Origin of the sequence: Parafannyhessea sp. LCP19S3_B1 (assembly GCF_052121955.1) — a bacterium.
Classification (GTDB): Bacteria; Actinomycetota; Coriobacteriia; order Coriobacteriales; family Atopobiaceae; genus Parafannyhessea.
The window spans coordinates 115343-171694 of sequence record NZ_JBQKDH010000004.1 but is presented as its reverse complement, the minus strand read 5'-3'; the positions used below and the strand labels follow the sequence as shown (position 1 = coordinate 171694).

Genomic DNA, 56352 nt, shown 5'->3' with positions numbered 1-56352 from the left:
TGTTTTATTTTTTTTGATTGGGGAGTCCTGTCAATACATACAAAAAAACCACCCCAAAGCACCCCAAACCCCCCCGCGCGGGCCCCCGCCCGCCCGCCCCCCCCCCCGCTCCACCAGGGCGACGACCCCGGCGCACGCGGCGAGCCACGCCAGGTGCGCTGGCCCAAACAGCGAGAACCCGCCAGAGCGCAGCAGAAGCGGCTGTGCCGTGAACACGCCGTACGTCATGGCTGGCCCCCCTCCCGACGGACGCCCCTCCCCAAGGCGGCCGCCCTTCTCGCCCATGCGCCGCGGGCGCGACGCGCGCCCTGCTCACTAGCATACCCACCCGCGCCGCCACGAGACCTGCGCCGCCGCGAGCCTTGTGCGATAATCGAGCAGTTACGAGTGCCGTCGCACGCGGGCGGCAACAACGCGATAGGACAGAGGTTCAACCCCATGGCAACAGAGCTCGACAGCGCGACCCAGGCCGCGCGCCCAACCTTCCCCAAGCGTGCCATCATCACGGGCGGCATGCCATACGGAAACAAGAACCTGCACTTTGGCCACATCGGCGGCGTGTTCGTTCCCGCTGACTTCTTCGCGCGCTTCCTGCGCGACCGCATCGGCGCCCAGAACGTCGTCTTCGTCAGCGGCACGGACTGCTTTGGCTCCCCCATCATGGAGGGCTACCGCAAGAAGGTCGAGGGCGAGGGCTACACGGGCACGATCGAGGACTACGTGCGCCACAACCACGACCTGCAGAAGGAGGCGCTCGACGCCTACCAGATCTCGCTCGACATCTTCGCGGGGTCCGGCCTCGAGCCCGCAAAGCCCTTCCACGCGGCGCTGTCCGACAAGCTGATCCGCCGCCTGCACGAGAGGGGCGTCCTCGTCAAGCGCACCACGCGCCAGTTCTATGACGTGAAGGCCCAGACGTTCCTCAACGGCCGCCAGGTGCAGGGCCACTGCCCCGTGCGCGGCTGCAAGAGCGAGAAGGCGTACGCGGACGAGTGCGACCTCGGCCACCAGTTTGACCCCGAGGAGCTCATCAACCCCGTGAGCCAGCTCACCGGCACCACGCCCGAGCTGCGTCCCGTGGACAACTGGTACTTCGACCTGCCCCGCTTCCACCAGGTCCTCGACGACCTCATGGACGAGTGGGACGCGGACCCGCAGGTGCGCGCCATCGTCACGAAGACGGTGCGCGAGTCCCTCGCGGACCCGGTCATCTACATCCAGAGCAAGTTCCGCGAGCAGTTCGACGCCGTGGAGTCCAAGCTTCCCAAGCACACGGTCCGCGAGGCCGAGAAGGGCCAGACGTCGTTCTCGGTGGGCTTTGCCAACTGGGAGGACCGCGACAGCGCGCGCGAGGTGCTGGAGTCGTCCGGCGTCCGCTTCCGCACGGGCAAGACGCTCCTGCCGTTCCGCATCACCGGCAACATCGAGTGGGGCGTCGCCGCGCCCGACCTCGAGGGAACGCACGACCTCACGGTGTGGTGCTGGCCGGAGAGCCTGTGGGCGCCCATCAGCTTCACGCAGACCGCGCTCGACGCGGACGCGAAGCAGGGCGGCGGCCGCTACTCCACGGACGACTGGCGCGACTGGTGGTGCTCCAAGGACGCGAAGGTGTACCAGTTCATCGGCCAGGACAACATCTACTTCTACTGCGTGGTGCAGCCCGCGCTGTGGGAGGCGCTCGACTGGGGCCTGACGCAGGACATCCCCGTCGCGAACTACCACATCCTGTTCATGAACAAGAAGGCGTCCAGCTCGGGCGCAATCAAGCCGCCGATGGCCGCGGAGCTCCTGGACTACTACACCCCGGAGCAGCTGCGCGCCCACTGGCTGAGCCTTGGCCTCGACCAGAAGGCCGTGTCCTTCTCGCCAAAGCCGTTTGACACGTCCGTCAGCCACAAGGACAAGAAGACCGGCGAGGAGGTCCTGGTAAAGGACGACCCGCGCGTCGTGGACCCCGCCCTCAAGGAGAGCGCCTTCCTCACGAACATCTTCAACCGCCTCGCGCGCAGCTGCTTCTATGGCGCGGCAAACGTGTGCGACTCGCACCTGCCCTCCGTCGCCCCGCACGCCGAGGTGGTCGAGGACTGCGTCAAGGCGACCCTCGAGTTCGAGAAGTGCGCGCACGCCTTCGACGCGCACGGTGCGCTCGCCGTGGCGGAGGACTTCTGCCGCGCCGCGAACAAGCGCTGGGGCGACGCCTCCAAGGCCGCGAACGGCGACGACGCCGCGTACGAGCAGGCGCTGGCCGACGCGTTCGCGGAGCTGCGCTGCGTGACGCTGCTGATGCACCCGGCCGTGCCCGCGGGCTGCGAGCAGATCTGCGACCACATGGGCTTTGCGCACGAGCTGTTCTTCAGCTGGGAGAACGCGTTCGCGACGCCCGGCCAGCTTGCGCAGAAGCTGGGCGAGGAGCCCGGCGAGCACGCCATCGTCGCGCTGCCGCCGCGCTTCGACTTCTTCCAGAAGCATCCCTCGCAGGTGAAGAAGGGCAAGTAGCCCCTTAGGCCACCCCGCAAGAGCCAGACGCGTAAGGGCGCCCGCCGGACCTCGATCCGACGGGCGCTCCCCTTAAGGGAGAAGCGCCTGAGTCGCCAGGCGCCCCTCCCCCGTTTGCAGCGGGCCATGCCTTTCCGCGGCCCGCCGACCCGCTTGCTAGTCCCTCGTGCGACGAGTCGCGAGTCCCGCGCCGACGATGGCGAGGGCGGCCGCAAAGAGCGCCGTCTCCGTCGCGGCGTCGTTCGCGTCGCCAGTGCGAGGCAGCGCGTCCGACGCGGCCGCGCGCGCAACTGCCTGGCGAGCAGCCACGTCGCCCACCTGCGCCGGGTTCGTCACGCCGTATGTCGCGGGCAGCGCGTGACCGGGCGTCGTAACGTCGCCCGCGGGAGCCGCCTCCTCCTTCGCGTTGACAGTGAACGCCTTAACCATGGCGTTGCCAAACTCAAAGATCTGGCCTCCGTCGTAGTTGTCCGCAAGCTCCTGCGGCGTCATCCACCTGTAGCCGTCCTCCGTCAGGATCCTCACGTACGTCGTGCCTGGGTCGGCATTCGCATGCGAGAAGAGATAGCCCATGTTGTCGTCGGTCTGGGCGTCCTTCGCCATACCCGTCTCCAGCGCGATGTACGAGACGCGGCCTCCGCCATCGTTCGCGTCGGCAGACGTGATGTTCTCCACGACGGCGAACTTCTGCCCCTTCGCAAGGCGGATGGTCTTGGGAAGCCTAACGGTATGGAAGCCAGAGACCAGCTGGTCGCTCGTGAAGTCCGCAACGCACCTGCCGCTCGTGGGGTCGTTGTCCCTGAGGTCGTCGTCGGTCACCAGGAACACGCGAACGTGGACGGTGGAGTCTGCCACGAACGTGTGCACTGAGACTGCCGTCAGGTCCTCCTCGCCCCTCGCGGTAAAGACGTTGGCGACCTCGGTCCCGGTATCCTTCGTACGAAGCACGAACGGTATCTGCGACTCGTTGATGAGGTAGTCGTAGCTGTAGTTGTTGTCGTAGTCGAAGCCGTCGGAGGCAAGGTCCACCTCGAAGTACGACGGGGTGACGATGGAGTGATCGTAGTAGCTGAGCCAGAAGTAGCCGGTGTGGTTGCCCTCTGCGTCCGTGATGCCCCAGTTCGCCGCCTTGCCGGCCTTCGAGGGATCGGCATCGGGGAAGTTCTTCTTCAGCCAGTCATAGGAGCCCCAGCTGTTCTTGACGAGCCAGGCTCCGTCCTTCAGGTTCGACACGTCGTTCTTCTCGGCCTTGAACTTGTTGTGGTCGAAGTTGTCGTCCCAGCCGACGATGCAGACGGCGTGCGTGTCCGTGATGTCGTCCACCGCGTCGCAGTACTGCGCCCAATACGTTGAGTTGAAGTAGCCGGACTCCGACGGCTTGCCAGGAAGCGCGGTGTCGGCCTGGTAGCCGATGGAGACCGCGCCGTACTTGACGAGCGCCTCCTTGATGAGTTTGATGGCGTTCTGGTTAAGGCTCTGGTAGACCATGTGCTCCTGCTTGTCCAGCTGGAGGATGGCAGGGTCAGGCAGGTAGTTCACGCCTTGGACGTGCGCAATCGCCGTCTTGGTGCCCTCGGTGAGGCCCCAGACGAACTTGCCGAGCTTCTTGAAGTTCTCGTACGTCTTCGGCACGCCGAGCGGCCAGTAGGGGTCGTCCGCCTCGTTGGCCACGGCCTGCCACGCGGTGTACATCGTCTCGGCCATGGCGCCCCAGCCACCACAGCTCAGGCGGTCGGAATCCGTGTCACCGGGAAGCGTGTCCTTGATGTAGTCACCATCCGGCTGGAGGGAGTAGCACAGCCATGCGAGCTCGAGCTCGGAGAGGTCGACCTTGTCGTCTATGTTGGTGAGGTTCGGCGTCTGGTGGAGTGCCGGGTCGTAGGCCATGCCCTTCTCGCCCGCCATCGCCTTGAGGATCGCGCTCTCGAGCGCGGACGTCGCGCCAAACGCCCAGCAGCTGCCAAAGGGAGACTGGTTCTTGACGGAGGTCGCCTGGCCGATGTTGTTGAGGTAGTACGACTTGATCTTGTCGACGTCGATGCCTATGTTGAGGTCGTCGGGTCCCTTGTCGTGACCGTTGGCGACCAGCTGCGTGCCGCCCGTCACCTGGAGGCCGCCGTTGTAACCGCTCGAGAAGTCACCGTTGAAGTCGAACACGCGGTACGTCTTTATCCAGCTCTTGTAGGCCGCCCAATCCGTGTCGTCGGTCTTGCCGTCACCGTTGAAGTCCAGGATGATCGTGGTGCCGGACTTGTCGAAGCGAATCGCCTTCGAGAGGGCCTTCATCGCCGCGTCGCGCACGGCGGCATTCTGGGCGTCCGTCGTGGCGGCCTGCGCGGTCCCGGCACTCGTCTGCCTCTCGTCGGTTGCGTCGGTTGCGGCAGCGTCCTTGGCGCCCGCAGCTCCATCCTGTGCGGCGGGCGCAGGGTCGGCCTGTGGCGCGGCTGCGTCCGCCTGCCCAGGTTCGGCCTCCTCGACCGGCGTTTTCACCTGGGACGCAGGCGTTCCCTCGACCGAGGGCGAGTCAGCCTGCGAGCCAACTGTCTCCGCAGGCGCAGCGGCCTCGACGGTGGGGGCGACGTCCTCCTTTGATGGATCTTCCGGCTGGGAGGGAGCCTGGACTGCCACGTCCGTCTGTCCCGCCGCCTGGAGCGACGCGTCTGGCGCTGCCACCTGCTCCGCAACCGCGTCCCGAGGCTCATCTATGCTGCCAGAATCGGCCGCATACGCCTGTACCGGCGATACAAGTGCCGCCGCAACGGCAATGCCGGCAAGGGCGCAGAGCGTCCTGCACTTCGAGAAGCGGCGCACCGCTGCGCGCGCATCCAACACCAAAAGACCGAGCTTCCTCTCCCTTGACTCAGGCATCATGCTGCCCCTCTCCCATGTCTATGCAGGACATGACAAGATTGATTCGCCAACGAGTCACAGCTTAGTATTTCAGCTTTATTACAGACGGCTATCCCTATCATCAGTTGTTAAATGGTATGTTGTTGTCGCCAAACGGAATGTATTTCAAAACGAACGAATAAGCTGCTGCTTCAACTGCCATTAGCGTTACTTATGAAGCGAAACTCCGCCACAGCGGTTTCATTTCTCGTATCTTCGCAGCACGTATTCGCCATTGCGCTGCATGGTTTCGTATATGAATAGTTTATTCATGCAAATACATGATTGATAAATAGATGAGAAGCACCGGAGGCATCGGCCGCCCACCCCCGATTGCCGCGGGCCACGCCTTTGCCGCAGCCCGCGCAACCGAGACCTGTCCTGGCCGCCATGACGCGCGGTGCCGCATGGGCTACCATCGTGTAAACCCACGAAGGAGGCCACCATGCCCGAGCGTCCGCAGCTCCACTTCCCCAGCCCCTATCTCCTGCCGACGGCGCACCTTGCCGCGGCGCGTCTTGTGCCCATGGCAGACGGTGCCCAGATAGCCACGTTCGCGTACGTGCCGGAAGCGTTTGCCCGCACGGCGGACGCAGACATCGCCGACGCCGCCGCCCAGATGCCAGACCCCTTGCTCATGCTCCACGGCAACGGAGAGGAGCACGGGATCTTCGGCCAGGTGATCGACGCCGTCTGCACGTCGGGCCGGCCGGTCGTCGCCGTCGACTCGCGCGCGCAGGGCAAGTCCACGCGCGGCACGGCGGAGCTTACCTACGAGCTCATGGCCGACGACGCCCTGGCGGCGCTCGCGGCGCTCGGCTTTGGCAAGGCGCACCTGCTCGGATTCTCGGACGGCGCAATTGAGGCGCTCGTCATTGCGCGCGACCACCCGGAGCTCGCGCTCTCGCTCCTCTCCATCGGCGCCAACCTTACGCCCGACGGCGTGGACGACTCGTTCCAGATGGAGCAGGCCGCACAGGGCCTACTTGCATGGGCCGACTACTGGGAGAGGGGCGACGGCTCCCATCGCGACGTCGACCCCAGCCTCGTGAGCCCCACGCCTAAGGAGGCGCGCACCACGGCCGAGCTGCTGCACATGATGGTGGTCTATCCCCAAATCGACCCGGCGAGCCTCTCGCAGATAGCGTGTCCCACGACGGTCATGGCGGGCGAGTTCGACGAGATCAAGCGCGAGGAGACGGACCTCATCCACGCCTCCATCCCCGGATCCAGGCTCGTGATCGTGCCGGGTGCGGGGCACGTCCTTCCCAAGGAGGCGCCGGAGGACGTCGCACGCGAGGCGCTCGCCACCATGGCGATGGCGTAGACACCAAAATGGCGCGGCCGGAAGCCCGACCGCGCCATCAGACGTGCCTCTAGGAGGACTGTCCGCCCTTCTCCCTGCGATGCCTGCGCCGCACGCGCACGCGGTGCGACTTGCGCTTGCGACGGGCGAACACCCACGTGCGCTGGAAGTAGTAGTTCACGAAGAACAGCAGCATGTCGCACACGATCTTCGAGGCGCTCTCGTTGAAGCCCAGGATCACGTGGCCGATGTAGACGCCCACGCTGGAAAGGAACAGCACGAAGGCCGCGAGCGCGATGAACCTGGGAAGGCTCTCGCGCATGGGGCGGACCTCGACCTGGCCAAGGCGCACCTCGTCGTCCGGGCCTTCCACGATGTCGTCGAAGTCGATGCCGGCCTCGTCGTCCTCGTCCAGCTCCACGTCCTCGACCTCGTCGGAGCCGGCGAGCTGCGCCGCGTGCGCCTCCTCGATCTTGGCGTGGTCGGCCTTGTCGTCGTTGAAGACGCGCTTCATGTTGATGGCGTAGTTCAGCGCCACGGAGCACACGCGCGCAACGAGCGTCGCCGTGAAGATGCGCAGGAAGTCAGCCGAGACAAACACCCCGCGCAGCCAGCCAAACAGCAGGAACGCCAGCACCTGGTCGAGCGCGGTGCTGATGAGGGACGACCCCACGAAACGCGTGAAGCGCTCGCCGAGCATGCCGCGAAGCCTCTGCGTCAGGCCCTTCTCGCCCGCGACGTCCCTGCCCGCACCCTGGCCGCCTGCGTTTTGGCCGCCGATGTTCTGGTCTTGGCTCATGGGCGCACCGCCCAGAAGTCGCTGCCAGCGGCAGAGAACTCCACCGCGTGTCCGCGGGCGGAGAAGAACTCCCCCACGGCCTGGCAGCCGGCCTCGTCCGCAGGCGTACCGTCGTCCGCGCGCAGCGAGAAGGACTGGCCGCCGCACGCATCGTGCATGTGGACGCGAAGCGCGCTGCCCCGCCGCTCCAGCATCTGGTTGACGGCGATGACGTCGCCTATGGGGATGATGTTCCTGTGCAAGATGCTCCCATCCGGTCGTTTACGACAGGATAGCATCTGCCGCGGGGCGCGCCCGGCGCCCGCGGTCGAAAGCAGACACTTGTTCACGCTATCTGCGCAGGCCATCCGTGTGGCACCGCGTAGAGCGCGCCGCCTACCCGTCCTCGCCGGGGAACGTGACCGTGATCGTGGTGCCGCGGCCGAGCTCGCTCTCGAGGTCTATCGTGGCGCCGTGCAGCGCCGCCGCGTGCTTCACGATGGCGAGGCCCAGGCCCGTGCCGCCGCTTGCGCGCGAGCGGCTCTTGTCCACGCGATAGAAGCGCTCGAACACCTTTGGCTGGTCCTCCGGCGCGATGCCGACGCCGGTGTCCGTCACCCTGAGGGTGGGCTTGCCGTTGACGGGCAGCACGAACACGTGCACGGACCCGCCCGTGCGGTTGTAGCGGATGGCGTTGTCGCACAGGTTCTTTACGAGCTCGTCCAGAAGGCGGGGGTAGCCGCTGACGCGGACGTTCGCGCCCTGCACGTGGAGCGTGACGTTTGCCTTGCGCGCCCTGTCCTTGAGCCGGTCCACGACGTCCTGCGCGACGGACAGCAGGTCCACGTCCTGCGGCTCTCCAAACAGCGCCTGGTCGCCCATGCGCTCCGACTCGTCCATCTTCGAGAGCATGAGGATGTCCGAGACGAGGCTCGAGAGCCTCTGGGCGTCGTCGTAGATCCTGCCCGCGAAGTCGCGCACGTCCTCGGAACGCACGAAGCCGTCGCGCAGGAGCTCCGAGGCGCCGGATATCGACGCGATGGGCGTCTTGAGCTCGTGGGTGACGTTCGCCGTGAACTCCTGGCGCATGACGTTGGCGTCCACGATCCTGTCCATGCGGGCCTTCAGCTCCACCTGCTGCTCGTTGAGGCGCCTGACCAGCGGGTCGAGCTCCTCGTACGGCGAGACCGCGTTTCCGGAGGCGGTGTCGATGGCGAGTATAGGCTGGACGAATCGCCGTGCGAGCGAGCGCGACACGACCCACGACACGCCCACCACCACGACGACCGTGCCGATGACGAACCACAGGTCGTTTGCGATGACGCGCATGATGCCGTCGCGGTCCTCCGAGAGCCTGAGCACGCTGCCGGAGTCCAGGCGCTGCGCCTGGTAGATGCTTACGTAGCCCACGGTCGCGCTGTCGCGCTCCGAGCTGCCGCTGCCGCCCCTGAGCGCCGCGGCGACCTCCGGCCGCGAGCGGTGGTTGGGAAGCGACGACGCCGAGACGAGCGAGTCGTACAGCACCGTGCCGTCCTTCGCGACGAGCGTCGCGCGCACCTCGCCCAGGTCCAGGCCGCGCAGCACGGCGGACTCGCCACGGCCGGAGCGCGCCGTCTCGTTTAAGGTCGAGCTCACGGCCTCGCACTCGCGCCGGAGGCCCGCCGAGGCATCCTCCACGACGGAGCGCTGGTAGATGTAGGCGGACGCAAGCGAGACGAGCAGGCATGCCGCCACGCACACCCCCGCGAGCGCAAGGAAGATGCGACGCGAGAGCGAGGCGCCGCCATGGGCGCCGTCGCCCTCGGCCGAGGTCCGTGTCAGCCTGAGTCCCACCATGCCTACCGCCAATCCAGACGCGGCCCCCGCACGAACGGGAGCCGCGTTCCCTTGCTCTCTATCCGCGCGCACGATATCCCACGCCGCGCACGGTCTCTATCAGGTCCGCGTGCTCGCCCAGCTTGGCGCGCAGCTGCTGCACGTGCACGTCGACCGTGCGCGACCCACCGTCGAAGTCCCAACCCCACACCCGCTGGAGCAGCTCCTCGCGGCTGAATACCTCGCCGGGATAGCGCATCAGGAACTCCAGGAGGTCGAACTCCCTCTGGGTGAGCGTCATCTCGGCACCCTCGAGCGTCACCTCGCGGCGCTTCGGCCACAGCGTGAGCGGACCGAGCGAGAGGACCTCGTTCTTCTCGCCCGTGGCGCTCCTTCCCGCGCGGCGGAGAAGGGCACGCACGCGGCTGACCATCTCCATCATGCCGAAGGGCTTGGCAAGGTAGTCGTCCGCGCCGTTGTCGAGCGCCCGCACGGTGTCGAGCTCCGTGTCCTTTGCCGTGAGCATCATGACCGGCACGTTCTCGAGGCCCGGCGTGCGGCGGATGCGCCTGAGGATCTGCAGGCCGTCCGTGTCCGGGAGCATGATGTCCAGCAACACCGCCTCGGGCACGCGCTTCGCGCACGCAACGCGGAACTCCGCGTCGTCCGAGAAGCCCTCCGCCTCGATGCCCGCCTGCTTCAGCGCGTAGATCGTGAGCTCGCGGATGTTGGTGTCGTCTTCGACGTAGTAGACCACGTTCTGTCATTCCCCCATCGTGCGTCCGCGGTACGAGCCCGTAGCGCGGAAGATGGACCAGTCCGAAACGCTCTGCGCGTGGTCGCCCATGCGCTCGTAGTACTTAGCGACGGAAAGGATCTCCGGCGCGACGCTCGCAGGCTCCTCGCCGGCCTTCAGAAGCGCGACGACGCGCGTGCGGACCTGCTCGTACAGCTTGTCCATCGTGTCGTCCTCCACGAAGACGTTCTCCGCGACGGAGACGTTGCCGCTGCCGAACGACTCGACGGCCTGCATGACCATTTTAGCCGCATTGTCGGCCATGGCCACCAGCAGGTCGGCGACCTCCTTCGGCGAGCCCAGGTCCACCTCCATGGAGAGGAGCGCGGTCTCGTAGGCCATCTCGTCGATGCGGGCGAGGTCCGAGATCGCCCTGAACGACGCCGTGACCAGGCGGAGGTCGCTCGCCATGGGCTGCTGCAGGAGCATGAGGCTCATACAGGTGTCCTCGACGTTGCGGTGCAGGCGCTCGAAGGCGTCGTGGCCGTCCGCGACCTCCAGCGCCGCGGCCTTGTTGCCCTGGCCGATGGCAAGGGCGGTGTTGCGGATGTCCTCCACGACGGCCTGCCCGATGACGGAGACGTGGCCGTCCAGCTGGTCGATCTGCTTGATGTAGGCGCTTCTGGTGGTAACCATTATCCAAACCTTCCCGTGAGGTAGTCCTCGGTCCTCTTGTCCTTTGGCGTGGCGAACAGCTCGGGCGTCGGGGCGGCCTCGACGAGCTCGCCCAGGTAGAAGAACGCGCACTTGCTCGAGATTCGCGTGGCCTGCTCCATGTTGTGCGTGACGATGATGACGGTGTGGTCCTTGGCGACCTTGACCGCGAGCTCCTCCACGAGCCCCGTCGAGATGGGGTCGAGCGCGGAGGTGGGCTCGTCCATGAGCAGCACCTCCGGGTTCACGGCGAGGGCGCGCGCGATGCACAGGCGCTGCGCCTGGCCGCCGGAGAGCGACAGGCCCGAGTGGTCGAGCTTGTCCTTCACCTCGTCCCAGAGGCCGACGCCAGTGAGGGTGGTCTCGACGATCCGGTCAAGCTCCGCCTTGCCGTGGTGCCCGTAGTGCCTGGGTCCGTACGTCACGTTGTCGTAGATGGACAGCGGGAACGGGTTGGGCTTCTGGAACACCATGCCCACGCGACGCCTCAGCTCGTACACGTCGTACTTCTCGTATACGTCGGTCTTTCCCAGGAGCACCTTGCCCTCCACGCGGCAGCCGTCGATGCGGTCGTTCATGCGGTTGAGGCAGCGCAGGAGCGTCGACTTGCCGCAGCCCGAGGGTCCGATGAACGCGGTGACCTCGCCGGCGGGTATGTCGAGCGTGATGTCCTTCAGGGCATGGTGGTCGCCATAGTAGAGGTTGAGGTCCTGGACCGACATGCTCTCTGCCATTAGCCAAACCTCCCGTTGAGATAGTCGTTGAGGCGCTGGTCCTTGGGGGCGCCGAAGATCTGCGGCGTGTCGCCGCATTCGACCATGGTGCCCATGAGGAAGAACGCCGTGCGGTTGGACACGCGGCTCGCCTGCTGCATGTTGTGCGTGACGATGATGACGCAGATGCCGCGGCTCGCCATGTCCGTGATGGTCTCCTCGATCGCGAACGTCGCGATGGGGTCGAGCGCGGAGCAGGGCTCGTCCATGAGGACGACGTCCGGCTCGAGCGCGAGCGTGCGCGCGATGCACAGGCGCTGCTGCTGGCCGCCGGAGAGCGCGTAGGCGGAGTCGTGGAGCTTGTCCTTCACCTCGTCCCACAGGGCGGCGGAGCGCAGGCTCTTCTCGACGCGCTCGTCGAGGTCGGCTCGCTTAGTCATCCCGTGGCTCTTCAGCGCGAACGCGATGTTCTCGTAGATGGACTTGCGGAACGGGTTGGGCTGCTGGAACACCATGCCGACGCGCTTGCGCAGCCACAGCGTGTCGATGCCGCGGGCGTTGACGTTGATGTCGTGGTACACGACCTTGCCACCGATGACGCAGCCGGGGATCTCCCTGTTCATGAGGTTGATGCTGCGCAGGAACGTGGACTTGCCGCAGCCGGAGGGGCCGATGAGGGCCGTGACGGTGCCGCTTTCGAACGAGAGGCTCGTCTCGTTGAGGGCGCGCTTGCCCGAGTAGTCGACCGTGACGTCGTGCGTGTGGAGCACGGGGTCGATGGGCCTTGCCTGGATGGGCGCTGCTTCGGTCATTCTGCCGTCAGCCTCCTTTCGAGCGCGCGGCCCGCGATGCGGGCGATGATGTTGAACGCGAGGATGCAGACCATGAGGACCGCCGCCGTACCTGCCGAGACCGCGGTGAGGTCCGGGACGACGCCCTCGGAGTTGATCTTCCAGATGTGGACGGCGAGGGTCTCTGCCGGACGGAAGACGTTCAGCGGGTTGGCGAGGCTCGTGATGGGGGCGGCCCAGCTGAGCTCAGGGGCGGACTGGCCCGCGGTGTAGATGAGGGCCGCCGCCTCGCCGAAGACGCGCCCGGCGGACAGGATGACGCCCGTCACGATGGCGGGCATGGCGGCCGGCACCAGGACGTGGACCGTAGCCTCCCAGCGCGTGAGGCCAAGTGCGAGCGCGGCGTCGCGCTGGTCGCGCGGGACGGCCTCGAGCGCCTGCTGGATGACGCGGACGAGGATGGGGATGTTGAACATCGTGAGCGCAAGGGCTCCGGAGAGGATGGAGAAGCCCCAGTGGAACGTGAGCACGAACGTCAGCATGCCGAAGAGGCCGACGACGATGGACGGCAGGCTCGACAGGGTCTCGATCGCGGTCTTGGCGACGTTGGTGACGGGACCTTGCGGCGCGTACTGCGTGAGGAAGATCGCTGCGCCGAGCGAGATGGGAAGCGAGATGACCAACGTGAGGACGAGCAGGTAGAACGAGTTGAAGAGCTCGGGGCCGATGCCGCCGCCGGCCTTGAACTGCTCCGGCTTCTTCGTGAGGAAGCCGGGGTCGAGAACCTTGCCGGCGCCGGACGCCAGGATGTAGGCGATGATGGCGGCGAGCCCCACGATGATGAGGGCAACTATGACCGTGAGGATGACGGTCGCCGCCTTGTCCTGGACGCGGGCGCGCCTGACGGTGGCGGTGTAGTCGGCAGAGGGGGCCTTTGTCTGGTCCTCGGCCTCTGCGACGGGGGCGTTCTTCTCGCCCGTGGTGTCTTTGCTAGTCATGCTTTGCTCCCCCCTTCCTTCCGATGAGGTGGACGATGAGGATGAAGACGAGGGACATCGCAAGGAGCACCATGGCAAGCGCCCAGAGCACGTCGTTTGCGACGGTGCCCATGGCCTCGTTGCCCATGCCCATGGTCAGGACGGACGTGAGCGTGGAGGCGGGGGTGAACAGGCCGGACGGCATCTGCGGCGCGTTGCCGATGATCATCTGGACGGCGAGCGCCTCGCCGAACGCGCGGCTCATGCCCATGATGACCGCGGTCATGATGTCGGGCAGGGCCGAGGGGAGCACGACGCCCACGACGGTCTGCCACCGCGTGCAGCCCAGGCCGTACGAGCCGTCGCGATACGCGTTTGGCACCGCGGCGAGTGCGTCCGTCGAGAGCGACGTGACCGTGGGCAGGATCATGACGGCGAGCACGATGGAGGCCGAGAGGATGCCGTAGCCCGTGCCGCCGACGAGGCTGCGCATCCACGGCACGACGACGCCGAGGCCGACGAGGCCGAACACGACCGACGGGATGCCGACGAGCACCTCCGTGAGCGGGCGGAACACGAGGCTGCCGAAGCCGGGGGCCACCTCGACCACGAAGATGGAGGCACCGAGCGCGAACGGCAGCGCAAGCAGGCACGAGAGCAGCGTGGCCGAGAAGGAACCGACGATCATGGGCAGGGCGCCCACGAGAGGGACCCCGTTGGCACCGTTCTGGTGCGGGTTCCACGTGGTGCCCGCGAAGAAGGACCCCAGCGGGATGCCGTCCTTCGCGAAGGTTGAGATGCCCCTCGAGCACACCATGAAGATGAGCGTCAGCACCAAGACGACGACAAGCATGACGCAGAGGCCAGTGAGGATCTGGCCCCTGCGTTCAATCCGTCGCTTGGGAGAGACGCCAACCACCTCTGAGGATGGACTGGACTGTGATGACACGATCTTCTCCCTTGACATACTGTCTTGCTAGACGGGGTACGCGAACCCTAGAGCTTCTTGACGTTGCCGTCGGCGTCGCGCTCGACCTTCATACCCTTGGTGGAGATGTAGCCCGTCTTCTTGACGAGGGTGCCCTGGACGTCGTCGGAGAGCATGTACTTGATGAAGTCGGCCGTCGCAGCGTCCGGCTTCGCGGCGGTGTACATGTGCTCGTAGGCCCAGATGGTCCAGTCGTTGGTCTCGACGTTCTTGTCCTTGGGCTCGACGCCGGCGACCTTAAGCGCCTTCACGTCGTCGCTGAAGTAGGAGAACGCGAGGTAGCTGATGGAGTTGGGCGTCTGGGCGACCATCTTGACGACGGTGCCCGAGGAGTCCTGCTCCTGCGGCTTGAAGTCCTCGGGGACCTTGTCGCCGCCGAGCACGGCGCTCTCGAACGTGGCGCGGGTTCCGGAGCCGGCAGCACGGTTGATGACAACGATCTCCTTGTCGTCGCCGCCGACCTCCTTCCAGTTGGTCACCTTGCCGGTGAAGATGCCCTTGAGCTGGTCGATGGTGAGGTTGTCGACCTTGACGTCCGGGTGCACGACGGGCCCCATGCCCACGACGGCGACCTTGTTGTCCTTCAGCTTCTTGGCGTCGTCCTTGTTCTCGAGCTTCTCCTCGGCGAAGACGTCGGAGTCGCCGATCTGCACGGCGCCCTGGGCGATCTGCGTGATGCCCTGGCCGGAGCCACCGCCCTGGACGGTGATCTGCACGCCGGGGTTCTCGTTCATGTACTGCTCCGCGGCGGCCTCGACAAGGGGCTGGAGCGCGGTGGAGCCGACGGCGGTGATGTTGCCGGAGACCTCCTTGCTCGAGCTGGAGGACAAGTCCGACTTGGACGCGTTGGAGTCGGTGTCGGAGCTTCCGCCGCAAGCCGCAAGGCCCAGACCGAGGGTCGCAGCGAGGGATGCGCCAGAGATGGTGACGAACTTGCGACGAGACATGCTGTGAGACATATGCTTCCTTCCGCTTTGCCTTGAGCCTGCGCCACGGCGATTGCGGTCGCTCGGCTCGTTTCGACTTGGATGCTATGCCCCACCAGGCTCCCAGGGAGCGTCATCCACCCTGACTTACCGGGCCGTGACTGGCCTTTACAATTGCCTTACATAGCGTTAGCTGTTTGTAAGGTCGCAGGTAACGCCGTCTTACCGTCCCAAATAATGCAGCCATTTGCCGCGGCGCCGCCCGCTTGGGGCCGGCGATACTGAATGTGAAGGTACCTTGCGAATCCCCAATGTGCATTGACCCCCATTTGCTAGGCACCTAGCATTTTTGCGTCCGATGCAACTAGGAACAGGAGGTACGGGTGACGGAAAGGGACGCAGACCCCGGTCGTCAGCCCCGCGACCGCGCGTCGACGCCAGAGGACGAGGTCCTGCGCGACATGGGATTCTTCGGGCATTTCCTCTACTGGCATGCGGGCGGTCGCGGCGGCAAGAACGTCATTCTGGGACGCCTGCTCGAGCATGACGGGCACCTGCCCCAGCGCGAGCTGCTCGAGCGCACTCACATCTCTTCGGCTGCGCTCTCGGAGGTGCTGTCGAAGCTCGAGTCGGAGGGCCTCATCACGCGCACGCGCTCGGAGGCCGACCGCAGGCAGCTCGAGATAGTCCTCACGGGCGAGGGCGCGCAGACGGCAAGACAGATGCTCGCCCGCAAGGAGGCGTTCGAGAAGGACAGTCTCTCCGTCCTGACCGAGGACGAGAAGCGCGAGCTCCGCGACCTGCTCAAGCGCGTGCGGGACCATTGGGAAACACAAGGCTACGTCGGAGGGGAGACCTCATGCCGAAACAGCAGCAAGGCCTGACATACGGCCAGATAGTAAAGACGCTCGGGGCCAGCATTCGCGAGTTCAAGGCAAGCGCGATCGTGACCCCCCTCTTCGTCCTGGGAGAGGTCGCCGTCGAGTGCCTCATCCCGTTCGAGACGGCCGGCCTGATCGACAAGATCTCGCTCGGCGGCGGCTTCGGCGACATCGCCCCCTATGCCGTCACGCTCGTGCTCATGGCGCTCGTCTCACTCTTCTGCGGCACCATGGCGGGCATCACCTGCGCCAAGGCCTCCACGGGCTTCGCGCGCAACCTGCGCCACGACGTGTTCGCGCAGATCCAGCGCTTCTCGTTCAGCAACATCGACCACTTCAGCACCAGCTCGCTCGTCACGAGGCTCACAACGGACGTCAACAACGTCCAGCAGGCGTACATGATGCTGCTCCGCCTCGTCGTGCGCGCCCCGCTCATGATCTTGTTCTCCATCGTGATGGCGTTCGTCACCGGCGGCCCCATGGCCGCTGCGTTCGTGGTCGTCTCCGTCCTTCTCGGCTTCGCCGTGTTCAAGATCTCCCTCACGGTCATGCCCATCTTCAAGCGCATCTTCAAGAAGTACGACCGCCTGAACGACTCCGTCGAGGAGAACGTCTCCGGCATCCGCGTCGTGAAGTCCTTCGTCCGCGAGGAGCACGAGAAGCAGAAGTTCAACACCGCGTCCGGCGAGCTCTACCACGACTTCGTGCACGTCGAGCGCATCCTCGCGTGGATGTCCCCGCTCATGACGCTCTCGATCGACCTCATCTACCTCTTCGTCGTCTACTTCGGTTCGTACACCATCGTCAGCTCGAAGGCCCAGCTCATGGGCGTCGGGCAGATGTCCGCGCTCATCACCTACGGCTTCAGCATGCTCATGAGCCTCATGATGCTGTCCATGGTCTTCGTGATGGTCACCATGGCCGAGGAGGGCGCACGCCGCCTCTGCGAGGTCCTCGTCGAGAAGAGCGACATCACCAACCCGCAGAACCCCCTGCTCTCGGTGCCTGACGGCTCGGTCGACTTCGACCACGTCAGCTTCGAGTACTCCAAGAAGGCCGAGCGCATGGCCCTGAAGGACATCGACCTCCACATCAAGAGCGGCGAGACGATCGGCATCCTCGGCGGCACCGGCTCCTCCAAGTCCACGCTCATCCAGCTCATCAGCCGCCTGTACGACGTCACGACGGGCACGGTCCGCGTCGGCGGCCACGACGTGCGCGACTACGACCTCGACACCCTGCGCAACCAGGTGGCCGTCGTCCTGCAGCGCAACGTGCTCTTCTCGGGCACCATCAAGGACAACCTGCGCTGGGGCAACCAGAACGCCACGGACGAGGAGCTCGTCGAGGCGTGCAGGCTCGCCCAGGCGGACGAGTTCATCCAGCGCTTCCCCCAGAAGTACGACACGTACATCGAGCAGGGCGGCACCAACGTCTCCGGCGGCCAGAAGCAGCGCCTGTGCATCGCGCGCGCCCTCCTCAAGAAGCCGAAGGTCCTCATCCTGGACGACTCGACCTCCGCGGTCGACACGAAGACCGACAAGCTCATCCAGCAGGGCTTCCGCAGCTACATCCCCGAGACCACCAAGATCATCATCGCCCAGCGCACCAGCTCCATCGAGTCGTGCGACCGCATCGTCGTCATGCGCGACGGCCAGATAGACGCCATCGGCACCCACGACGAGCTCCTGCGCACCAACGACATCTACCGCGAGACGTACACGACGCAGAACAAGCAGTCGCACGACGTGAAGATGAGCCAGATGGGCGAGGAGCAGAAGGAGGCAGACCATGAGTAGCGACGCCAACACTCGCGAGAAGAACGAGGCCGCGCGCCCCGAGCAGGCATCCCCGCAGACAGGCGCCCCCACCTCGGGACACCGCGGCTCCCAGAGGCCCGGCGCCACGTTCAAGCGCATCCTGCGCACTGTGTTCCACTACTACCCCGTGCACGCGACGGTCATGGTCCTCTGCATCATCGCGTCGTCCGTGCTCGCGTCCGTGCCGTCCATCTTCCTGCAGCAGGCCATCGACATCGTGCAGCACGCGTTCCCCACGGGTGACTGGGCGGGCGCCGCGCCCAAGGTCGGCCGGGTCGTCGCGAGCCTCATAACGTGCTACGTCATCGCGCTCGCCGCCAACATCGCCTACACGCAGCTTGGCGCCATCGTGTGCCAGGGCACGCTCATGCACGTGCGCAACCAGATGTTCGACCACATGGAGAGCCTGCCCATCCGCTACTTCGACACCAACAAGCACGGCGACATCATGAGCCACTACACCAACGACGTCGACACGCTGCGTCAGCTCATCGGCCAGTCGCTGCCCAACCTGCTCACGATGCTCTTCGCCATGATCTCCGTCCTCGCCATCATGCTGTGGTACTCCATCCCACTGTCCGTCGTCGTGCTCATCATGGTCGCGTGCATGGTCTACGCCACCCGCGTCCTCGGCGGCAAGAGCGCCCACTACTTCCTCGACCAGCAGATCCAGCTCGCTAAGACCGAGGGCTTCGCAGAGGAGGCCATGAACGGCGAGAAGGTCATCAAGGTCTTCACGCACGAGGACAAGACCATCGAGGAGTTCGACGCCGTGAACGACGCGCTGTACGAGGCGTCGCGCACCGCGAACACCTACGGCAACACCCTCATGCCCGTCCTCATGAACATGGGCAACCTCGCCTACGTCATCGTCGCGGTCGCGGGCGTCGCCTTCCTCACCACCGGCTTCCCCAACCCCTCCATCAGCGGCATGGCCCTGTCCATCGCCGTCGTCGTGCCGTTCCTCAACATGACGAAGCGCTTCGCCGGCTCCATCGGCCAGGTGTCTCAGCAGATCAACTTCGTGGTCATGGGCCTCGCCGGTGCGGAGCGGATCTTCTCGCTCATAGACGAGAAGCCCGAGGAGGACGAGGGCTACGTCACCCTCGTAAACGTGCGCAAGAACGCGGCCGGCGAGCTCGAGGAGTGCCAGGAGCGCACCGAGACCTGGGCGTGGAAGCACCCGCACCACGACGGCAGCGTCACGTACACGCCGCTCGCGGGCGACATCCGCCTCTCGCACGTCGACTTCGGCTACACGCCGGACCACACCGTCCTGCACGATATCTCGCTGTTCGCGAAGCCCGGCCAGAAGGTTGCGTTCGTCGGCGCGACGGGTGCCGGCAAGACCACCATCACGAACCTCATTAACCGCTTCTATGACATCGCCGATGGCAAGATCCGCTACGACGGCATCAACATCAACAAGATCCGCAAGGGCGACCTGCGCCGCTCCCTGGGCATCGTGCTGCAGGACGTGAACCTGTTCACCGGCACCGTCATGGACAACATCCGCTACGGACGCCTTGACGCCACGGACGAGGAGTGCATCGGCGCCGCAAAGCTCGCCGGCGCCGACAGCTTCATCCGGCGCCTCCCCGACGGCTACCAGACCATGCTCACCGACAACGCCACCCAGCTCTCGCAGGGCCAGCGCCAGCTGCTCTCCATCGCGCGCGCGGCCGTCGCCGACCCCCCTGCCATGATCCTGGACGAGGCGACCTCCTCCATCGACACCCGCACCGAGCAGATCGTCCAGAAGGGCATGGACGCCCTCATGTACGGACGCACCACGTTCGTCATCGCGCACAGGCTCTCCACGGTGCGCAACTCCAACGTGATCATCGTGCTCGACCACGGTCGCATCATCGAGAAGGGCACCCACGACGAGCTGATCGCCCAGCACGGCACGTACTATCAGCTGTACACTGGGGCCTTCGAGCTGGAGTAGGGACAGTCAGCGGGGGCGCACGAGGGCTCCCGGGCACAAGGACCTTCCACGGGGCACGTCGCATCGATTGGTGCGGCGTGCCCTTCTCGTTCTTCTAGCACCTCTAGCCCCTCTCGCCCCTCTCGCCCCTCTAGCCCAATCAGAGGCGGCGCGAGACGCCCCACATCTGGCACCAACAGGAGCAAATTGGGCCCGTTCGCCCATCGAATTCGCAACTTATTAGGGTTATTGGTAAAATTGCCAGTGTTGACTCATGAAACTGCCACTTTGCGATGACTTGAGCCACGGTCGAGCCTTGGCCGCCATGGCTCTGAGGAGAAGAGCATGACCCACGACCAGATCACCCGCCGCAGCTTCCTGGCCACCTTCGTCGCAGGGGGCGCGGCGCTGGCGCTCGCGTCGTGCTTTGACTCCAACTCGGGTACGTCCAAGTCGTCATCTGACGAGGGCGACTCCGGGGCGCAGTCGAAGGAGATCCTCACGAAGCCGCTCGACAACGGCTACGACACCGGCATCCACCATGCCACGATCGAGGTCAAGGGCCTGGGCACGATAAAGCTCGAGCTCAACGCGACCAACACGCCCATCACGGTCAGCAACTTCGCACGCCTGGCAAACGCCGGCTTCTACGACGGCCTCACGTTCCACCGCGTGATCAAGGGCTTCATGATCCAGGGCGGAGACCCCAACGGCGACGGCACGGGCGGCTCCGACCAGCGCATCAAGGGCGAGTTCAGCGCGAACGGCGTCACTAACGCCATCCAGCACAAGCGCGGCGTCATCAGCATGGCGCGCTCCGACGACTACAACTCCGCCAGCTCGCAGTTCTTCATCATGCAGGAGGACTCCAGCAACCTCGACGGCCAGTACGCCGCGTTCGGCAGGGTGACCTCGGGCATGGAGGTCGTTGACTCCATCTGCGACAACACGCCCGTCACGGACGACAACGGCACCGTCGAGAAAGACAATCAGCCGGTCATCACAAGCATTCGGATGACCGACTGATTCTCCAAGACCGCCTGGCGCTCCCGCTAGAGAGCTGCGAGGAACCTTCCGAGTGCGGCGCGCCCCGCCTCGTCCCACTTAAAGACGCCGGCGTCCTCTAGCACGTGGCAGAACACCATGCCAACCTCCTGACGCATCGCCTCGCGCGAAACGTCCTCGCTCGCCCCCAGGAGCTCCGGTCTCCTCTCCGCAACGTGCCTCGCCCAGTCCGCATGCGGTGCACAGAGCGGGTCATCCTCCATGCCGTCGAGCCTACCCTCGACGATTCGCTTCCTCACCGCGCCAATCTCGCGCTCGAGGCGAGGCGGAAGGATCGCGAGACCCATGACCTCGATAAGGCCAATGTTCTCCTTCTTGATGTGCCACTTGTCGGCGTGCGGGTGGAACACGCCGAGCGGATGCTCTTCCGTGGTCACGTTGCAGCGCAGGGCAAGGTCGAGCTCGAATCGCCCGTCCCTCATACGGCATATCGGCGTTACCGTGTTGTGACGCGTTCCGTCCGCCGCATGGGAGACGATGCCCTCCGAGGCGTCGTCCCAGTCGCGCCAGACGTCCAGCACATGCTCCGCCGCGCCAAGGAGCTCGTCACGTTCAGCGCTCCTTAGCCGTATGACCGAGAGCGGCCACGAAAGGACGCCGGCCTCAACTCCTGGATGCGCGCCCATCTCGAAGGGCTCCGCCACTTCCGCACGAGTCATCGCGAACACATGCCTGCCTCCCTGGAAGTGGTCGTGAGACAGGATCGACCCTCCTACTATGGGCAGGTCCGCATTCGACCCGACGAAATAGTGCGGGAACTGGCCCACGAAATCCAGCAGGCATCCAAGTGACGCCCTGTCGACGTGCATCGGCCTGTGCTCATCGCTCATTACGATGCAATGCTCTTCGAAATAGGCGTAGGGGCTGTACTGAAAGCCCCATCCCTCCCCTCCCAGCTCGATGGGGATGATTCGAAGGTTCTGACGAGCCGCATGGCCGCCCGCGTCCGATGCCGCCCTGCCGCCATAGCCCTCGTTCTCGCGACAGAGCGCGCACGCAGGGTACTTCTCCCCCACAGAAGCCGTCGCGGCAGCGGCGATGTCACGTGGGTCCTTCTCGGGCTTAGACTTGTTGATAGTGATCTCGAGGTCCCCCCATTGCGTTAGGCACGACCACTTGAGGTTCCTCGCGATGGCGGAGCGCCGGACGTAGTCGACGTCGCAGCAGAGCCGATAGAACCAGTCGGTCGCAGCAAGCGCTCCCTCGCGGCTCCCAATCGAGCGGAAGCGTCTGGTCACCTCGGACGGCCGAGCCATGATCGACCCCATGAGTCGCATGGAGATGCGGTCTCTGCCCGTAGCGCTATCCTGCGCGGCGCCGCATTCTACCGCAGCGTCCGCCAAGGTCGAGAGGTCGCTCTCAAAGTCGTACCCGTCGAGAAGAACCTGTGCCTTCGCCCAAGAGAGGTCTCTGGGGGCGGGCGACGTCTGCCCCGAGCACTCGAGGAGACGGTTGTAGGCCCAGCGCTCGTCCCCTGGTTCGATTATGCGATGCCCGACGGCATACGCGACAATCCTTGATGCCGCTGCACCAACCTGCTCCCCCGCTGCTACATTTCTCTCCATTGTGCCCGAGCTCCCTCGTGATCGATAACGTAGCTTGACGACACCTGCCCGCCCAAGGCATGGTCCATCGCTCGACAGAACTCGTCGGTATCGCTAAGGGGGACAAACGCCTGAATCGTTCCGCCAAAGCCGCCACCGTGTATACGAACCGCCCCGCGACCACCAAGCAGCTCCTCCGCAACGGCAAGCGCAACCATGGCTGGCTGCTCCGGCGACCCGCCAATCGACACGTTCTGCAAGTACATCGCGCTCGACGCGCCAGAGCGTTGCGTGAGCTCGAGGAAAGCCGCCATGTCACCGGCACGCATCGCCTTAACGCGATTCTGAACGAAACGCTCCTCGCGGAAATAGTGGAGCGCGCGCAAGGCCGCACGGTCTCCCAGCTTCGCACGGAGAGCCGGAAGGCTGCTGATGACGTCAGTCTCGCGGACATCACACAGGCGCTCGCAACCGAACTCGCGCGCAACTTCCTGCATCTCCTGTGGAACGGCGGCGTAGTCCGCAGTGTTGGCTGAGTGGTCCGCTCCCACCGAGACGAGGCAGATTGAGAAACCGTTCTCTGCAAAGTCGAAATCGAGGCGTTCGACCTGAGGGTCTGACTCATTCGAGAAGTCCATGTGGGCGATGCCACCAACGGCAATCGCGGCCTGATCCATCAGGCCGCACGGCTTCCCAAAGTACATGCGCTCTGCGAACTGCGACATCTGGGCAAGCTTCATGGCCAAGAAGCTGCCGTCAGCCCAAAGCCAGTTCATAGCCTGGGCAATCTCTAGCTCGTAGGCAGCGGAGCTAGACAGTCCAGAGCCTGCGGGAACCTCACTGGTTACGACGGCGTCGAATCCCTGGAGGTCGGATCCCGCTCCCTGCTCGCGGAATGCGGCCAGCAGTCCACGTACGATTGCGGCAGAGGTGTTCCTTTCCTCCTCACGGGGCATGAGATCCGAGCACTTCACCTCAACGAGTCCATAGCCCAAGCTCTTCACGCGAATCCGGCCGCTCTCGTTGGGGCAGAATATCCCACGCACATAACGGTTCACTGCACCAGCAATGACCTGGCCACCTTCGTGATCGGTATGATTTCCCGCAAGCTCAGTACGACCAGGCGCCACCACGGCGAGCACGCGTCCTCCCACCTTGCCGAAAGACTCCTCGTACTCTCCCATCAGCATGTGAAGGTGCTCGTCGGTCATCGCGTTGCTATCCATTCGACTCCCCCTCAATCTCATCGGACGTGCCAATCTGCCCGGGCAACGCTTCAATCGCGTCGTCTGGTCCCTCCCCCTCCTCGGCCGCCTCGATTGCAACCATAAGGGGCCGGTCGACGACCGTCATGTCCGGGCTGTCATTTGTCCCTACCACATCTTCCATGGGCTCCGTGATGTCGGATACGGTGATCCGTTCCTCGTCGTCGCAAGACGCAATGGGCTCGGTCATGTCGATGTCGGGCATGGGCTGGGTCACGTCGATGTCGGGCATGGGCTGGGTCATGCTCGTCGTGCAGGTGTCGGGATTCAATTGTGCTCCACGTGCATCGTGCGTCCGACCAATCGGCTTATCCGATAAGTCGCCGGCCTCACCATCAACCCGGCCAGTCGTTTGAGGTGCGAATTCGGTTGAACGCCGCGCGAATGTATCCAGCGCATTCCGAAAGATGCTCACCTGTCGAGAATCCCACGCCCCCATATCGTCGGATGTGAAGAGCACACCTCCCAGCAGCGAATCCGCCGAGAGAAGGCGGGTACGCTGCGAGTCGGTAATCTTTACGTCCCTCCGAAGGAAGAAGACATCGGGGTCGTTCAAAAAGGTTACGCCATTCAGGTGAGCGCGGCCCTTAGTGTTGTGTAGGCTGTTCTTTGTGCTGACGCGTTCACGGCCAGTAATCCGCATGTGCAGTGTGTCATTCCAATCGAGGCCCACATCGCAGCCGACGCGGCAATACTCGCATCGTCCGAAGGCACTCACGACAGGCACGCCACAGAAGTCAAACAGCGTTCCCTCGGGAACGCTCGAGCGGAGTAGGTCGAGCGCGTCCGCCATAAGCTCGCCGCGGTTTTTCCCGGCATGCGGAAGCATGGCGGCGGCATACAGGAAGTCGAGCTTCAACAGCTTGAAGCCCCAAATACGCGCTGCCGTGTCGAGCGAGGCGCTAACGTACTCGCGAACATCTGGATTCTGCGTGTCAAGGGCATAGCCGCCGCTCCAGTGCGACCCGCTCATGACTGGGCGACCGGATGAATCCCTTAGCAGCCAATCCTGATGCTCTGCAAATGTGCGCGACTCCTTCTCGCAGACGAAGGGCGCCATCCAGAGTCCGGGCACGAGCCCCGCCGAGCGTATGTCGTCAGCGACCGCCCCCATACCTGCCGGGAAGCGATTAGGGTCGGGCTGCGTCCAGTCCCCCACCTTCGCATACCCGTCGTCCACTTGGAAGACGGGCAGGACCCCCTCCAGAGGCTGGGCAAGAAGGACGTCTGACACTCCAACGAGATCTCGCTTCAAGGTTGCCGCGTCGATGTCGCCGTAGTGGCGATACCAACTCGTGAACCCCACAAGCGGAAACGCGGATCGACGTCGAATACCCATGAGCTCGACATACCGAGCGAAGGCGCTGTGAAGCGTCCCCTCCACCAGGGCAAGCGTAAGGATTTCGACTCGCTCGCCAGCGGCAAGAGGCCTGTTTGGACCTTCCTTCTGCAGCGAAACGGTGTTCTCTGGAAGGTCCTCATATATTACGGTTAAGCCAGTGTCCGGCCTGCATTCCCCGAATAGCGATACTGCCTGGCCGAACCTAAGGTATCCGTATCCCTCTCCATGCTGATGGCCGAAGCGCGGGTCCTGTCTAGCAAAGCGATAGTCACCAGATGCGTCAAGCACCCAGCGACCTACAATACTGCGCGGCGTCCCCCAAAGCCCGTGCATATTCGCTCGCGGCGAGCGCTCCCAGGAGTCCGTCCACGAGTTATAGCCATTCAGGAACAGCGCATCGGCGTGCTGGAGATCGAGAGACACCGTGGCGGTTGCGGACTCGATCGTGAGGTCATACTCCGGATCGACCCATACGCGCCACACGTCTCCGTCATGCTCGACGGTAACGTCTAGGTCTCTGCAGTCGGCACCGAAAGTCGGCACCTGGTCTGATACATACGTTATTCGCTGTCCGCCGTCCGGCACCCTCCACGTTATCTGAAACTTCGGATTGAGGTCCATTCTTCCGCATTCCCCCCCATGCGCATCAATCGAAGCCCGTGGGCGTCGCAACAACGGCGCCAATCCATTTGTTGCCACTTTACTCTGTCACAGACACGTCGTTTGTATCGAGCACGGAAATCACGCCAAGGACCTTATCCTCGTGATAGCGCGTGAACACCAATCCCGCTATCAAACAGAACGCCGTTGCGACCGCAGCCGTGAGCCTATACCCAAGTCCGCCCTCGGCGGCGGAGGAGATGGAGGTGAAGAGCACCATCGCAAGGGTCTGTCCAAGCGTCATACTGAACGTTCGCGCAGCATAGAACATCCCCTCTCGGTTCTCTCCCGTCTGGACGGCATCCGCCTCGGCGATGTCAGCGAGCACCGCCTGGGGCAGGATTCCCAGTATGGCCATGGGAACCGCCGCCAGAACAGCGACGACCACGCCCCACACGATCTGGGGCACTCCGAACTGGCCGCATATAGACGTCACGGCAAACGCGAGGCAGAAGAAGAAAAAGGCAAAGGCGACGAGCTTCTTCTTGCCGATGCGCTTTGCCAGAACGTTTACGGGCGCGTAGAACATGAGGGAGATGAGCGTCATGGCGGCGAAGAAGACGAACGTCCAGGAGTCATCGAAGCCCATCAGCTCCGTGACGTAATATGGCAAGCCCGTCTGGAACATCGTGATCGACACCCAGTACAGGACGTCGGAACCCTCGAAGATCTGGAACTCGCGATTCCTAAAAGTCTTCGCGACGGACTGTCCCATAGGCGTCGAACTTGGCTGCGTATCCGCATAGAGGTTCTCGTCGATTCCAAAGGCGGGCACGAGCATGCATGCGAGAGCGATGACCGCCAGCACGGCCACCGTGACCCTGAAGCTGGCAACGGGACCCAACGACGGCTCAAGGATTCCCGCCAACGCCGTAACGAGGTAAGCGGCCGCAGTACCCACGAAGTAGGTTACCGAGATGTAAGTCGAGAGGTTGACGCGCAGCTCCTGCGTACGACCGAGCTCAGGGATAAGCGCATTGAAGGGCGTGCAATAGAGCGACAACGTCACATAGAAAAGCATCAGGCATACGAAGAGAAGGACATTGTTCGCCACCACGCTCGACGTTCCCGGAATGACGAACACGAAGACGGTCATTGCGGCAAAAGGCGCAGCCGCCCTCCTCATAAAAGGTATCCTTCGCCCGAGCGGACTTGCGAGCGAATCGGACTTGGAGGCGATAAACGGATCGATGAAGCCGTCGAGGAGACGCCCGCATGCCGTGATAATTCCGATGACCGTGAGGCCTGCGAACACTATGCCCTGGGTGATGAAGACGGTCATCCCCTGGCTGACGAGCGTATCGGAGGGCATGTAGTAGTAGACGAGCCAGTTGCTGATGATTCCCGAGAGAATCGCCCAGCCAAGCTGTCCGATAGCGAACTTCCTGATCACGGCGCCGTCCGCAAGTCTCTTTTCGCTCATTTCGAATCTCCTTCTGGCAGCAAATCCTCACCGTCGCAGACAAGCCCATCGCACGGGCGCCTGAATCCGCCAGCCTACTTCCTCACGTACTTCACGGCCATGTCGACAATGCAGTCAAGCTCCTCCATACCGTCGGAGAAGTCATCAGAGGGGATGACCTCCCCGCGGGCCATCTTCTCCGCAACGCTGACGAGGGCATGCGCGACGCTCTTGTAGAACGTCGCAAAGTCAGGCAGGATCAGCACCGAGCCATCCGAGACGCCCAGCTTATACGCATCGTCGAATATGATGTAGAACGAATCGACCTCGCGACCGTAGCTCTCTAGCTCACCGCCTTCGACCCCCTCGGAAAGAACGAGGTGGTCGAATTCGTCCAGGAAGCTCACAAACTCCCGATTGGCCACATAGTGCGCCCCGTACTCCCTGAGCAGCGTCTCGAGGCGGTCGGCTCCGTTCATGGTGAGGAAATCGTCCGATTCTACGAGCTCGGATATGCGCTCGTTGAACCTCTTCCAGAGAAGAGTGGCAGCCTCCACCGAGAGCCGTGTCTTTGACTTGAAGCGCCTGTATAGGGTCGCAACGCCAACCCCAGACGCATCCGCGATGTCCGTCATCTTCACGCTTGAGAGGCCACCCTCGAGGAAGAGCTGGGCCGCGCACTCCACGACCCACTCGTCGCGCATCGTCTCCGGCCTGGCCCTGACGCCTTGCTGTCCAGCCGCCAACAAGTTCTCTTCCGTCCCCTCGGACGCCATGCTTGACTCCCCCTTTAAGCAAGTGATAGTCTGTCTATCACATTGATAGTCAGACTATCAGCCGTTGACCGCACCGTCAAGGAGGAATCGATGACGACCGGAACTGACAGGGCGAGAAGTGCCTTCGGAAACGTCCAAGACGAGGCCACGTACAGGAAGGCGGTCCGCTCGAAAGAGAAGTTCCTCAGGAAGTTTGGGGATGACTCCAAAGCCGTGTACCACCTAAAGAGTGTGGACGTGCCCGTGATCAGTGAGACATTGGGGGTCAGGAACCTCGTGCTCGCAGATGGATCTGACGTCTTGGACATCCGCGCGGACGCGGCGGCACAGCCGCTGCCCCCGAAGACCGAGAGGACGGTCGCGGCTGCCGGCGGAAGCCCTGTCGTGGTAGGTAACATCCGAATGGGGTTCGGTCACTATCGCATCTCGATGGCCATGGCCTCCGCTGCCCACGCGATGGGCTATACGCCCTATTGGCTCGACCTCGCCTCGTTCAAGGAGAGCACGGGATCGAAGGCCATCGAGTACCAGAACGGCCTCTACTCCATGGGCTCGCGCCTTTCCCAGAGGGTGGGCGTCTTCGACAAGCTGTTCTGGGAGCCGCTGAACAGCGAGGGCTTCAGGAAGCTCTCCTATAATTCTGGAGACCAGAAGAACGCCGAGCTGTGCGTTCCCCTTTTTCGGGACCTCCCGCAAGACGTCCCCTACATCGGCACGCATGTTTGGCCGTCCCAGGCGGCGGTCCATGCCGGTCTCACCCACGTCGTAAACGCCATACCAGACAACTGGCCTATGGCGCTCCACCTCGCGGAAGGGTCGATTCACACCGTTCAGACACCAAGCGCCTACGTCGGGTACCACCAGCTACGCGGCATGGATCCGTCACGTCAGCTGAAGCCAATGCCAAAGGGCTCTCTTGTCTACACGGGACACTACGTCGACCATGAGCTCGTAAGCAACATCGGACGTGACTGCGCGGCGCGCAGGAAACGCGTGCTGGGTGACGGCGCGGTTCGGTACCTCATCTCCGTGGGAGGCGCGGGTGCGCAGCAGGATCTCTTCGCCTCGATAATCGAGCATCTCATCCCATACGTCAGACGCAGTGAGGCGACACTCTTCGTGAACGTTGGAGACCACAGCGACGTCTGGGACGGCCTCGTGGAATCTGTCCATGGACTCTCCGAGCTCGCCCAGACCCACTTCGACGACTTCTCGGAGGTAAGCTCGTTCGCGAGCCAAGCACTCGACGGAGACGTCTCCGGAATCCACGCATTCTGCGACGCGGACATATTCTCGGCCGTCTACAGTTCAAACGTCCTCATGCGTTGCTCAGACATTCTGGTGACGAAGCCGAGCGAGTTCTCGTTCTATCCGGTGCCAAAGCTGATGATTCATCGCGTCGGTGGTCACGAGGCCTGGGGTGCGATTCGCGCCGCAGAAATCGGAGACGGAACATACGAGATGGATGATACGGACGAGGTCCTTTCGATGATAGACTCGCTCCAATCGGACAGGGACCTTATCTCGTTCATGTGCGACCGTATCGAGCAGGCAAATGCCATAGGAGTGTATGACGGGGCCTACAAGGTCGTAGAGCTCGCAGTCAACGGAATCGAATAGCAGCTCTTCGTGGGGCGCCACGGTCTTCTACCTGCGGTGCCTGTTCTCCTTGACGACTTGGTGCACGATCCACAGTCCGAGCGCAAGCGCGAGGACGTAGCCGAAGAACCCGATCACGGGAATGCCGAAGACCACGGGCTTGATGCGCGCGTAATACACGACCGACGACCCGATGAACAGGCCGGCGATGATGATGCCGAGCGTCAGACGATCAGCCGCGCGCGCCATGTCGCCGATGGGGTCCTGGTATCCGTCGAGCCCAAGGTTCATGCGCAGCTGCCCACGCGTAAGCATGTTCATTGCCGTAGACACCTGCGAAGCCGCGCCAAGCAGGCCATGCGTCGCAGCTATGGACTCGCGCGTCAGGCGCTTGAGCTCTCTCTTGGAGACGTCGACGGGGTCGGCGTGGGACTTCACGTGGGCGCGTACGATGTCGATCATGGACGTTCCCGGAAGGAACTCATCCACGACGCCCTCGAGCGTGACGAGCGACCTCGCGAGCATCGTGACAGTGCCCGGAAGCTCGATGCCGTTCTTGCGTGCCATCGAAATAAGCGAGTTGAGGAAGGCGCCGATGTCGAGGTCCGAGAGGTCCGCCTCGCCGTAGTTGTCCAAGATCGAGTCAAGGTCGGCAAGCAGGCCGGGGTGGTCGACCTCGGAGGTGTCGGAGACTGAGAAGCGCAGCAGGCCGTTCTTGAGCCCGACGGAGTCTCGCAGGGCGACGGCGTTCACCATGTCCGTCATGGCGGCCCTGTCATGGGCGGACAGCCTCCCCATGATGCCAAGGTCGAGGTAGACGATCTTGCCGTCCTTAACCACCAGGTTGCCGGGATGTGGGTCCGCATGGAAGAAGCCGTCGTCCAGCATCTGACTCGTGTAGTTGTCGACGAGCTTCGCGCCGATCTCCGAGAGGTCGTAGCCCTCGGCCTTAAGGCGCGCCGTCTTGTCGATGGGTATGCCCTCGACGTAGTCCATCACCACGACGTGCTCCGTGCAGAGCCGTGGATATGGCTTCGGGCAGTCGATGAACTTGCATCCCGCGTTGTTGCGCCGGAACTCCTCCAGGCTCCTCGCCTCGACGAGGAAGTCCGTCTCCTCCCGGAAGGACTGCCACAGCTCGTCCACCACGGACTGCAGGTCGAGCACCTGCTCGTCCCCCATGACGATGGCGCTTCTCTTCGCGAGCGAGCGCATGATGGAGATGTCCTGCGCCATGATCTCCTTCACGTGGGGGCGCTGGACCTTCACCGCCACCGTCTCCCCCGTCACGAGACGCGCCTTGTGCACCTGCGCCACGGAGGCGGAGCCGAGCGGAACGTCGTCTATCGCGTCGAACAGCTCCTCGATGGGGGTGTCGTACTCCGCCCTGAGGGTGGAGAGCACCTCCTCGCGGTCCATCGGCTCGACATCGGTGCGTAGCTTCGTGAGCTCGTCGCAGAAGCTCTGCGGCAGAATCTCCGAGCGCATCGAAAGAATCTGCCCCGCCTTCACGAAGGTGGGGCCGAGCTCCTCCAGAAGCTTGCGCAACGTGATGGGCGTAAGCCCGTGGAGGACGTCGTAGTGGCTCGCAATCCTGAGAATCTCGCGCAGGCGGGCGGCCTTCTTCGCGCGCGTGATCCTATAAGGTCCAGCGTCCATGCTCCGCCCACCCAGGATGCCTATCGTTCCCGCATCACGGGTGTTCGTCTTCGAGACGCTCTCGTACCACTTGCCAAGGTACTCGACGTCGTCCAGCTCGTTTATATCGAAGTCGCCCGAGGAATTGCCGGGGGCTGGCCTTTTGTCCTCTGCCAAGAAAGTGGCTCTTCCCTACTCCGCGGGCTTGTCCTTCTCGGCGTCGTCGGCATCCTCGACCTCAACCTCAACGGGCTCGGCATCGAGGTCGTCGGCGATCTTCTGGGCGCTCTTCACCCAGGCGGCGCGCTCCTCCGGCGTCATGGTCTTCAGCTTCGCGCGCAGGACCGCCTCGGAGGTGTCGCCGGCGGCGTTCTTGATGGTGTGCTTGAGCTCCTCGTTCACGGCCTTGCCCTGGGCCACGGTGAGCTCGCCCTTCTCGACGAGCTTGTTCACGATCTCCGTGGACTTCTCGGCGCCGGTCGCCACCGCGCCGACACCCACCAGGAACAGCTTGCGGACGCCATCGCCCAGATCGTCGAAACCAGCCATGTTGACCCCTCTCCTTGGGACGGCATACAGTTTGCCGCGCGGCGCGCGGACCATGCTCATGCTTGTACCCCCAAGCCGCGGGCGCTAGACGCACCGCATCCGCGAGCGGCAGGTCGGCTCGGGCGGGTGCGCGGGCCCCGTGGGAACGTCCTGGCGCGTCAGCGGCCGAGAAGGGCGCGTCCAAGCTCCTCGACGCTTCCCACCACGACGCAGGCGCCGGCCTCCTCGAGCTCCCCGAGCGGCGCGGTCCCGCCGTACGTCACGCCCACGCACGGCACGCCGCACGCAAGCGCGGCGTCCACGTCGAAGTGGCGGTCGCCCACCATGACGGCGTCGGCCGCAGCGGCGCCGAGGTCGTCGAGCACCGCGGACAGCGTCGCCGCCTTGCTCTGCGGCGCGTCGGACTCCTTGCCGCGCACGACGTCGAAGCACCCGAGCAGCCCCTCGTCCGAAAGCGCGCGGTGCAGGAGCGCCGTCCTCTTGGAGCTCGCCACCGCAAGCCGCCTGCCGGACGCCCTGAGCTCGTCCAGAAGCGCGCCCATGCCGGGAAACGCCGGCCACGCCTCAGGACCCAGCGCACCGTACCGTTCGCGATAGCGACGCGTCACCTCGCGCGCGTCCGCCTCGGAGAGCCCGAACACCATGCTGAACGCCTGCGGGAACGGTGGGCCCACGAGCTTGGGGCAGTCCGCAAGCCGCTCTGGGGGAAGCCCCCATGCGCCTAGGACGTGGCGCGCCACGGCCACGATCGAGGGAAGCGTGTCCGCGATCGTGCCGTCGAAGTCGAACACGACGACGCCGCGGGACGCGGGGTCCGCGTGCCTCAGCCGAGGTGTCGCCTCCGTTGTGCAGATACCCGAAGCCGCACACCCGCCCTTCTCGCCCATCTGACCCCCAACCCGCAGGGCGCCCCGTGCGCCCGCCTTCCGTACGCCCACCAGCATAGCGCAGACGGGTGCGGCCGCGCGGGGCGGGCCCATGTGCCATGTGGCGAGAGCGTTAGTTTCCACGTCTGAAACACGGGTACGTTAGTGTGTCTAACAATGTGCCCGCATGGGGCGGGTGCGAAGCCGTTTCGACAGGGAGGTTTGGATGGCACGCGCGTTTAACTTTTCCGCGGGACCCTCGGCTCTGCCCGAGGAGGTCCTGAAGGAGGCCGCCGCAGAGATGCTCGACTACGAGGGCTGCGGCATGTCCGTCATGGAGATGAGCCATCGATCTTCCACCTTCCAGTCGATCCTGGACGACGCGGAGCAGACGCTCAGGCGCCTGATGGGGATCCCGCACGCTTACCGCGTCATGTTCATGCAGGGCGGCGCGACGCTGCAGTTTGCGTGCGTGCCCATGAACCTCATGCGCGGCCGTCACGCAGGATACCTGGTGGCGGGCAACTGGTCGAAGAAGGCCTGGCAGGAGGCGTGCAAGTACGGCCAGGCGGACGTGCTCGCAACGAGCGAGCCCACGGGCTTCGACCGCACGCCACGCCTGGAGGGCGCGGTCGACCAGTCGCTGGACTACGTCTACCTCTGCCAGAACGAGACCGTGTACGGCACGATGACGCGCGAGCTGCCCGACACCGGCGACGTGCCCGTCGTGGCGGACGTCTCGAGCATGTTCCTCTCGTGCCCCGTGCCCGTGGAGCGCTACGGGCTCATCTACGCCGGCGTGCAGAAGAACGCCGGTCCCGCGGGCAACACCGTCGTGATCTGCCGCGACGACCTGATCGGCGACGGCCCGGCGCTTGGCGGCATCGTGCCGACGTACATGGGCTACCGGCTGCAGGCCAGCAAGGACTCGCTGTACAACACGCCGAACGCGTGGGGCATCTACATGTGCGGGAAGGTGTTCCACTGGATCGAGGACACGGGCGGCCTTGCCGCCATGGAGGCCAGAAACTGGGAGAAGGTCAACCGACTCTACGGCTACATCGACGGAAGCTCGCTCTTCTCGCCCATCGCGAGGCCGGACTCGCGCTCCATCGCGAACGTGACGTTCCGCTGCCCCACGAAGGAGCTCGACGCGGAGTTCGTGGCGGGCGCCGCCGAGCGCAACATCGTGGGCGTCAAGGGCCACCGCATCCTGGGCGGCATGCGAGCGAGCTGCTACAACGCCGTCCCGGCGAAGGCCGTGGACGCGCTTCTGGACTACATGCAGGACTTCGAGCGCGCGCACGCCGCGGACTGCCGCACGGACGCGCGCTAGCGACTCCGGCGATGCCGGCGCCGCCGGCACGCACCACAGACGAGACCCGACGCGGCCCCGTGGGGCCGCGCACGAGACAGGCCCCACGGGGCACGAAGGAGACCCGATGCGCTACGTAAAGATATTCGACAACATCGCGAAGCAGATCACCCGAGACGGCGTCGCGGAGCTGGGCGACGGTTACCAGAAGACCGATGACGTGAACCAGGCGGACGCCATCCTGATACGCGCCTCTGACATCCGCGACATCGACTTTGGCCCGAACGTCCGCTGCGTCTCGCGCTCCGGCGCCGGCTACAACAACATCCCCATCGAGCGCTGCGCAAGGCAGGGCATCGTGGTGTTCAACACGCCGGGCGGCAACTCGAACGCCGTGAAGGAGCTGGTCGTGGGCATGATCCTGGTCAACTCCAGGGGCACGCTCGACGGCATGCGGTGGGTCCAGAGCAACGCGGACGACCCGCAGATCGTGAAGGACGCCGAGAAGAACAAGAAGGCCTTCGTCGGACGCGAGGCCATTGGCCGCAAGGTCGGCGTCGTGGGCCTGGGCGCCGTGGGCTCGAAGGTCGCGAACGCCCTGGAGGCGCTGGGGCTCGACGTGTACGGCTACGACCCGTACCTCTCCGTCGAGCACGCGTGGCAGCTCAACCGCAACGTGAAGCGCGTCGACTCGATGGCGGAGCTCTGCCGCAACGCCGACTACGTCACGCTGCACGTCCCGTCGAAGGACGACACGCGCCACATGATGGGCGCCGAGATGATTTCGCTCATGAGCGACGGCGCCATGCTCATCAACTACGCGCGCGCCGACATCGTGGACGAGCCCGCGGTGGACGCGGCGCTGCGCTCCGGCAAGCTCGGGCGCTTCGTGTGCGACTTCGCGACGCCCATGACCACGAAGATGCCGAACACCCTCATCACGCCGCACATGGGCGCGTGCACCGCCGAGGCCGAGGCCAACTGCGCCAGCATGGCAGTGAGCCAGATGAAGGACTACCTGGAGCAGGGCATCATCAGGAACTCCGTCAACTACCCGGACTGCGACATGGGCCCGTGCCACACCGGCGGCCGCATCGCCGCGCTGCACGACAACGTGCCGAACATGATCGGCCAGATCTCCGGCGCGCTGGCGCAGTCGAACGCGAACATCCAGCGCATGTCGAACGAGGCGCAGGACGGCAGCGCCTATACTCTTATCGACACCGACCAGCCGGTGGACGCCGCCACGATGCAGAAGCTCCGCGCCATCCCCGGCGTCTATCGCATCAGGCAGATCGTCCCGGCAATCACCCGCTAGCACCCCGCGCTGGCGACGGCAGGCCCCACGTGGAAGGAGACCGCATGCGCGTCGAGCCCATACGCTGTTACCGTCCGGCCCCGGACAAGGCGGCGACGTTCGCGTCGCTGCCGTACGACGTGTTCGACCGCGCGCAGGCGGCCTCCTACGTGCAGAGGCACCCGGGCTCGTTTCTGGCCATCGACCGGCCGGAGACGTCCTTCTCGCCCGACCACGACATGTACGCCCCGGACGTGTACGCGAAGGCCGCGGAGCTGCTGCGCCGCGCCGCGACGGACGGCACGCTGCTGCGCGACGAGACGCCGTGCTACTACGTGTACCGCCTCGAGCAGGACGGCCGCGCCCAGACGGGCGTGGTGTGCGCCGCCTCCGTGGACGAGTACCTGGACGGCACGATCCGTCGCCACGAGAACACGCGCCGCGACAAGGAGCAGGACCGCGTGGAGCACATCCGCGCGACCGGCGCCCAGACGGGCCCGATCTTTTTGGCGTACCGCGACAACTTCGCGATGGACACGCTGGTGGGCCTTGCGTCCACGGCCGAGCCCCTGTACGACTTCACGGACGAGGAGGGCGTGCACCAGACCGTGTGGCGCGTGGCGCGGCCGGCGGCCATCGAGGCCATGACGGCGACGTTCGCCACCGTGCCGTGCGCCTACATCGCCGACGGCCACCACCGCGCCGCCTCCGCCGTGCGGGTGTGCCAGGAGATGCGCCAGGAGGCAGCCCGCAAGTCGGGCCGCGCGGGCGAGAAGGGCGCGGCGCCCGGCGCCGAGGCGTCCCCGGCACCATACGACTCCTTCCTCGCGGTCATGTTCCCCGCGAGCCAGCTGAAGGTCATGGCGTACAACCGCGTGGTGACGGACACGGCCGGCCTTGCGCCGGCACAGCTCGTCGAGCGCATGGGGACCGCCGGCTTCGAGGTCGGCCCCGCCCAGGACTCCCCCGCCGAGCCCTCCGCCCGCCATGGCTTTGGCCTCTTTGTGGGCGGCGCGTGGCATGCCATGCGCTTCTCGCCCGAGGCGGTCGCGTCGCTTCCGGCGGACGACCCCGTGGCGACGCTCGACGTGTCCATCCTGCAGGACCGCGTGCTGGGGCCGATCCTTGGGATCGAGGACCCGCGCCAGGACGGTCGCATCCGCTTTGTGGGCGGCATCGAGGGCCCGCAGGCGCTGGAGCGCCTTGCCGGAGCGGACGGCGTCGCGTTCTCGCTCTTCCCCACGTCCGTGGACGAGCTCATGGCCGTGTCCGACGCCGGGCTGCTGATGCCGCCGAAGTCGACGTGGTTCGAGCCAAAGCTCCGCAGCGGCCTCTTCGTTCGCCGGCTGCGGTAGCGCTGGCTGCGGCGGGGCATGCCGCGGCGGCAGATGGCCTTTTTTGGACGGGCACGGCCTGGCGCCGCGCCCGTCTTTCTTGTGCTGGCGCACCATTTGGGCCCACATTTTTGCCTTGCGTTCCAAGGCGGCGCGCGTCAGGTGCGCGTCACTCGTTCGTATTGTTCTTTAGGGCGCATGTAACTTGGCAAACGCAAAGGACGCCTATATGGTGTGCAAGTTTCAGCCGACTTTGTGAATGCGTCCCGCGTCGCGCAGGCATGCTATGCTTGTTCGGCTTTGGAAGCGAAACGCAGAAGAATTGGACGCGTGACCATGGCACAGACTGACTCCCACGGCCCCCAGCGGGCCGAGCACGTACGTAAGAGCCCCGCGCAGGGAAAGGACGCCCCCCAGGGGCGGAGAAGCGCCCGGCCGCAGGGCGCGCGGCGCGCCTCGGGGCGCGCGGGGTCTTCCCGCGCAGGCAAGGCGGAGCGACGCGACGTGTACTACATCCCAACGACATCGAAGGTCGGGGGCGCCGCGGACGCGCGCCGCGGGTCGGCCGAGGGCCGTTCTGACAGGGCGGCCTCGAGCAAGGCGCCGGCGTTTCTCGCCCTGGCGCTCATCCTCGTGCTGGGAGGCGGCGCCTGGCACCTGTGGACGAACCGCGCGGTGAGCGTGACCATCAACGAGAAGAGCTACGACGTGCGTATAGACAGCACGCTTGCGGAGGCGGTTCGCGACCAGTCCATCCACACGAGGCCCGGAAACTACGTGAGCGTGAGGGGCGACGTCCTGAAGGCGGGCGGCGGCGAGCCGTTTGTCGCCACGGTGGGAAAGAGGAGCCTCACGGGCAAGGCGGCCCAGGAGTACCGCGTGAGGGCGAACGACAAGATCACGCTCTCCGCGGGCAGGGACGTGATGGAGCCGCACACGAAGAAGGTCGAGACCGAGGCCCCGAAGCTGGTGATGAAGGGCGGCTACGGCCCGATCGCCTACGTGAGGGACTGGGGCACGCCCGGCAGGGTCGAGCGCCTCACCGGCAAGAAGTCGAAGCAGGTGGCGGAAATCGTGAAGTCGAAGACCGTCGACACGGAGGTCTACCTGCGCACGCCCATTCCCGAGGGCGACAAGAAGCTCGTGGCGCTCACGTTTGACGACGGACCGAGCGACAAGTACACCCAGCAGTACCTTGACATCCTGAAGAAGCACAACGCGAAGGCGACGTTTTTCTGCCTTGGGAGGCAGGTGCAGGAGTTCCCACAGCTCGCGAAGGCGATCGTGGACCAAGGCAGCCAGATTGCAAGCCACACGCAATCGCACAAACAGCTGACGAAGCTGGGTTCCGACGAGCTGAGGACGGAGTTCGACACCGCGTTCAAGGCGATAAGCGACGCGACGGGCGTAGACACGACGGTCTTCCGCCCGCCGTACGGCGCGTTTACCGAGAGGACGTGGCTCGCGGCCGGCGGCATCCCCTCCGTCTCGGTCACGTGGACGCAGGACTCGCGCGACTGGGCGCGCCCCGGCGTGGACGCAATCGTGAAGAACAGCCTGGCGAACGTCAAGTCCGGCTCCATCATCCTGATGCACGACGGCGGCGGCAACCGCGACCAGGACGTGGAGGCCCTGCCGAAGATCATCGAGTCGCTCCAGGGCGCGGGCTACACCCTCGTCACGATTGACGAGCTCATGGCATCGGACAGCACCATCCCGAAGTCCATCCAGACCGGCGACGCGAAGATGCCGAAGGGCGTCACGTGGCCGACGGAGCTGGGAGACGCATAGCGTCTGCGCAGGGCCTCATGGGTGCGAAAGCGAAGGGTCCGCAGCCGGTTGGTTGCGGACCCTCTTTGTATGACGCCTGTATGAGCGCTACCTGCCGGACATCGCTACGCCACGCGCGGAACCTCGGTGGGGTACGTCGTCGCGTTGGGGTCGGGCTCGATCCTCCCCAGGGCTTTTCGCACCAAGAACCTGATGATTCCGGTGACGACCATTATTGCGGCAAGAGCCGCCACGAAGCCGAGCATGGTGTAGATGATGAACAGAACCGTCTGCATCGAGAAGGCACCCATAGACCCCTCCGTTCGATTGAATCGTTCCGCACGCGCCAACGTGCCCTTCAAATTACGTTTTACATGGTTTCTAACAATGTTTCAAGTGTGTTTCACGCTTTTCCAAGCGCGTCAAACGTACAGGTAAATGGCCTTTATGCATGTGTCCCTATGGAGGTGCCGCGCATGTGCGGCACCTTGATTTAACTCAAACTCTTATACATGAAACTATTTTGCCAGACGCCGGGATCGGCCTTCCGCCACGCCGGAGCGCCGTCTGCCCACGGCCAGGGCCCCCATTGCGTCGCGGGGCGCAGCCATGCGGGTAACACACCAGGATCGATCTTGCGGGATTGCGAAAGGTCGGCCGTGGTGTGTGCTGCGGTTGCCGACGGTGCGACACGCACCCGGGCTGACCTTGCGCGTTCTTGCAAGCTCGGGCGCGGTGTGTTGCGTCCGGAGGGGGCTCGCGGCGGAAAACGTCGGATGTGTGCACTGAAAATTGTTCGGTTTCTTATGTCGCGACCCTTCTAGCTGCAAATATGTGAAGTCAAACCAGTTTAAGGCGGTACACACCTGAGGGTTTCTCACATTTTGGGTAACACACCCCGGGATTCCTGCCATGGGACCACGCGTTCCGTCACACACCAAGGGTGAGTTTGCAGGATTCCGCAAACTGAGATCAGATGCGTATCGCAGCCGATACGCTTCCGGGGCGAGCTTGCGAAATCTCGCAAACTGGAGCCGGGTATGTGACGCGCCACTGTGGGCGTGGGTACACACCGGACGCCAGTTTGCAGCGTCTTGCGAGCTGGAGCCGGGTATGTAGCGCGTGCATTCCGTCGCGGGCTCTGCACACTGCCAAACGGCGATGCGAAACTGTGGCCCAGGCCCTCGCATCCCGTCCCCGCGCGCACCCGCCTCCTGTATCATGGACGAAAACGATAGGAGGAAAAGATGACCGACCCGATTAAGGTAATCGAAGTCAAGGAGAGCGTGTTCGCGAACAACGACCGCGAGGCCGAGGCGCTCCGCGCGCGCATGCACGACGCGGGCACGCTCATGATCAACCTCATGAGCTCGCCGGGAGCCGGAAAGACCACGCTCCTCTCCGCCACGCTGCGCGCCCTCGCGGACGAGATGAACATTGGCGTGATGGAGGCGGACGTCGACTCTGACGTGGACGCCTACACGGTGCAGGAGGCCGGGGCGAAGGCGATCCAGCTGCACACCGGCGGCATGTGCCACCTCGACGCGGCCATGACGGAGCAAGGGCTCAACCAGCTGGGCTACCAGGACCAGGACCTCGTCGTGATCGAGAACGTGGGCAACCTCATCTGCCCCGCGGAGTTCGACACGGGCGCCGGCAAGAAGGTCATGATTCTCTCGGTCCCCGAGGGCGACGACAAGCCGCTGAAGTACCCCCTCATGTTCGAGGTGAGCGACCTCGTGCTCATCAGCAAGGTGGACACGCTGCCGTACTTCGACTTCGACAAGCAGAAGCTCGAGCAGAACGTGCACCTGCGCAACCCGAATGCCAAGATCATCTACCTCTCCGCGAAGACCGGCGAGGGCATGGACGAGTGGCTGGACTGGCTGCGCGACGCCGTCCGCGACTGGAAGGCCTAGCGCATGCACGAGCTGGGAGTGGTGTTCGCGGCGATGGACACGATCGAGGACGTTGCCCGCGAGAACGAGCTTTCGCGCATCAGCTCCGTCACCATGTGCCTGGGCGAGGTCTCCGGCATACTGGAGGACTACTTCGTGGACTGCTGGAAGTGGGCGCAGCAGAAGAGCGACCTGCTGCGCGACTCCACGCTGCAGGTCGAGCAGATCAAGGCCGTCACCGTATGCAACGCGTGCGGCCACACGTACGAGACAGTGCGCTACGGTCGCACGTGCCCGCACTGCGGAAGCGACCAGACGGTGCTCCTGCGGGGCAACGAGTGCGAGATCAAGCAGATAGAGGGCTGTTAGAGACTGGTAACGCACTGGTAGACGGCCGTGCGATTGGGTATGAGAAACGAAAGACACTTACGGGGGCGGCGCTTCGCCCCCTAACCCATGGCACTTAGGTGGTTCACGGCATGACACACGACAGATTCTCGTCGCGGCACATTCTCCTTCCGGGCGCAGGGGCGCTCGCCCTGGTGGCGGCGCTTGGCTGCTACCAGTCCGTCGCGCTGGACAGCGTTGGCTGGGCGCTCACCGCGGGCGTTGCGGCCCTTGGCGCAAGCACGATCCTGGCGTTCACCAGGTCTGCGGCACAGGACCGGCAGGCGCGCAGCGGCCAGGCGCAGGCGGCGACTCCCCCGCATGCGGCAGCCCTAGGCGCCCACGCGGCACCGGGCGAGAAGGACGGGGCGCCTGACGCCGCGGCCGCCCCGTCGCACCAGGGACCTGCGCAGCCGCAGCCCGGTGCGGCCACGGCCGAGCTTGCCGTGGGCGCGCCCGTGAGCGCACGGCCGGCGCACGCCTCTTCCGCCGTGCGCGACGACGTCGCCGCGCCGGCAGAGGCCGCGCAGGCAGCAGCCGCACCGGCAGAGGAAGCCTCCCCCACGGACTCCGCCGCGGGCAGCGAGCCCGCCATCGCTCGCTCGCAGCTGGACTACGACGCCGTGAGCGAGCGCATCGTACAGAGCCCGGACCCACTTGCCGAGCTCAAGCTCCTGGTGGGAGACATCCGCACCCGCATGGCCCAGACCGACGGCGAGGACGCCGCGCGCGAGCTTGACGCGGCCCGCCTCCCCGGAGACGCGCCGCTGGTGCCCGCGACGCGCGACTCCGGCGGTGCCGCGACCCCGGACGCCGCGATTCTCTCGCCCTCCCCCGTCGAGCGCTTCGTGGCGCGGATGCTGGTGGAGGCGGGGCTCTTCTCGACCGACACGGAGCTGCCGCGCATGTCCGTGGTGCGCTCACCGCACTCGCAGATGCTGTTTGTGCGCATTGAGCAGCGCGAGCTCTCGTACCTGGCGCGGTTGCGCGTGCTGAAGATCGAGGCGGCGCTGAACGCGATGCGCTACGCGTGCACGTACTTCGACGACCCGCACGACGTTACGGAGGCCGACTGCTACAAGCTGACGCAGGGGCTCGCCACGTCGGTGTGTGCGCAGTCGCCGGGGCTGGACGTGCCGCTGGAGTCCGAGGAGGGCGAGGACCCGGACGGCGAGTGGGCCGTGCGGCGCAAGATCGCCGCCGCCATCGAGGACATGCAGCTGCCATACCGCCTTGAGCAGCACTTTCGCGTGAACGTGGCCGACGGCAACGTTGGCTTCCACGTGGACCTGACGCCGGAGCGCGTGTTCCCCTCGTCCGTGTTCGTCGCGGGGCTCGGCGTGGTGCAGAGCTCGCGCGAGATGCGTCGCAAGGCGGCGTCCGCCTACGCCCAGCGCGTGGCCATACTGCTTGCGGCGACGGCGTTTCGCGCCTCGCGGAAGATCCGCCACGCCTGGGTCATAGGCACGGTGGACGACGCCCACGCGCACCGCTGCTACCTGTGCGTCGACTTCGACCGGTGGCGCTTCGCGCGGCTTGACCTGAACCACGTGGACGACCTCCCGCGCGCCATGAGGCCGTTCGTTCCCAACATGCGCGTCGAGAACGACATCCTCCGTCCCGTGGAGCAGACCGTGGACCTTTCCGACCCCCGTTTCAGCCCCACGTGGCGCCACATGCCCGTCGGCCTTTCCAGCCGTCGCCTTCCCAAGCGGCTCGCGCGCGCCCTGGGCGCCCCAAGCGTGAGCGGCCTTGCGATCGAGGAGGCGGACAAGCGCAGCCTCATCGCGGGCGACATCATGCTGAACCTGTGCCCGCCGGAGGAGCGCGACGCGACGCAGCGCAACGTGCGCATGGTTATGGAGCTTGCCGGCAACGACCCGGACCCCACGGTGCGCTCCGCGGCGGAGCGCCTGGTGAGGGGCATGATTGACGGCACCGTGGGCACGGACCCCACGGACATCGGCGAAGAGTTCGTGCGCGGCGACGCGCTGGACAGGGCGTGCGAGCGCGCGAAGGACTGCCTCACCAGGCACGATGCCGCCGGGGCGAAGGACGTGCTGGAGCCCGTGGTAAGCCCCGTGGACGCAGCCGGGCTCTTCTCGGACGGGGGCGGCGTGGTGTGGCGCTACTTCGCGAGCTACGTGGACCGCACGCTGTACAACCGCCAGCACGCGGACGACGGACGAGCGCTCCTGCTGGTGCCGGACGCGTACTTTGCGGCGCACTTCTACCTCTCCGTCGCGAGCCTCGCCCTGAGGCAGACGGACGCCGCGCTTGCCCACGCGCGCCGGCTGCGCCAGATGGCGCCGCTGGACAAGCACGCGAACCTGCAGCTGGTGCGCTGCCTGGAGGAGGCGGGCCGCACGGACGAGGCCATGGCGACCCTGACGGAGTTCCTGAGGGGCGCGCACGACCCCGAGGCCATAGGGCTCGGCTACTATCGCATGGCGTCGTTCCAGATGGCCCGCGGCAACACGCTCGCCGCGCAGGCGTGCTACCAGAGCGCCATGAGCTTCATGCCCTCCATCACGCCCGTCGTGGTGATGGAGGTGACGGGCCTTGCCGCGCAGTCCCAGGGCGAGAGGGGCGGGCTTGCCCTGAGCCCCATGTCGCAGCAGGAGGTCGAGGCGACGCTTGGCTACCACGGCGTGCCCGTCGCGCCGACGGACGAGGTGTCGAAGACGTTCCTAGAGTGCACGCGCGCGTCGATGGACGCGGAGGTCTACCCCGTGGCGCGAAACTTCGTGAGCGTGCTCGCCGCGTTCGACCCGGACGACGTGATACTGCAGGTGCTGGACTCCATGGAGGGCGTTCCCGACCAGTAGCGCCATCCGTCAAGGCGCCGCCATCCGTCGCGGCAGAGCAATCCGTCGCGGCAGCGCGCGGGCGAGAAGAACAAGACGAGGGGACCGCAGCCAGGCCATGGCGGCGGTCCCCTCGTGCTTGCGTGACGTGCGGCCCAGTATGGGGGCGCGCCTACAGCTCGAGCCTCATGAGGCGCGCGATGGACACGATGTAGATCTGCAGAGCGCGCTTGAGCTGCTCCTCGCTGAAGCCCTCGTCCGCGGAGTGCTCGGCGCCCACCCAGTCGGGCATGGGGAACGCCGGGTCGTTCGGGCCGAAGGAGCCACCGGCCTTGAAGTGGCGCGCGTACGTGCCGCCGCCGATGCAGAAGCCCTTCGCGTCGCGGCCCGTGTACTCGTTGTACGTCCTCACGAGCGTCTGCATGGCAGGCGTGTCCGGGTCGGTGAGGAACGGCACCATGTCGAGGTCGACGTGGATGGTGCAGCCGTGCTCGGCCGCGAGCGCCCCCACGCGACGCGTGATCTCCTCGCCGGTGATGTTCGTGGGGTAGCGGCTGTCGAGCGTCTGCTCGAAGTGGCCGTCCTTGGTGGCGATGGTGCCGCCGATGCACGTCAGGGGGTCGAAGTACTCGTCCTGGCACGCGACGCCCAGGGTCGAGCCGTCCGTGGAGCCAAAGACCAGCCTCTCGAACTGGAGGAAGTCCTTCTCGCCCGCGGAGCACAGGTCGTTCTGCAGCAGGTAGTCGACGAGAAGACCGATGGCGTTGATCGAGCCCTGTGGCGTGGACGCGTGGGCGCCGATGCCGTGGGCCGTGAGGCGCGCCAGCCCCTCCCCCGCGCTCTCGACGTCTATGCGGTCGGCGGACGGGAGCTTGGACGCGTCCGCACGCACGACGGCCGTGGCCTCGCCAGCGACGGCGTTGCCGACGGTGCCACCCTCGAAGTCCACGATCACGTCCGAGACGGGCTTGGAGGTGACGGTCGCGGACCAGCCGCCCTTCTCGCCGTAGATGAGCGGGAAGTCCGCGTCCGGTGAGAACAGGAACTCGGGCTGGTCGAAGTTGTCGAGGTACCACTCGACGTCGGCCATCTCGGTCTCCTCGTTGTTGCCGATGATGCAGCGCAGCGTGTACGGAAGCCGCTCGCCCGTCTCGCGCGCGAGGTCCGCGAAGAACTTCGCCGCGTAGAGCGAGAGGGTCGTGGGGCCCTTGTCGTCGAGCACGCCGCGGCCGATGAGGTAGCCATCCTTGCGGGTCACCTTGAACGGCTCGAACGTCCAGCCGGTGCCGGCGGGGACGATGTCCGTGTGGCCGATAGTTGCGATCTGCTTGGGGGACGCGCCGGGGACGTCCGCGTAGCCGATGTGGCCATCGCAGTTGTGGGCGTCGAGCCCCAGGCGCGCCGCGATCTTCACGGCGGTGTCGAGCGCCTCGAACGGCGCGGGGCCGTACGGCTTGCCGGGCTCGGCGTGGTCGAGGTCCTCGACCGAGTTGATCCGCACCAGGGAGTCGATGTCCGCGACGACGTCCTCCCAGTTCTTCTCGACAAACTCACTCGCGCGTTGCTTGAGCTCCTCGTCCGTCATGGAAACCTCCGCATATATGTGTTGCCGTATCCAATACCCACCCAGTGTAACAGGCTGGCAACAATCACGGACGCGTCTTCCGCGGGCGGCACGGGTGGACGCGCGCGCGGAACGACGAGCACGAGGCCGGCGCTATCACTCAGTCGGCTTGTGCCCAACCTCGACGTCCGGCCACACGAACTGGGCGTTACCCGCCTCTCCCCCGTCGACGAGGAGGCTCTGCCCCGTCATGAAGCGGTTGGTCACGCCCACGAAGTACACCCACTCCGCGATCTCGCGCGGGGTGGCCCAGCGGCGCAGCGGCGTGAGCGCCATGATCTTGCCCCAGAGCTCCGGGTCGTCCATCACGGGACGGTTGAGGTCCGTGAGGACGCCGCCGGGGTCGACACTGTTTGCGATGGCCTGCGGCGCCAGGCGCAGCGCCAGATTCTTGGTGTACGCGATGATGCCGCCCTTGCTAGCGGCATAGTGCGGGAACTCCGAGCCGTTGTGGCCGGACGACGACCCGACATTCACCACGGAGCGCACCCGCTCGCGCGGGCGCGAGACGCTCTGAAACGCGTAGCGCTCGCACACGTTGATCGCGCCCTTGAGGTTGACGTCTATGTCGTCCGGGGTGTCCTGTACGCCGGCGCACGTGACGATGACCTGCGGGGACAGGTCGGGAAGCGACGCGACATCGCGCACGTCCGCGATGTGGTGGTGATAGCGGGCATGCTCCACCATCGCCGGCGCGACGTCGAGGCCGTCCACGCGGTGCCCGCGCTCGAGGAAGAGCTCCGAGACCGCGCGGCCGATGCCGCCGGAGGCACCGGTCACGAGCACGTCCATGGGCTGCCGCCCGTCCCGCGCGCCCACGGCTACGCCTCCCTCGCGACGGAGGCGTCCGCCACGGCCGCCGGGGTCGCGTCCTTCTCGCCCTGCGCGTCGAGGTACGCCTGGCCGACGCCGTCGCGCTCCCACTGGCGCACGACGCGGAACCCGATGGGACTGAGCACGACCTCGCACAGCAGCTCGACGAGGGCGCCGGTGACGGAGCAGCCGAGCACCTGCGCCCACGTCCAGCCGAAGAACGTGTGGCTGACGATGACGGCGAACGTGAGGTTGTCCACGAGCTGGCCCACGAGGGTGGAGGCGTAGGAGCGCGCGGCGAACGTGCCGAAGCTGTCCTTCGCGAACTTGCCGCCGATGAACTGATTGAGCAGGGAGTTCGTGACGGACGAGAGGAGCATGGATATCGAGCTGCCAAGGACCACGTACCAGCTGCCGCCGAACGTGGCGTTGAGGCCCGCGTCCACGGGGGCGAGCCCGGAGGAGTAGTACGCGCCCCAGTGACCGGGCGCGAGGCTGACGAGCCACAGCAGCGCGACGACCGCGAGGTTGCACGCGAGCGCGAACACGGAAATCTTGATGGAGGCCTTCGCCCCGAAGCGTTTGGTGATCATGTCCATGCAGAGGAACGAGACCCAGCTGAGCGTGATGCCGCAGTCGAGCGCAAGGTACGGAAGCGAGACGAGCTCCTTGTTGGCCAGCAGGTTCATGAGGACGACGCTCAGCACGAAGAGCGTGACGTTTGTGCTGGGCACGTTGCGCAGCAGCAGCCGATAATCCCTGAGAAAGTCCCTGAGCATGCGATTGTCTCCTTTGGTTTTAGGTTTAGCGAGCAGGATTTAGGAACCGAACTGCTCGGCAGGCGTTTGCACCCGCATAGGACGCACGATAGACTAGCATATCTCACGGCGGTCGCGCACGCACCCGCTCGCGCACGGCACGCGGACCGCCCACACGCTCCACCCATACACCAGGCGACGGAGGCTCCCATGGACCCATCCCAACACGACGCGTCGAGAAGGACCGGGAACCCGGGGGCCAAGAGGGCGCCGTGGCTTGCGGGAAGGGCCCCCGCGGCGCTGTGGCCGCCGCGCTTTGGTGCCGCGATATTCGACTTCGACGGGACGATATCCGATACCGCGGCCCTGTGGCGCAAGGTGGACGAGGCGTTCTTGGGGTCACGCGGCCTGCGGGTTCCGCCGGACTACGCGCGCACGCTGTCCGTGCTGGGCTTCGAGGCCGGCGCGCGCTACACCATCGAGCGCTTTGGCCTGCGCGAGTCCGTGCAAGACATCTGCGACGAGTGGAACGCCATGGGACGCGCGCTCTACAGGGACGAGGCCCGGCTGCGCCCCGGCGCCGAGGCCTACATCCGCGCGCTGCGCGGGCGGGGCGTTTCCGTCGCGCTCGCGACGACGAACGACCCGGACGTGCTGGACTCCATGCGTGGCATCGACATGGACGCGCTCTTCGAGACGAAGGTCCACGGCAAGGACGTACCCGTGCCAAAGAGCAAGCCGGACATCTACCTGGAGGCGGCGCGACGCCTGGGCGCCGCGCCCGGGGACTGCGTCGTGTTCGAGGACCTCGCCGTAGGCATACGGTCCGCGCGTGGCGCCGGCATGCTCACGTGCGGCGTGCGCTCGAACGACCCGACGCAGGACGTGGAAGAGGTCCGCACGGTCGCGGACCTCTTCCTGGACGACTGGCGCGACATAGCGCTGTAGGGGCGCCGGCGGCGCCGGACCCAGGCGCCGCACGCGAGCGGAGCGCCCGGCCTAGAGCTCGAGCCTCATGAGGCGCGCGATGGACACGATGTAGATCTTGAGCGCCCGCCGCAGCGTCTCCTCCGCGATGCCCTCGTCGGGACCATGCTCCGGCCCGACCCACGCCGGCAGCTTCGCCTCCGGGTCGTTCGGGCCAAAGGCGCAGGCGCGGCTGAAGTTGCGCGCGTACGTGCCGCCGCCGATGACCATCGCCTCCGCCGGCCTGCCCGTGTACTCGTGGTATGTGTCGAGCAGCGTCCTGATCTCGGGCGACGTGGGCTCGATGTAGAACGGGACCTTCACGCCGTCCACGTCGAACGCAAGGCCATGCTCCTCGCCGAGCGTCGCGAGCGCGCGGGCGATCTCTTCGTCCGTGGTCGAGGTGGGATAGCGCGAGTCGACCGTCTGCACGAAGCGGCCTCCCTCGGTGCGCACCGTTCCCCCGATGCAGGTAAGGGGGCCGAACTTCTCGTCCGCAGACGCAATGCCCACAGAGGATCCGTCCGTGGACGCGGCGCACAGCAGGTGCTCGAACGAGAGGAACGCACGCTCGCGCTCGGAGCAGACGTCGTGGTCCAGGAGGTAGTCCGCGAGCACGCCTATGGCGTTAACGGTTCCCGCCGGCAGGGACGCGTGGCCGCCGATGCCGTGCGCGACGACTCTTGCGAGCCCCTCGCCCGCCGGCTCGACGTCAATTCCGTCTGCCGCGGGAAGCTCGCCCGCGGCAGCGCGCACGAGCGCGGTCGCCTGGCCGGGGATCGCGTTGGCGACCGTTCCGGCGTCAAGCTCCACGATGCGGCTGCCCGGGGTGTCGCCCGCGATGACCCCGCTCGTGAAGTGGCCGTGGAAGACGCCCTTCTCCCCGCAGATGAGCGGGAAGTCGGCGTCGGGCGTGAACGCGAACGCGGGCTCCTCGTAATGGGCGAGGTACCACTTGAGGTCGCCCATCTCGCATTCCTCCTCGTTGCCCACGAGGCAGCGCAGGGTGTACGGCAGCGGACTGCCGGTCTCCTCCGCCTTGCGCTTGAAGAAATGGGCCGCATAGAGCGAAAGCACGAACGGGCCCTTGTCGTCCAGCACGCCACGACCGATGAGATAGCCCTCGCGACGCGTCACGTCAAACGGGTCGACCGTCCATCCAAGACCCTCGGGAACGACGTCCGTGTGGGCGATGGTCGCGATCTGGCGATCCGACGCACCCGGAAGGTCGGCGTAGCCTATGTAGCCGTCGCGCTCGTGGGCGTCCAGCCCCAGCCTCCGCGCGATGCCGAGGGCCGCCACAAGCGCATCGTGGCTCCCCTTGCCCCAGGGCATGCCCGGGCCCGCCGTCTTGGAATCTCGAACGGAGCGAATCCTCACCAGCGTGCGGATGTCCCCGACCGCGTCCTCCCATATCTCGTCGACGTAGGCGTCGACCTCCTGCTTGAGCTTGTCGTCAGGCATGCTTCCTCCATCTCTCGTGTCGTTGTGCGAGACCCATGGTACACGTCGGGTCAAGCTCATGGCCTCGCCCTTGGCGGACGTAAGGTCCGCACATCAAAAAAGGGACCGCCGAAGCGGTCCCCATTCAGCTCTTCTGGATTCGTGATTAGAGCTTACGGACGTTGGAAGCCTGGAGCTTGCCGTTCTGGCCAGTGGTGATATCGAACTCGACAGCCTGACCCTCGTCGAGAGTCTTGTAGCCGTCCATCTGAATCTCGGAGTAGTGGACGAACAGGTCGTCGCCGTCCTCGCGAGAGATGAAGCCGTAGCCCTTGTCGGCGTTGAACCACTTAACAGTACCCTGAGCCATGTCGTGCCTTTCTTTCTTGTTCCGCAAGGGAACATGAACGCTGCGCTTTCGCGCGATACATTTTGCAACCCGCCCTACGGCGCGTCACGAGGGATATATTACCCCAAAGACCACGCTACCTCTCCCACAAACCGTTTACGGACGAAATTCGACCCTAAATTGAATCATTGCTTCCCGAAACCCAAAGGCAGCTGCATGAAAGCACGGGCTGACGTACTTCCACACCGTTCTCTCACACTATGACAGCTCCGACTCGAGCTCCTCGAACTCCTTTGGCACAGAGCCGTCCGCATGGAACGCCCGTGCGATGGCCGAGGCCTGCGCCCGCCTAAGGGACGCCTCGGTGGCGTCTCCCTGCCGCTCGTAGGCGAGCGCGACCTTGTCCAGCGCGTATGCGGCGTACGCCGCCACGGACTCCCCCACGCCGGACAGCGTCATCATGGTGACGAGCGACTGCGGCGAGAGCGCCATGGCCGTCTGCGCGTCCAGGTCGAGCAGCTCCCCCACGGCGTGCTCCACCTCGCCGACGCGCGCGAAGTCGCCGTCGCAGAGCACTCCCCGCAGGCTCGCGCTCACCGCCTCCACAAAGCGACCGATCACCTCAAGAAGATAGTCGTGCTGCAGCATTCCACCCTCCAAACCATGGTCCCGCAGCGACCCAGCGCCGCAAGGCCTCGCCTGTTTCGTCACCGACGAGCGTAGCATATGCCCAGAACCGCAAGCCCTACCTCGTGGCAGGCGGAACGACCCCAAGGTGCTCGAACGCGAGCTGTGTGGCCTGCCTGCCTTGTGGGGTCCTGATGATGAGGCCGGTCTGAAGCAGGTAGGGCTCGTACACGTCCTCGAGCGTCGCGGGATCCTCACCCACGGCGCTCGCGACCGTCGTGAGCCCCACGGGCCTGCCCCTGAACGTCTTCGTGAGGGCCGTAAGAATCTTCACGTCCATCCAGTCGAGACCCATCTCGTCGATCTCGAAGAACTTCAGCGCCTCGGCCGCGATGTCCCACGTGATGCTTCCCTCGGCCTTCACCTGCGCGTAGTCGCGAACGCGCTTGAGGAGCCTGTTCGCAAGGCGCGGCGTGCCGCGAGAGCGCGAGGCGATCTCGAGCGCACCCTGCTGATCTATGTCCACGCCGAGGATGCCCGCCGACCTCACGACGATGCGCGCAAGCTCCTCCGTCGTGTAGTAGTCGAGACGGTAGCTGATACCAAAGCGGTCGCGCAGCGGACCGGTGAGAAGACCGGTCCTCGTGGTCGCGCCGATGAGCGTGAAGCGCGGCACGTCCAGCCTGATGGACCTTGCAGCGGGCCCCTTGCCTATCACGATGTCCAGGAAGAAGTCCTCCATCGCGGGATAGAGCACCTCCTCCACCTGGTGGTTAAGGCGGTGTATCTCGTCCACGAAGAGGATGTCTCCCTCCTCGAGGTTCGTGAGGATGGCGGCAAGGTCGCCGGTCCTCTCGATCGCGGGACCCGACGTCGTGTGGAGCTTCGCCCCCATCTCGTTCGCCACCACGCCCGCGAGCGTCGTCTTGCCTAGGCCAGGCGGTCCCGAAAAGATGACGTGGTCGAGGGGCTCGTTCCTCTCCTTCGCGGCCTGGATCAGGACCCGGAGGTTCTCCCTCACGCGTTCCTGGCCGCAGTAGTCGTCGAGCGACTTTGGCCTCAGCGTGCGGTCTACGTCGAGATCGTCCGCGGTGAGCTCCGCCGTGACGGACCTGGGGCCCGTCTCGTGCATGCCCCGCATCCCCGCCGTTCCCGCATCGTCGAACAGGTCATCCCTACCAGCTTCCCACATGGCCTATGCCCCGCTTCCCAGCCGCTTGAGCGCGTACGACAGCACCTGCTGTATGGTCGTCGCCCCCGCCTCCTCGTGGCCCTGCAGCGCGAGCTCGACCTCCTGCGACGTGAAGCCCATGGAGAGGAGCGCCTCGGTCGCCTCCGCCTGCACCGGAAGCGCGGGGGCGGACGCGACGACGTCGCCGTGCGATGGCTGCGAGAGGCCGACGAGGCTCCTGAGCTCGGCGTCCTTCTGGAACACGCCCTCGAGCTCCACGAGCAGCCGCTGGGCCTTCTTCTTCCCGACCCCTGACACCTGGCTCATGCGCCCGACGTCCTCCGTGGCGACAACCGTTGCGAGCTCCTGCGGCCTGAACGTCGAGAGCACGGACAGCGCGAGCTTCGGGCCGACCCCCGAGATCGCGACGAGCCGGTCGAAGAGCGCCCGCTCCTCGCGTGACGAGAAGCCATACAGCTCCATGGCGTCCTCGCGCACGATGAGCCTCGTCAGAAGCGTGACGCCAGCCTCCCCCGCAGGAGGAAGCGACGCCGCCGTGTTCGCCGAGACGCCAAGCTCGTATCCGACGCCGTTTACGTCCAGCACGACGTGCGTCGGCAGGACCTCCAAGAGCGTTCCCGTTAGCCTTACTATCATCTGCTGCTCCTCCTGCTCGCCCGCGTGGAGAAGAGCGGGTCGCCCTTGCCCTGAGCGCGTGCTATGTTCGCGGCAGTCGCTGCCGCGGTGATCTGACGTGCCGCCTCCGCGTCGGCCTCGCGCTGGGCCCGCTCCTGCTCCCTCAGCTGGTCCGTCGCGACGGCGCGCGCGATGTTCCTCGTGCGCTTGAGGTTCGCGTAGCAGATGGCCGCCGCGAGCGCGTCCGCGGCATGGTCCGGCTTCGGGTCGTGATCGAGGCCCAGGATGTTTCGCACCATGTAGATGACCTGCCGCTTGTCCGCAGAGCCGGTGCCCACGACGGCCTGCTTGATCTGCATGGGCGTGAACTCTCCCACGGCAAGCCCGGCGTTCGAGCACGCGACGATCGCGGCGCCGCGCGCATGGGCCGTGGCGATGGCGGAGCGCGTGTTCTCTCCGAAGAAGATCCTCTCTATCGAGAGCTGCGAGGGATGGTAGCGACCGATGACCTCCGTGAGGTCGTCGAAGATCCTTCCGAGCCGCTGGTCGATGGGCTCGGAGGCCTTCGTCGTGACGCAACCATAGGCGCGGGCACGACAGAGGGAGCCGCGCGTCTCGACCACGCCCCACCCCGTATGCGCAAGGCCTGGGTCTATGCCAAGTATTATCACTATGCCGCCTTACCGTGCGTCACCAAACAGAACGTTCGTTCTATGGTAGCACAGCAAGGCGGCATCGCACGGCTAGTTCTCGGAAAATGGGTTTGGCCACGTCCGCCCATGAGAGTCCTCGAACCCGTTCGCGGGACCGCCCTGACCGCCGTCCTGCGCGTCGCCAAAGCCCTTCGGCCTGAAGCCGCCGCCATACGAGAAGTCCCTCAAAAACGAGAGCGCGTCCTTCACCTGCCTCGCGTCACCGCGCGACGGCGCCGCCGTACCGGCGTCCCCGTCATCGGGCTCCTTGTGCGCGTCCTTTCTTGAGGTGGGGCCGCCCCTCAGGTCAGAGAGGCCGATGCCCGCGCCGACGCGCCGCGTGACGCGGTCGAGCGTAGAGGCCGCGTCGCGGTCCGCGCGGATGCGGTTGTGCCACGCAAGCCCCAACGGCCTCCGCGCGTCGAAGAGCGTGACCGTGGACACCATGAGGTACAGCCCGCGTCCCACGCGCCACGGCTCACTCTCGTCCAGCCGTGCGAGCACCGCCTCGACCAGCCTGTCGTCGCGCAGGTCGGCGGCGACCTCCGTCACGCTCCTGCCGTACTCGATGTGGTCGGAGAGCACCTGGTCTACCTCGGCGCACCACGACTCGTCCGAAAGCGACGGATGGTCGAGCCCCACCTCGGGCGCCTCGCCCGCCGCGAGCCTCGTCGACGGAAACACCGGGCTGATCGTGTTCCTCATGCGCATGAGCTCGAGCACGTCCGAGCGGTATACGTCCCCGACGGGCTTCAGCGCGTCGGCCCCCAGGGCCAGGCGCTTCTCGCCCAGCGCGAGGGCGGTCTTGTCCGCGCCGGAAAGGACCACGCCGCCGACCTCCGCCGCCCATGCCGCAAGGTAGGCGTCCACGATGCCGCGGCGGAGGAGCGCATCCTCCGGCTTCGCGACGAACGCGGCCGCGCGCATGTCGCCCACGTCCCGCACGTCGATCCTGAGGTTTCGCGCAAGGCGCTGGCAGCACGCCTCGCGGCTGACGTCGCCCGGCACGTCCACGATCGCGTGCACGTTCGTGGGTCCGAGCGCGTCGGTCGCGAGCGCGGCGACCACCATGGAGCCCACGCTGCCGTCCAGCGCGAGCACGGCGCTACTCTGGTCAAGCTTGTGGAGGTAGTCCCTCAGCCCAAGCACGAGCGTCTGCCACAGGTAGAGCGGACGGTTGTAGACCTCGGGCAGGACCTCTTCGTCGCCGTCCGCGGGCGAGCCGCCCACCTCTGCCACGACGAGCCCCTCCTCGCAGGCGGGAAGCGACGCCACGAGCTCGCCCTCCGGCGAGAGCGCGAAGCTCGACCCGGAGTACACGGACGTACCGTAGCCGCCGACGGACCCCACGCCCACGATCCAGGCGCCCGTGGTGCGCGCATCCGCGACGTAGCGGTTCTCGGCGAGGTCGCCGCCGAGCGCGGAGTCCACGTCGTCCGCGGCATACCCGTAGCCCGCGATGTAGATGATGGCGTCCACGTCGATGTCGAAGTCGTCGTAGTCGTCCAGGTCCTCGTAGGTGAAGGCGACGCCCAGGCGCATGCCGCCAAACTCGAACTCGGGCAGGTCAGGCGCCGGCGCGTCCTCGTCGTCCGCCTGGCCGGCGTCCTCGGACTGCGCATAGGCCTGCATCTTCAGGGGCAGGATCTTCTCGTCCCCCACCAGCACCGCCTCCGGCGCCGGCTGGCCGTCGAGCGCGCCGACGACGGGTACGATGCAGGGGCACGACACCTCCTCAGAAAGGCGCACGAGCGCGTCCATCACGTCCACAAGGAAGTCGTCCTGCTCGCTCTCGCGCACGGGCAGGGGTCCCGTCAGCGCCGCCATGGGGAAGACGAGAAGGTCAGCCCCCTGCTCCGCGGCAGTGCCGGAAAGCGCGACCATGCGCGTGGCCGTTGCCTCCAGGTCACCCGCGCGCGTGTCTATCTGTGCGATGCCAATCCTCATGTAAGAAATCCCTCCGCGGGCACGCCCGCCAGAGGGGACGCTACCCGACGGAGGGATGTGCCGCTTGGCCGCAGTGCGCGACCATCCGTCGCGTTACGGTTCTAGAACTCTGCCTTCCACAGGCCGTGCAGGTTGCAGTACGCGTAGACCGTGCCGTGGTCCGCGAACTTCTTGCAGAAGGTCTTCGTGGGCTCCTCGCCCGGCTTCAGGTACTTGATGATGGTCTTTCCCTCGGCCGCCACGGCGATCCACTCGATGTAGTGCTCCTCGGTCATGGGGTGCGCAACCTCGCCGACCTTCACGGTCATGTGCTTGTCGTCGCGCTCGATGAAGGGCACGTGCTTCTCGGCCGCCGCGTCGACGGAGCCGGCGACCAGCTTCTCCATGGGCTCGCCGCAGCACGTGGGCACGCAGGCGCCCCTGTCGACCACCATGACCAGGTTACCGCACTTGTTGCAACGATAGAACGTGAGCTCTGCCATACATTCCTCCTTGCGGATCAACCCTACGTGTGCCATGCCCGGCTGTGCCGCGCCTGGCCTTTTATCTATTGTGCCCCATACGGTGGCAGAATAACCTTCTCCGTGACGAAAGTCCCAAACACCCCGCCGTCGTGGTACAGTCGGCTCGTGGCCGCCGCGCGCGGCCCGCAACCCAACGCGGAGGCCAACGTGGAGAAGCGCTTCCTCACCATATCGGAGCAGGTGGAGCTCCTCGCGGCCCGCGGCCTTCGCTGCGACGCCCAGACGCCGCGCATCCTCCTGCGCGAGGGCTACTACGCGGTGGTGAACGGCTACAAGCGGCCGTTCCTGGACCAAAGTACCACCCGCGCCGCCAAGGAGGACCGATACCTGAAGGGCACGTCCTTCTCGGACGTGTATGCCCTCTTCCGCTTCGACCGCGGCCTCCGCGCGCTCACGTTCCGCCACCTCATGCTGGTCGAGGCCACGCTGCGCTCCCTCATAAGCCACGCGTTCTGCGAGCGCCACCCCAGGCCGGAGGCGTACCTCGACGAGTCCAGCTACACCTGCCGACGCGACTACCTGCGCGGGGAGGACGCCTTCGAGGGCGACCTGTGCTGGATGATCGACACTCTCGCCCACCACGCCCGCACGCGAGATCGCGACCCGCGAGGCGACCGCCGCGACGTGCGCGTGGCCCACTTCCAGGACAAGCACGACACCGTGCCGCTGTGGGTCCTCGTCGACGAGCTCACGTTCGGAAACCTCAAGTATCTCTTCGCGCTCCTGCGCCGCGAGGAGCAGCTCGCGGTCTGCGACAACCTCGCGGAGCTCAGCTCCTGCCGCTCCGCGGACCACGCCGTCACGGCGCGTGCGGACGAGAAGCGCGCGGCGCCGTCCCAGAGACCGCTCACCCCGCGGCGCGTCGCCCGCGACCTCGAGGCCATCGTCGACGTCCGCAACGTCTGCGCCCACGGGGAGCGCCTATACGACGGACGCTTCGGGCTGGAGGACGAGGCGGACTTTGCCGCCTTCGTCTCCATGATGTCCCACTTCCTCGAGCCCGGCGACCTCGCGCACCTGCAGGGCGGCATCGAGTCGCTGGTTACCGAGTACTCGCGGGCGCGCCCTGTCATCGCACGCGAGCTCGAGCGGACGGGGATCGCGGGCGTCTAGGCGATCTGCACGTGGCCGTCGCGGCCGACGAAGTCCTTCACCTCCGCGAGGAGGACCATGTTCTTCGCGTCCACCTTCGTCGGCAGCTCCATCCTCATCATGTCGCCGCACGAGCTCTCGACCATGAGCTCGATGTGGTCGAGGCCGTTGTAGCGGTCGAAGATGGACTGAAGCGTCTCCATCCTGTCCATCGAGAGCATCCTGGAGGGGATGTAGACCTCGAACACCTTCGGCCTGTTCGTCCTCTCGTTCAGCTCGAGCGCCTCGATCCTCGAGCAGATGAGCTGGTCTCCCCTGTCACCGTGCTCGATCTTGCCGGTTGCCTGAATGAAGACGTCGCCGATGCGCTCGCCGGTGTCTGGGTCGACCTCACCCTCGAGGGCGGACGCGCACTCCTGGTAGGTCTTCGGGAAGA

At 65.6% G+C, this 56352-nt stretch carries 48 protein-coding genes (1 of these 48 running past the window's edge); 16 read left to right on the top strand and 32 right to left on the bottom strand.

Features of this window, described 5'->3' with window-relative positions:
- The first annotated feature begins 438 nt into the window (after window positions 1-438).
- Entirely contained in the window at window positions 439-2496 is a 2058-nt protein-coding gene (locus ACTQWE_RS03150) for a class I tRNA ligase family protein (protein ID WP_441857014.1), read from the top strand.
- A gap of 156 nt (window positions 2497-2652) precedes the next feature.
- On the opposite strand, the gene ACTQWE_RS03145 is transcribed toward ACTQWE_RS03150, so the two are convergent.
- Window positions 2653-5367, bottom strand: a complete 2715-nt coding sequence (locus ACTQWE_RS03145) for a lectin like domain-containing protein (RefSeq protein WP_441921254.1) — start codon at window positions 5365-5367, stop codon at window positions 2653-2655.
- Window positions 5368-5830: 463 nt separating this feature from the next.
- Here ACTQWE_RS03145 and ACTQWE_RS03140 point away from each other — a divergent pair, with 463 nt between their 5' ends.
- Complete coding sequence (locus tag ACTQWE_RS03140) at window positions 5831-6712, top strand: alpha/beta fold hydrolase (protein WP_441857012.1); 882 nt, start codon at window positions 5831-5833, stop codon at window positions 6710-6712.
- A gap of 49 nt (window positions 6713-6761) precedes the next feature.
- Here ACTQWE_RS03140 and ACTQWE_RS03135 read toward each other — a convergent pair whose 3' ends face one another.
- The 10 genes from ACTQWE_RS03135 to ACTQWE_RS03090 all read right to left on the bottom strand — a co-directional run bounded on the left by ACTQWE_RS03135 (window position 6762) and on the right by ACTQWE_RS03090 (window position 15162).
- Window positions 6762-7490, bottom strand: coding sequence for a hypothetical protein (locus tag ACTQWE_RS03135; RefSeq protein WP_441857011.1), 729 nt, complete (start codon window positions 7488-7490; stop codon window positions 6762-6764).
- Entirely contained in the window at window positions 7487-7732 is a 246-nt protein-coding gene (locus ACTQWE_RS03130; RefSeq protein WP_441857010.1) for an RDAC family protein, read from the bottom strand. The genes ACTQWE_RS03135 and ACTQWE_RS03130 overlap by 4 nt, the downstream gene beginning before the upstream one ends.
- A gap of 133 nt (window positions 7733-7865) precedes the next feature.
- Window positions 7866-9305 (bottom strand): sensor histidine kinase, encoded by a 1440-nt coding sequence (locus tag ACTQWE_RS03125; protein WP_441857009.1) that lies wholly within the window; start codon window positions 9303-9305, stop codon window positions 7866-7868.
- Between the two features lie 58 nt (window positions 9306-9363).
- Window positions 9364-10041 (bottom strand): response regulator transcription factor, encoded by a 678-nt coding sequence (locus ACTQWE_RS03120; protein WP_373579052.1) that lies wholly within the window; start codon window positions 10039-10041, stop codon window positions 9364-9366.
- Window positions 10042-10047: 6 nt separating this feature from the next.
- Window positions 10048-10716, bottom strand: coding sequence for a phosphate signaling complex PhoU family protein (locus tag ACTQWE_RS03115; RefSeq protein WP_441857008.1), 669 nt, complete (start codon window positions 10714-10716; stop codon window positions 10048-10050).
- Window positions 10716-11468, bottom strand: a complete 753-nt coding sequence (gene pstB / locus ACTQWE_RS03110) for a phosphate ABC transporter ATP-binding protein PstB (RefSeq protein ID WP_441857007.1) — start codon at window positions 11466-11468, stop codon at window positions 10716-10718. Before pstB (ACTQWE_RS03110) ends, ACTQWE_RS03115 begins: the two co-directional genes overlap by 1 nt.
- The gene (pstB, locus tag ACTQWE_RS03105; protein WP_441857006.1) at window positions 11468-12259 is read right to left on the bottom strand and encodes a phosphate ABC transporter ATP-binding protein PstB; all 792 of its coding nucleotides are present in this window, start codon (window positions 12257-12259) and stop codon (window positions 11468-11470) included. The genes pstB (ACTQWE_RS03110) and pstB (ACTQWE_RS03105) overlap by 1 nt, the downstream gene beginning before the upstream one ends.
- Window positions 12256-13236: a phosphate ABC transporter permease PstA gene (gene pstA, locus ACTQWE_RS03100; RefSeq protein WP_441857005.1), complete on the bottom strand. Its 981-nt coding sequence runs from the start codon at window positions 13234-13236 to the stop codon at window positions 12256-12258. The genes pstB (ACTQWE_RS03105) and pstA overlap by 4 nt, the downstream gene beginning before the upstream one ends.
- Window positions 13229-14164, bottom strand: coding sequence for a phosphate ABC transporter permease subunit PstC (pstC, locus tag ACTQWE_RS03095; RefSeq protein WP_441857004.1), 936 nt, complete (start codon window positions 14162-14164; stop codon window positions 13229-13231). The genes pstA and pstC overlap by 8 nt, the downstream gene beginning before the upstream one ends.
- Window positions 14165-14211: 47 nt before the next feature.
- A complete protein-coding gene (locus tag ACTQWE_RS03090) occupies window positions 14212-15162 on the bottom strand; it encodes a phosphate ABC transporter substrate-binding protein PstS family protein (RefSeq protein WP_441857003.1) in 951 nt (316 codons plus the stop codon).
- Window positions 15163-15512: 350 nt separating this feature from the next.
- On the opposite strand from ACTQWE_RS03090, the gene ACTQWE_RS03085 reads away from it, so the two are divergent.
- From ACTQWE_RS03085 to ACTQWE_RS03070, 4 genes are all read left to right on the top strand, one after another.
- Window positions 15513-16013: a MarR family winged helix-turn-helix transcriptional regulator gene (locus tag ACTQWE_RS03085; protein ID WP_441857002.1), complete on the top strand. Its 501-nt coding sequence runs from the start codon at window positions 15513-15515 to the stop codon at window positions 16011-16013.
- A complete protein-coding gene (locus tag ACTQWE_RS03080; protein ID WP_441857001.1) occupies window positions 15989-17809 on the top strand; it encodes an ABC transporter ATP-binding protein in 1821 nt (606 codons plus the stop codon). Before ACTQWE_RS03085 ends, ACTQWE_RS03080 begins: the two co-directional genes overlap by 25 nt.
- Window positions 17802-19781 (top strand): ABC transporter ATP-binding protein, encoded by a 1980-nt coding sequence (locus ACTQWE_RS03075; protein ID WP_441857000.1) that lies wholly within the window; start codon window positions 17802-17804, stop codon window positions 19779-19781. The genes ACTQWE_RS03080 and ACTQWE_RS03075 overlap by 8 nt, the downstream gene beginning before the upstream one ends.
- A gap of 324 nt (window positions 19782-20105) precedes the next feature.
- Window positions 20106-20786 (top strand): peptidylprolyl isomerase, encoded by a 681-nt coding sequence (locus tag ACTQWE_RS03070; protein ID WP_441856999.1) that lies wholly within the window; start codon window positions 20106-20108, stop codon window positions 20784-20786.
- 26 nt (window positions 20787-20812) lie between these two features.
- On the opposite strand, the gene ACTQWE_RS03065 is transcribed toward ACTQWE_RS03070, so the two are convergent.
- From ACTQWE_RS03065 to ACTQWE_RS03045, 5 genes are all read right to left on the bottom strand, one after another.
- A complete protein-coding gene (locus ACTQWE_RS03065) occupies window positions 20813-22390 on the bottom strand; it encodes a UDP-glucose--hexose-1-phosphate uridylyltransferase (protein WP_441856998.1) in 1578 nt (525 codons plus the stop codon).
- Window positions 22375-23595 (bottom strand): galactokinase, encoded by a 1221-nt coding sequence (locus tag ACTQWE_RS03060; RefSeq protein WP_441856997.1) that lies wholly within the window; start codon window positions 23593-23595, stop codon window positions 22375-22377. The genes ACTQWE_RS03065 and ACTQWE_RS03060 overlap by 16 nt, the downstream gene beginning before the upstream one ends.
- Window positions 23588-25597: a glycoside hydrolase family 36 protein gene (locus ACTQWE_RS03055; protein WP_441856996.1), complete on the bottom strand. Its 2010-nt coding sequence runs from the start codon at window positions 25595-25597 to the stop codon at window positions 23588-23590. The genes ACTQWE_RS03060 and ACTQWE_RS03055 overlap by 8 nt, the downstream gene beginning before the upstream one ends.
- Before the next feature lie 79 nt (window positions 25598-25676).
- Complete coding sequence (locus tag ACTQWE_RS03050) at window positions 25677-27059, bottom strand: MFS transporter (protein WP_441856995.1); 1383 nt, start codon at window positions 27057-27059, stop codon at window positions 25677-25679.
- A 74-nt stretch (window positions 27060-27133) separates the two neighbouring features.
- Window positions 27134-27814 carry a TetR/AcrR family transcriptional regulator gene (locus ACTQWE_RS03045; protein WP_170103360.1) on the bottom strand — a complete coding sequence of 227 codons (681 nt, stop codon included), beginning with the start codon at window positions 27812-27814 and terminating at the stop codon, window positions 27134-27136.
- A gap of 90 nt (window positions 27815-27904) precedes the next feature.
- On the opposite strand from ACTQWE_RS03045, the gene ACTQWE_RS03040 reads away from it, so the two are divergent.
- Window positions 27905-29434: a DUF6937 domain-containing protein gene (locus ACTQWE_RS03040; RefSeq protein ID WP_441856994.1), complete on the top strand. Its 1530-nt coding sequence runs from the start codon at window positions 27905-27907 to the stop codon at window positions 29432-29434.
- A gap of 27 nt (window positions 29435-29461) precedes the next feature.
- Here ACTQWE_RS03040 and ACTQWE_RS03035 read toward each other — a convergent pair whose 3' ends face one another.
- From ACTQWE_RS03035 to ACTQWE_RS03025, 3 genes are all read right to left on the bottom strand, one after another.
- A complete protein-coding gene (locus ACTQWE_RS03035; protein WP_441856993.1) occupies window positions 29462-31228 on the bottom strand; it encodes an ABC1 kinase family protein in 1767 nt (588 codons plus the stop codon).
- Window positions 31229-31243: 15 nt separating this feature from the next.
- The gene (locus ACTQWE_RS03030; protein ID WP_173445266.1) at window positions 31244-31600 is read right to left on the bottom strand and encodes a hypothetical protein; all 357 of its coding nucleotides are present in this window, start codon (window positions 31598-31600) and stop codon (window positions 31244-31246) included.
- A gap of 158 nt (window positions 31601-31758) precedes the next feature.
- Entirely contained in the window at window positions 31759-32487 is a 729-nt protein-coding gene (locus ACTQWE_RS03025; protein ID WP_441856992.1) for an HAD family hydrolase, read from the bottom strand.
- 205 nt (window positions 32488-32692) lie between these two features.
- Between ACTQWE_RS03025 and serC the strand changes: the two genes are divergently transcribed.
- The 4 genes from serC to ACTQWE_RS03005 all read left to right on the top strand — a co-directional run bounded on the left by serC (window position 32693) and on the right by ACTQWE_RS03005 (window position 38203).
- Entirely contained in the window at window positions 32693-33802 is a 1110-nt protein-coding gene (gene serC, locus ACTQWE_RS03020) for a 3-phosphoserine/phosphohydroxythreonine transaminase (protein WP_441856991.1), read from the top strand.
- A 106-nt stretch (window positions 33803-33908) separates the two neighbouring features.
- Entirely contained in the window at window positions 33909-35099 is a 1191-nt protein-coding gene (locus ACTQWE_RS03015) for a phosphoglycerate dehydrogenase (RefSeq protein ID WP_441856990.1), read from the top strand.
- Window positions 35100-35143: 44 nt separating this feature from the next.
- Complete coding sequence (locus ACTQWE_RS03010) at window positions 35144-36433, top strand: DUF1015 domain-containing protein (protein WP_441856989.1); 1290 nt, start codon at window positions 35144-35146, stop codon at window positions 36431-36433.
- A gap of 315 nt (window positions 36434-36748) precedes the next feature.
- A complete protein-coding gene (locus tag ACTQWE_RS03005) occupies window positions 36749-38203 on the top strand; it encodes a polysaccharide deacetylase family protein (protein WP_441856988.1) in 1455 nt (484 codons plus the stop codon).
- A gap of 104 nt (window positions 38204-38307) precedes the next feature.
- On the opposite strand, the gene ACTQWE_RS03000 is transcribed toward ACTQWE_RS03005, so the two are convergent.
- Window positions 38308-38493, bottom strand: coding sequence for a hypothetical protein (locus ACTQWE_RS03000; RefSeq protein WP_090844409.1), 186 nt, complete (start codon window positions 38491-38493; stop codon window positions 38308-38310).
- Between the two features lie 936 nt (window positions 38494-39429).
- Between ACTQWE_RS03000 and hypB the strand changes: the two genes are divergently transcribed.
- From hypB to ACTQWE_RS02985, 3 genes are all read left to right on the top strand, one after another.
- Window positions 39430-40101 carry a hydrogenase nickel incorporation protein HypB gene (gene hypB, locus ACTQWE_RS02995; RefSeq protein WP_170103353.1) on the top strand — a complete coding sequence of 224 codons (672 nt, stop codon included), beginning with the start codon at window positions 39430-39432 and terminating at the stop codon, window positions 40099-40101.
- Window positions 40102-40104: 3 nt separating this feature from the next.
- Window positions 40105-40449, top strand: a complete 345-nt coding sequence (locus tag ACTQWE_RS02990) for a hydrogenase maturation nickel metallochaperone HypA (protein ID WP_170103352.1) — start codon at window positions 40105-40107, stop codon at window positions 40447-40449.
- A 110-nt stretch (window positions 40450-40559) separates the two neighbouring features.
- Window positions 40560-43295, top strand: coding sequence for a tetratricopeptide repeat protein (locus ACTQWE_RS02985; protein ID WP_441921251.1), 2736 nt, complete (start codon window positions 40560-40562; stop codon window positions 43293-43295).
- 151 nt (window positions 43296-43446) lie between these two features.
- On the opposite strand, the gene ACTQWE_RS02980 is transcribed toward ACTQWE_RS02985, so the two are convergent.
- The 3 genes from ACTQWE_RS02980 to ACTQWE_RS02970 all read right to left on the bottom strand — a co-directional run bounded on the left by ACTQWE_RS02980 (window position 43447) and on the right by ACTQWE_RS02970 (window position 46490).
- Complete coding sequence (locus tag ACTQWE_RS02980) at window positions 43447-44859, bottom strand: Sapep family Mn(2+)-dependent dipeptidase (RefSeq protein ID WP_441856624.1); 1413 nt, start codon at window positions 44857-44859, stop codon at window positions 43447-43449.
- 135 nt (window positions 44860-44994) lie between these two features.
- Window positions 44995-45717 (bottom strand): SDR family NAD(P)-dependent oxidoreductase, encoded by a 723-nt coding sequence (locus ACTQWE_RS02975; RefSeq protein ID WP_441921249.1) that lies wholly within the window; start codon window positions 45715-45717, stop codon window positions 44995-44997.
- A gap of 2 nt (window positions 45718-45719) precedes the next feature.
- The gene (locus ACTQWE_RS02970) at window positions 45720-46490 is read right to left on the bottom strand and encodes a VUT family protein (protein WP_441856626.1); all 771 of its coding nucleotides are present in this window, start codon (window positions 46488-46490) and stop codon (window positions 45720-45722) included.
- A 189-nt stretch (window positions 46491-46679) separates the two neighbouring features.
- Here ACTQWE_RS02970 and ACTQWE_RS02965 point away from each other — a divergent pair, with 189 nt between their 5' ends.
- Window positions 46680-47417, top strand: a complete 738-nt coding sequence (locus ACTQWE_RS02965; protein WP_441856627.1) for an HAD family hydrolase — start codon at window positions 46680-46682, stop codon at window positions 47415-47417.
- Between the two features lie 51 nt (window positions 47418-47468).
- On the opposite strand, the gene ACTQWE_RS02960 is transcribed toward ACTQWE_RS02965, so the two are convergent.
- From ACTQWE_RS02960 to ACTQWE_RS02925, 8 genes are all read right to left on the bottom strand, one after another.
- A complete protein-coding gene (locus ACTQWE_RS02960; RefSeq protein WP_441856628.1) occupies window positions 47469-48899 on the bottom strand; it encodes a Sapep family Mn(2+)-dependent dipeptidase in 1431 nt (476 codons plus the stop codon).
- A 145-nt stretch (window positions 48900-49044) separates the two neighbouring features.
- Window positions 49045-49248 (bottom strand): cold-shock protein, encoded by a 204-nt coding sequence (locus tag ACTQWE_RS02955; RefSeq protein ID WP_090844437.1) that lies wholly within the window; start codon window positions 49246-49248, stop codon window positions 49045-49047.
- 237 nt (window positions 49249-49485) lie between these two features.
- A complete protein-coding gene (locus ACTQWE_RS02950) occupies window positions 49486-49875 on the bottom strand; it encodes a hypothetical protein (protein ID WP_441856629.1) in 390 nt (129 codons plus the stop codon).
- A gap of 97 nt (window positions 49876-49972) precedes the next feature.
- A complete protein-coding gene (gene ruvB, locus ACTQWE_RS02945) occupies window positions 49973-51046 on the bottom strand; it encodes a Holliday junction branch migration DNA helicase RuvB (RefSeq protein ID WP_170103345.1) in 1074 nt (357 codons plus the stop codon).
- A 3-nt stretch (window positions 51047-51049) separates the two neighbouring features.
- A complete protein-coding gene (gene ruvA, locus ACTQWE_RS02940; RefSeq protein WP_441856630.1) occupies window positions 51050-51682 on the bottom strand; it encodes a Holliday junction branch migration protein RuvA in 633 nt (210 codons plus the stop codon).
- Window positions 51679-52332 (bottom strand): crossover junction endodeoxyribonuclease RuvC, encoded by a 654-nt coding sequence (gene ruvC, locus ACTQWE_RS02935; RefSeq protein WP_173367345.1) that lies wholly within the window; start codon window positions 52330-52332, stop codon window positions 51679-51681. The genes ruvA and ruvC overlap by 4 nt, the downstream gene beginning before the upstream one ends.
- A gap of 72 nt (window positions 52333-52404) precedes the next feature.
- Window positions 52405-54300 carry a nitrilase-related carbon-nitrogen hydrolase gene (locus ACTQWE_RS02930; RefSeq protein WP_441856631.1) on the bottom strand — a complete coding sequence of 632 codons (1896 nt, stop codon included), beginning with the start codon at window positions 54298-54300 and terminating at the stop codon, window positions 52405-52407.
- A 101-nt stretch (window positions 54301-54401) separates the two neighbouring features.
- On the bottom strand, window positions 54402-54782 hold the full coding sequence (locus ACTQWE_RS02925) for a desulfoferrodoxin family protein (protein ID WP_441856632.1): 381 nt from the start codon (window positions 54780-54782) through the stop codon (window positions 54402-54404).
- Between the two features lie 189 nt (window positions 54783-54971).
- Between ACTQWE_RS02925 and ACTQWE_RS02920 the strand changes: the two genes are divergently transcribed.
- Entirely contained in the window at window positions 54972-55937 is a 966-nt protein-coding gene (locus ACTQWE_RS02920; protein WP_441856633.1) for an Abi family protein, read from the top strand.
- On the opposite strand, the gene dnaE is transcribed toward ACTQWE_RS02920, so the two are convergent.
- Window positions 55934-56352, bottom strand: the final stretch of a protein-coding gene (gene dnaE / locus ACTQWE_RS02915) for a DNA polymerase III subunit alpha (RefSeq protein ID WP_441856634.1). The gene runs 3493 nt beyond the window's last position; the window shows 419 of its 3912 coding nt (coding positions 3494-3912); its start codon lies beyond the right edge, outside the window — the gene reads right to left on this strand; the stop codon is at window positions 55934-55936. The two genes, ACTQWE_RS02920 and dnaE, sit on opposite strands and share 4 nt — an antisense overlap.

Coding starts and splice junctions, on each gene's coding strand:
- ACTQWE_RS03050 (WP_441856995.1), bottom strand. CDS start 27,059: ATGAGCGAAAAGAGACTTGCGGACGGCGCCGTGATCAGGAAGTTCGCT.
- ruvA (WP_441856630.1), bottom strand. CDS start 51,682: ATGATAGTAAGGCTAACGGGAACGCTCTTGGAGGTCCTGCCGACGCAC.
- ACTQWE_RS02955 (WP_090844437.1), bottom strand. CDS start 49,248: ATGGCTCAGGGTACTGTTAAGTGGTTCAACGCCGACAAGGGCTACGGC.
- ACTQWE_RS03060 (WP_441856997.1), bottom strand. CDS start 23,595: ATGGATAGCAACGCGATGACCGACGAGCACCTTCACATGCTGATGGGA.
- ACTQWE_RS03090 (WP_441857003.1), bottom strand. CDS start 15,162: ATGTCTCACAGCATGTCTCGTCGCAAGTTCGTCACCATCTCTGGCGCA.
- ACTQWE_RS03005 (WP_441856988.1), top strand. CDS start 36,749: ATGGCACAGACTGACTCCCACGGCCCCCAGCGGGCCGAGCACGTACGT.
- ACTQWE_RS03075 (WP_441857000.1), top strand. CDS start 17,802: ATGAGTAGCGACGCCAACACTCGCGAGAAGAACGAGGCCGCGCGCCCC.
- ACTQWE_RS03040 (WP_441856994.1), top strand. CDS start 27,905: ATGACGACCGGAACTGACAGGGCGAGAAGTGCCTTCGGAAACGTCCAA.
- hypB (WP_170103353.1), top strand. CDS start 39,430: ATGACCGACCCGATTAAGGTAATCGAAGTCAAGGAGAGCGTGTTCGCG.
- ACTQWE_RS03015 (WP_441856990.1), top strand. CDS start 33,909: ATGCGCTACGTAAAGATATTCGACAACATCGCGAAGCAGATCACCCGA.
- ACTQWE_RS02980 (WP_441856624.1), bottom strand. CDS start 44,859: ATGACGGACGAGGAGCTCAAGCAACGCGCGAGTGAGTTTGTCGAGAAG.
- ACTQWE_RS03125 (WP_441857009.1), bottom strand. CDS start 9,305: ATGGTGGGACTCAGGCTGACACGGACCTCGGCCGAGGGCGACGGCGCC.
- ACTQWE_RS03045 (WP_170103360.1), bottom strand. CDS start 27,814: ATGGCGTCCGAGGGGACGGAAGAGAACTTGTTGGCGGCTGGACAGCAA.
- ACTQWE_RS03000 (WP_090844409.1), bottom strand. CDS start 38,493: ATGGGTGCCTTCTCGATGCAGACGGTTCTGTTCATCATCTACACCATG.
- ACTQWE_RS03070 (WP_441856999.1), top strand. CDS start 20,106: ATGACCCACGACCAGATCACCCGCCGCAGCTTCCTGGCCACCTTCGTC.
- ACTQWE_RS02925 (WP_441856632.1), bottom strand. CDS start 54,782: ATGGCAGAGCTCACGTTCTATCGTTGCAACAAGTGCGGTAACCTGGTC.
- ACTQWE_RS03150 (WP_441857014.1), top strand. CDS start 439: ATGGCAACAGAGCTCGACAGCGCGACCCAGGCCGCGCGCCCAACCTTC.
- ACTQWE_RS03145 (WP_441921254.1), bottom strand. CDS start 5,367: ATGATGCCTGAGTCAAGGGAGAGGAAGCTCGGTCTTTTGGTGTTGGAT.
- ACTQWE_RS03080 (WP_441857001.1), top strand. CDS start 15,989: ATGCCGAAACAGCAGCAAGGCCTGACATACGGCCAGATAGTAAAGACG.
- ACTQWE_RS03140 (WP_441857012.1), top strand. CDS start 5,831: ATGCCCGAGCGTCCGCAGCTCCACTTCCCCAGCCCCTATCTCCTGCCG.
- pstB (WP_441857006.1), bottom strand. CDS start 12,259: ATGACCGAAGCAGCGCCCATCCAGGCAAGGCCCATCGACCCCGTGCTC.
- ACTQWE_RS03010 (WP_441856989.1), top strand. CDS start 35,144: ATGCGCGTCGAGCCCATACGCTGTTACCGTCCGGCCCCGGACAAGGCG.
- ACTQWE_RS03115 (WP_441857008.1), bottom strand. CDS start 10,716: ATGGTTACCACCAGAAGCGCCTACATCAAGCAGATCGACCAGCTGGAC.
- ACTQWE_RS03135 (WP_441857011.1), bottom strand. CDS start 7,490: ATGAGCCAAGACCAGAACATCGGCGGCCAAAACGCAGGCGGCCAGGGT.
- pstB (WP_441857007.1), bottom strand. CDS start 11,468: ATGGCAGAGAGCATGTCGGTCCAGGACCTCAACCTCTACTATGGCGAC.
- pstA (WP_441857005.1), bottom strand. CDS start 13,236: ATGACTAGCAAAGACACCACGGGCGAGAAGAACGCCCCCGTCGCAGAG.
- ACTQWE_RS03030 (WP_173445266.1), bottom strand. CDS start 31,600: ATGGCTGGTTTCGACGATCTGGGCGATGGCGTCCGCAAGCTGTTCCTG.
- ACTQWE_RS02965 (WP_441856627.1), top strand. CDS start 46,680: ATGGACCCATCCCAACACGACGCGTCGAGAAGGACCGGGAACCCGGGG.
- ACTQWE_RS03065 (WP_441856998.1), bottom strand. CDS start 22,390: ATGGAGAGAAATGTAGCAGCGGGGGAGCAGGTTGGTGCAGCGGCATCA.
- ACTQWE_RS02985 (WP_441921251.1), top strand. CDS start 40,560: ATGACACACGACAGATTCTCGTCGCGGCACATTCTCCTTCCGGGCGCA.
- ACTQWE_RS02950 (WP_441856629.1), bottom strand. CDS start 49,875: ATGCTGCAGCACGACTATCTTCTTGAGGTGATCGGTCGCTTTGTGGAG.
- ACTQWE_RS03025 (WP_441856992.1), bottom strand. CDS start 32,487: ATGGGCGAGAAGGGCGGGTGTGCGGCTTCGGGTATCTGCACAACGGAG.
- ACTQWE_RS02930 (WP_441856631.1), bottom strand. CDS start 54,300: ATGAGGATTGGCATCGCACAGATAGACACGCGCGCGGGTGACCTGGAG.
- serC (WP_441856991.1), top strand. CDS start 32,693: ATGGCACGCGCGTTTAACTTTTCCGCGGGACCCTCGGCTCTGCCCGAG.
- ACTQWE_RS02990 (WP_170103352.1), top strand. CDS start 40,105: ATGCACGAGCTGGGAGTGGTGTTCGCGGCGATGGACACGATCGAGGAC.
- ruvB (WP_170103345.1), bottom strand. CDS start 51,046: ATGTGGGAAGCTGGTAGGGATGACCTGTTCGACGATGCGGGAACGGCG.
- ACTQWE_RS03055 (WP_441856996.1), bottom strand. CDS start 25,597: ATGGACCTCAATCCGAAGTTTCAGATAACGTGGAGGGTGCCGGACGGC.
- ACTQWE_RS02960 (WP_441856628.1), bottom strand. CDS start 48,899: ATGCCTGACGACAAGCTCAAGCAGGAGGTCGACGCCTACGTCGACGAG.
- ACTQWE_RS02970 (WP_441856626.1), bottom strand. CDS start 46,490: ATGCTCAGGGACTTTCTCAGGGATTATCGGCTGCTGCTGCGCAACGTG.